Genomic DNA, 44,523 nt, shown 5'->3' on the forward strand with positions numbered 1-44,523 from the left:
TACCAAGCCCTGGAAACCATGCGATGTCTGCGGGAAGGTCTATGGGAAAGTCCGATACTCCCCCTGTCGGAATCGGTGCAGATAATGGAAACAATGGATCGGGTCAGGGAAAGCTGGCGTCCGCCGCAACAGCGATCCGGGTGAGTACCGGACGGCTATCGATTTGCGCAGCTCCGCCGGCTGTTGTTATTGATACGACCAAACCGCTCCCCGATTATCATTGCGCGACGATTCCAGGAGCCTAATCACATGGCCGATACGCGTCCCGGCGCATCGTAGAGCCGCTTCGCATCCGCGCTGCTTGCTAAAACGACGGCCGGTATAGCAAGTTCTTGGCTCAAATGCACAACATGATCCGGTACCACGCCCATGCGTGCTGATTCAGTCACAATGGCCGCAAGGATGCTTCGATGGAACGTTCGACCTGCCCCGCCTCTATCGTGTTCGTAGAAATCCGAAAGCGCCTTTCCCTATCGAACGTTACCAGCGTAACAAAAAGTGAATACACCCGGACCCATCGTAGCTATCGATACCTAAAACAACCCGGAAATAGACCGAACTAAGCCGGCAGTTAAACTAGGTGCAGCCTCGTTATATTCCAAGTTCGCCTGATTGGCAGTGCTTACGATACGCGTACGATATTTCTTTCTGTCGGTCACTTCAGACGACGTTTGACGCCGGGATCCGCCAATACCTTGTTTGGCGTCTTGTTGGGCGTCTTGCCTTACAATGACGCCGTCCTTGGCCTTTTCTGCAATTTCAATGTCGGTGACGACCATATAAGTAACGTCCTTAACCGCAGCGTCGGCGATCGTTTCTGCCGCACCGCCAACAAACGCTCCTGCTAGACCGCCGATACCCGCACCGGACCAACCACCTATGCCACCACCGATCGCTGCACCAACAGCGGAACCCGCAAGCACACCGCCGTAACCTGAATGTAGAGCGCTTTCCGCCGCAGTAGGACTGGCTTTTTCGACACTCAAGACATTAGCACGCAACCAATAATGCGCGGTCTCAGGATCGTTGGATATTACATAACCCTTGGATTGCAAGGCTTGCATCACCGGCTGCATAATATCGAAGTTTGCTTTATCCGACGTGTTGCGTATCTCAAGGTAAATTTGACGTTTATCAGGGCCAACCGGGTCTAAAAATATGGTATCGCTCATCTTGGTCTGGACGTCCAAGTCTTTTTTCGCAATCGATGTATGCACTGCGGCGCAACCTCCAAGCAATAACGCAAGAGTGCTTGCGCCGACAACATTGACCCAGCTCGCCCGAAAATTAGTCATTTTTCTCTCCAAAATTAGTATCGAAAATCAAACGGCAAATTACTAGTAAGGCCAATAATACCCGTAGTAACGATAAAAATAACTACAATCGCGATAATCGGACCAGGAGTATCGCCTTAAATCGCCGCAGGTATATCCCCTACGCCAATACCTGCTAGGTGTGGTTTTGGGAGGAATACCCCTTTTAGTGGCTTCTTCTATATACGCGTTCAAGTTGGCTTCCGTTTCAACGCTGAATAATTTTCCCATGACTTCCTCGTTAAGGCGTTTTTGCATGTCGCTGACTTCGTCTGCGGAGGCGATTTTGCAACCAATCGCCATGATCAGGATGAAATATAACTGAGAAGAAAACATTAATTTCATTTTATTAGCCCTCCAAATCATTGCTCATTTGAGCGACGCCTTTTTGAGTACAGCACTATTCGTAGACTTCGACCCGATCACGGCCTTTGTCTTTAGCCTCATATAAGGCGGTATCGGCGAAATGAATAATCTGATCGATATCTAAAGCCCGGTCAATAGCCACATCTTTCGGGTCCAAACAATAAATCCCGACGCTAATTGTAATACCAACATCTTCGTTAGCAACCCGCCATGACAATTTTTTGATTTCTTTTCTAATACGCTCGGCAAAGTTCCTCCCACTGTCATAATAGGTATTGGTAAATATTATGACAAACTCCTCGCCACCGAAACGCACCAGGATATCCGTACTCCGAACTTGCTCTTTCAATGTTTCGGCGACGGTAATCAATACTTGATCGCCGAAAACATGACCGTATTTATCATTAATCAACTTGAAGTGGTCGATGTCCATCACCAGAACGCAAAACGGAGAGTTGTATCGTTTATGTTGCGCAAGCGCCAGCTCGACCTGATCGTAGAAATACCGCCTATTGTGCAAACCGGTTAATTGATCGTGCATGGATAAATTCACATAATGGTCCTTTAGCTGGCTCGTTTCATCAACCAAACGCTCCAGCTCAGCCGTCCTTAAAGCAATCTGCATTTCCATCTGCTGAAATAATCGGCGATTAGTAATCAACTGACCCAGAATATTGGTGTAGACCTCCAAAAGCCTTACATGCCAATCCGTAAAAAAATACGGCTGCGGATGCGAAACATTCAAAACCCCAATCAACACATTATGTAAAGTGGCAACCGGCGCGCAAACAATCGAACCCGGCGTATACGCCCCGCCGCCGGCTTTGGTAAAGCGTTCGTCTTCAAAACAGTTCTCGCAATACTGTATTTCCCGACTCGCCGCCGCTCTTCCGATAATGCCTTCCCCAAACTTAAACTGCATCGTTGTGGCCGACCGGATTTCGCGGGAATCAAGCGATTCAACGATACTTAAGCCCGTCACGTTGCTTAACATGCCGTCGCTGTTAACGATAAAAAAAGAACACCGTTCCATATCTTGATTATTCAGCAAGCCCGACAAGGCTTGCCTGATCAACGTCTTTTCATCGGCCATTTCACAGCTGACTTCCGACAGCGACTTTACGGCTGACAAGGCATTTACCAGATCAATTATCAAATCTTGCACGCCGGTGCCCTCCCACGCATTAATCCTGCCTCGATCAACGGAAGTACTCATATATTTCCTATAGCGTCAGCAAGTTTTAAAATATTTTCTCTTTTTTCGAAGAGCTCATTAAACGCTTCTGCAATGGCATCAAAGGATAACGCAGTACTGTCGGCTATCCGCTGCAGAAAAGCTTCGTCTTTTTCGCATGCCGTTTCGTCCAGTAACAACCAACAAATTTGCTGACTGGCACGTAGAACAAGAATTTGTTTTGCTTGGTCCCCTTTCAGTTCAACGTCTTCGAAATGACGTAAAACCGCCTGATAAACATCGGGCAGTTGCCATTTGTTTAACAACATATACCCCAATTGATAATGGTTCAATCCCAAATGTAAACTGATAGCCTGACTTAATTCCAGATAATCTTTTTGTTTGGTTGCAAGAACTTCGTCCATGTCTTTTGGAAACAAATACACTATCGCCAATAAACCAATATGCAACAGCAAACCACTGGTATAGATCGTCGAAGCGTCCGCGTTCCTGATTCGACTCGCCGAAAACAATTTTTGCGCACCCATTGCAGTTAATAATGAGTGCATCCAAAAAGATCTCGTATCGAAATTTTTACACTCGCTCGTATCAATCTGAACGTTTAAAACGATGCCGACGGCAAGGCTTTTTACCAGCTGCAAACCTAAAACTTGAATAATCGCCGTCCGTAACTCCGTGATCGGCCTTATCTGTCCAAAATACGCCGAATTGGCCAACCCCAGAAGGCGCGCCACTAAGCTCGGAGACAATGACAACACTTCGGACAATTTTTCTATTGAAATATCAGGATCATTGATGGCCTCGAGAATCTTGACGCTCGCTTCGGGCAGTGCCGGTAAACTTTTAAGCCTGTTAATCGCTAGCTGTGCCGACGTCCGGATATTGCTGTTCATCGCTCCTGACCACACAATGAAAGTATTAATTTGACACGCAAGCGGCGGAATTCGTTGTTTGCTAAGGAGCCTTTAGTAATCAACAGCGTCCTATTCGCTTGATTTTCCATTTTAAAATGTAAAAATATAACCGCGTTTAAAATAACAGTCGTATTCATAATCACGGCTTGCATGTAATCTTCTCCGTCCAATGATACTCGCCATCCTTCGCCACCAGTATAACTCAGATGTACAGGGCCTGCGTTCCGTCTATTTCCATGCAGTCGCCATAATATAACGATCGCAATCGTTAAACTAATCCGTATTAGTTCCGAAAGATCATTCCACCAGCACGCTAAGATTGCCAGTCCGTGAAATGCGTCGGATATTGCCTTGAACTCAGTCGAAGGCATGATACGGAAATGTAATGCTTTTTCAGTCGCTTTTGCCATCCGCCGGTCATCAATTCAAAGCAAGGTGTGTAAAATACATGTTCATTCTCGCGTGGCTCACTATTTATTTTGGATTTCAATGTCTACTGATTTTCGGGTGAATAACCCAAACAACACTTTATATCAATTAAACTATCTAGCCTGCATAGAGGTTACAGGCAACGACGCCAGCCAATTTTTACAAGGGCAACTTACATGCAACATTAACGACTTGAGCGATTCTAAAGCCAGTATCGCCGCGTTTTGCAACCCGAAAGGGCGGGTGATAAGCACACTAATAATATTAAAAACCCAGGAGGGCTTTTTATTAGTTTTACCGCTTAGCCTGCAAGATAAAGTGCTCAAAAAATTACAAATGTACGTATTGAGGTCTAAAGTTCAACTTAGCGGCAAAGATCGCACCGTTTCCGTGACAGGCCTCGGCAATCCCGATTTTGGTGATGCTCTTTCATTACCAACCCTTGATTTTCATTGCACTCAAGGCGATACCCTGATTGCGATAAAACTGCCATCTTCCAACCCGCGCTTCCTATGTATTAGCAATGTCTTGACTCATTCTGTTAACGTGCTCGACAGCTTTGAGAAAGGGGATTGCAAGCTCTGGCGTTATCAAGACATTTCTCATGGCTTCCCTTGGTTTGATGCGAACCAATCGGAAAAATACATCCCACAAATGCTCAATATCGATCAACTCGGCGGTATCAGCTACAATAAAGGTTGTTATACGGGCCAGGAAATTATTGCTCGCACACGTTACTTAGGAAAAGCCAAACGTCATCTTTGTCTTTTGGAATGCGAGGGTAATTTACAACCGGAGAAAGGACGCGACCTTAGCGCAATAAACAGTAAAACTAGGGAAAAAGTAGGCGAAATTATAGAGCTACAGGCTTTAGATGGCGTTACCCGGATGCTAGCCGTGTTACAAACAGGTGACGAAGGAAGCAAAAACCTTATACTGGACGATCGGGAACGCACACCAATTGTTCTTATTCCTTTTCAATAGCTAAAAATCCAAATCATGCAATTCAGATCCGTTCAAGACTTTCTTGCTCACGTCAAAATCGAACTGGAGGCCAACCGGCTCGTATTGCCGACATTGCCGGATGTTGCCCTGAAGGTTCGCGACGCGGTTTCCAGAGGAGATACATCGGCCCAGGAATTGGCGGAAATGATTGCAACGGATCCCGCCATATCCGCTCGCCTGATTCAGGTCGTAAATAGTCCTTTATACCGCGGCACCAATGAAATTAAGAACATCCAAATGGCAGTAACCCGGCTTGGCAATAGTACGATTCGAACGCTGATTACCAGTTTGGTCGTGCAACAGATGTTTAAGCCGGCGTCGGCATTGTTAGAACACTATTTTCGGAACATTTGGGAACAAGGCGTTAGCGTTTCCGCTATTAGTCGCGCATTAGCCGCATTGGTACCTAATTTGAATGCCGACGAGGCCATGTTGGCCGGATTGATACATCAGATCGGCAAGCTACCCATCTTGACTTTAGTCGAAAAAATCCCCGAATTTAGAGACAGCCCTTCGCGTTTGGAAAAGTTATTGGAAAAAGCCCATACTCACGTCGGCAAAATCATTATGGATACCTGGAACTTCCCGCAAGAGCTTAAACTGGTTGCTTCCGAATATTTAGATTTTCAGCGCGGACACGAAGGGCCTGCCGACTATGTAGACCTGGTACAAGTTGCCTTCTTACACAGTATTGCCGGTACCGACCATCCGGTGTGTCGGGTGGATTGGTCTACCGTACCGGCATTTGACAAATTAGGATTGCAAGCCGATGCTGAAATTCTCGAAATCGAGGGCGTATCCGAAGAAATCGAACTCACTCAATCCATGTTGATTTAATTCTCATCCGATATGATAGACCCCCAAGCCGCTGCCCGCTTTCGCCGCTTAGGCACGTTGACTATTTTTGCCGTCTACTTCGTCATTCTAGTCGGAGGCATCGTTCGCGCATCGGGCGCAGGCATGGGCTGTCCGGATTGGCCCACTTGTTTCGGACAATGGATACCGCCGACTGACGAATCCCAATTGCCCGCCAACTACCATGAAATATATGCGGCCCGCGGCTACGAAAACACGGCATTTAACCCGGTAAAAACCTGGACCGAATACACCAATCGCTTGATAGGTGTTAGCACCGGGATTTTAGTTATTCTGACGGTCTGGTCGTCGCGCATTTACATTAAATCCGACAAGCCCACGTTTTACTTGGCTTTGTCGGCATTGTTTCTGGTCAGCTTCCAAGGCTGGCTGGGATCGGCGGTGGTTGCCAGCAATCTAAAACCGCTGATGATTACGCTGCATATGCTGTTGGCCCTATTCATCGTCGCCTTATTGATTTACACCATCAGCCGCTCGCAAAAGGTACTATTGGCCCAACTCAACACCACATGGGTAAGTTCGCGTTTTAATTGGGTACTGAAAATCGCGATGCTGATGACCTTGCTGCAAATTGCGATGGGTGTACAGATCAGAGAGACGATCGATATCATTGCTCACCAAGATAGCTATGTCGATCGTCAATATTGGCGCGACAGCTTTCCCGTCATATTCTATATACATCGTTCCTTTTCATCGATTATCTTACTCACCAACCTATGGTTGGCGTGGACGATTCGTAAAAACACCGGCAAACCCGGTTTGTTGTTAAAGGTAGCCTACGCTCTGATAGGCTTGATCGTCACTGCCATTTTAGCGGGCGTTAGCTTGGATAGACTGGGCTTTCCCGCCATTGCCCAACCCATTCATTTGTTGATGGCCAACCTCATTTTCGGCGCGCAATTTTTCTTGTTTATTTGTTTACATTACTCCAGTCGAGAATTGACTCGGTAATCGGCTCGCTTTATCCAGGTTTTCAATACGTTAAGCACCGTATCGGCAAATTGCGGTACAATGCCGCCCTAGCTATGGCGTTAAGACGCCTTCTTTTTTCTCTACAGGTAATTTGATGTCCGAAACCCCCAATCCAACGCCTTCGTTCAAAGATCTAGAGTTATCCGAACCGGTTCTGAAAGCTTTACAAAATATCGGCTACGAAACGCCCTCCCCTATACAAGCTCAAATCATTCCTTTCGTGCTGAATGGTCGCGACGTATTGGGCCAAGCTCAAACCGGCACCGGCAAAACCGCCGCGTTCGCGTTGCCTATACTGACCCGCATCGATATCAAACAAAAAGAACCGCAAGCCTTGATACTGGCGCCGACCCGCGAATTAGCCATCCAAGTCGCCGAGGCCTTTCAAAGTTACGCAGCCCAAATCAAGGGCTTTCACGTCCTGCCGATATACGGCGGCCAAGACTACACGGTGCAACTGCGTCAATTGAACCGAGGCGCCCACGTGATCGTCGGCACACCGGGCCGAGTCATGGATCACATGCGCCGAGGCACATTAAAATTAGAGCTGTTGAAAACGCTGGTGTTGGATGAAGCGGACGAAATGCTGCGCATGGGCTTTATCGACGACGTCGAGTGGATTCTGGAACAAACGCCATCGACCCGGCAAACGGCATTATTCTCGGCGACGATGCCGACCGAAATCCGCAAGATTGCCCAAAAATACTTGAGCAACCCCGAACAGGTCACCATCAAATTCAAGACTGCAACTGCGGCGAACATTCGCCAGCGCTACTGGTTCGTCAGCGGCTTGCATAAAATGGATGCCTTAACGCGGATTCTGGAAGCGGAAAATTTCGACGGAATGATCATATTTGTTAGAACCAAGACCGCCACGATAGAAGTCGCGGAAAAACTGGAAGCCCGCGGCTTTTCTGCATCGGCAATCAATGGCGACATGTCGCAAGCCTTAAGAGAACGAGCCATCGAAAATCTGAAAAGCGGCAAACTGGACATTTTGATTGCCACCGACGTTGCGGCGCGCGGATTGGACGTCGATCGCATCACTCACGTCGTGAACTACGATATTCCTTACGATACCGAGTCGTATATACACCGTATCGGCCGGACAGGCCGCGCCGGCCGTACCGGCGATGCCATATTGTTCGTTTCACCCCGAGAAAAGCGGCTATTAAGCAATATCGAACAGGCCACCAAGCAAAAAGTTGAAGAAATGCAATTACCTTCAACGGAATTCATTAACAATGCGCGTATCAATCGTTTCAAGCAACGAATTACCGATACGCTGGCTGCCGAAGAATTGAGCTTTTATAACCAACTCATCAATCAATACGAAGTCGAACACAACGTCCCGGCAATCGATATCGCAGCCGCGTTGGCGAAATTGCTGCAGGGCGACACCCCGCTACTGCTGAAAGAGTCGGCCAAAAGAGCCGATAGAGAACGCGTCGACGAACGAAATCAGTCAAACAAAACCCGAACAGCCAAGCGGGATAGAACTCGAACTTCGGCCGTGGACATGGAGTTATTCCGTATCGAAGTCGGCCATAGCGACGGCGTCAAACCGGGCAACATCGTCGGGGCGATTGCCAACGAAACCGGCATAGACGGTGAGCACATCGCCCGGATCAAGATAGAACAGCATTACAGCACCGTCGAACTGCCGGCCGGAATGCCCAAAGACTTGTTTCAGGCCTTGAAAAAAGTCCGCGTAGCCGGAAAACCCCTGAATATTTCCAAGCTCGACCCCGGCGCAATAAAAAAAGCAAAAAGCAAAAAACGGGTCGGCTCAAGCTCAAAACGCAGCAAAAGCAACGAACCGAGCGCCTAAGTCCGGTTAGATTCGCCACCTGCGGCGAAATCCGGTTGAATGGTTTTTTTAAGTTCATCTTGCGGCACGGACAGGCCGCTTCTTATGTGTAAATCGCGCTGAGGAAACGGAATTTCAATGCCGTATTTTTTCAGCGCGGTTTCCAACTCCCAATAATACGCCGCCCTCACTCGTTGCGGCCTTTTGACGGCATGCGGCAACACCCAGACGATTAACTCGAAGTCCAAGCTGCTATTGCCGAAATTCGTCAACCATACTTCGGGCTCACGGGTACTAAGGTTCTTCAGGGTATGCGGCGTGTTATAAGCCGCTTCCAATGCGGCCTTCTTCACCGCATCCTTATCACTGCCATAGGCCACGCCGAACGGGATATGGATACGCCGGGAAGCGTCAGTCAGCGTCCAATTGATGACCTGACCGTTCACAAACTCCGAGTTCGGCACCAAAATATCCACCATATCCGTCGTGGTGACCAAAGTGCTACGCACGTTGATCGCCTTGACTTCGCCGGCCAAGCCGTTCGCAAGTTCGACAAAATCGCCGATTCGCACGCTGCGTTCGAATAATACGATCAACCCGGAAACGAAATTATTGACGACGGCCTGTAACCCGAACCCCACCCCCAAGCTTAACGCGCCGGCGATCAGCGCAAAATTACTCAGATCGACGCCGATGCTAGACAAACCGATACTGATGCCGATGACCAATATCAAGTAGTGCATCAACCGCCCTAGAGCATAGAGGTAGGTCAAGCTGCCGCCTTGTCGTTCGCTTAAATGGGTTAAGCCTCTACGCACAAAATACGAAAGAATCCAAGCCAACGTGACAATCAATAAAACACGCAACAGGCCCAATGCGGTAACCGGCGTATCCCCGATCTTAAACAAACTGGCTTGCAAACGCTCCCAAACCAGTTCCAAAATTCTCACGGTAGAGGATTTGACGTTGCTCCAGCTGCTTATCAAGGCGCCTTCCTTGTTCGCGACCAAGGTCTTCACCCAATCCGCAATCAGCTCCGCATCATGAATCTCACTATCCAAGCGCTGTAGCGACAGCAAGGTATTTTGCACGACAGCCAAACGCTGCTGCGTCAGCGACACCAACTCGCTACTTTGCGTATCGGCCGCCACAAACAAGTCGGCCAAAGACTTTCCCGCGCGTCCCTGATCGGTTTCGGCTTTCTCGCGCCAGTTTTCCAGGCGATCGCGCAGCGACGCGATGTTGTCCGACTGATCCCGCAATTCCGATTTAAACAAATCGAGTTGGCCGGCATCCGGCGCAAGCAGCACTTGCGTCAGAACCGACTCAATCCGTTTGCGAGACAATACGGCCTCGGCAAGCGCTTCTTGTATGCTTGCATGGGTTATACGCTGTTTGGAAAGCAAAATACGCGCTTGTCCCACTTCTGTTTCGAGATTGGTAACCTCTATTACCGATAGCAATTCGGTAAGATTTTCGCGCGCGTTTACCAACTCGTTTTCGGCTTGTTTGATGCCGTTTTGTAGCAGTTCCAGATCTTTTTCGCTCACGGCGATGCGTTGACGCGCAATTTTAATTTCTTTAAGCAAATGCGTCAGCTGGGCCTCGTTAACAGCCAGTAACGCTTTTTTCAAACGCAGACGCTCGCTATCTAAGGCCAGTTGAGCCCATTCCGCGATTATCCGCACACCCTGTACGAATTTTTCCTCGGTTCGATCAGCGACATCCAAATAAGCCGCCATCATCGTATCCAAACTGCGCCGTTCGACAGCATGGCGTTTTTCATCCTGTCGCCCGTCTTCTCTTTCCGATTGTAATTGGGCTTGCATTGTTTGGCGCTTATGTTCAAGGTCTAGCCACTGGCGCAACGTATACGCATTCAGTAGTTCCATCGACACAGCCGTTTCCGGGGTCGGTTTGTCTCGCAACTCCCGATAACGCTGTAGATTTTCAATCAATTGGGCGATATTGACTTTCCTGTTCAGGGTCTCGTCCTTAGCCCAAACGGTTAATCGTTCACTGAATTTAACTATACGCTGGTTCAGGGTGGCGGAATCGACGTCGAAATAACGCCACCAATCCGCGGACAGATCTTGCGGGTTCGGCGGCGTCGCGCTTAGCGACTGTTGATTAGCGCTATCACCGCTAATCAATTTGACGCTATCGCTCAGCTTCGGTATCGCCACAACCGCCGGCGCGGCGGCAACGGCCAATAACACCAGCAGAATCGATTGCCTTGTAAACATGAGCATTGTTTTCTACGCCGATATTTTCCAATTAGGGGTTTGGGGGAATAATGTCCCGCAATGCGCGTCCATGCATAGCTCGCTTGGGATATAACGCCAATTCCGCCAAAAATCCGGCCTTGACATTGCCCGTCTCCATCTGTGCGAGCGAACGATCCGGATTGTCTCCATGCACACGAATGACAGTTAAAATGTCTTCTAACATGATCGAATCCGAGTCGTGAGCCAAAACATAACTACCGCCTTCCTCACCCACCGTGGTCAAAAAGCCGTGCTCGGTCAATATCTGCAAAATTTCGACCACGGGTTCCCAAGGCAATCCCGCCCGATCGGCCAATACCTTCAACGTACAAAACGAACCGCCGTAGATATGCTGCTTGCCGATTAACGCCATTAGTAAAATACCTAATGCTTCCTGATACTGAATGCTCAAATGCGGGCGGCGCGCGGCATAACTCAGATAACGGGGATATTGAACATGAAACACAATCACACTCCCCAGCAATAAAATCAGCCAGCTGACGTATAACCAAATCATCGACACCAGAATCACCGCAAATCCGGAATAGATCGCACTGTATTGAGCCGAATCCGCAATAAATTTCGCGAACAGCGCGCCGGTGATTTTCCAGGCCACGCCGGCAAACAGTCCACCAATTAACGCGGCCCCCCATTTAACATGCGTATTAGGCATAAAGGCATAGGCCAAACTAAACGCAAGCGAGATCAATATATAGGGTAAAAGAATTCCTAGTACATAATAGAGCGTGCCGAAGGGTTCCAAAGCGATCAAACGTTGCACCAAATCCGAACTGCTCATAGACGCAGTGATGCCTATCGCCGAAAACAGTAAAACCGGGCCAATCAAAATCATGCTGAGGTAGTCGCTAAAACGCCGGTACAACGAGCGGGGTTTAGCAACTCTCCATATATGGTTGAAACAAGCTTCGATTTGTTCCAACAATGAGACCGCGGTGTAAAAAAGCATCGCAAAGCCAATGAAACCCAACACAGTGACTTGTATATTCTCAACAAAACCGATGATATTCTCGGTTACTTCCACGCCCTTTTCGCCTAACGGCTCCAACAGTTTCAGCAACAAAGGCTCAACTTGATTATGAACCCCAAAGCCTTTCAAAATCGAAAAACTAACGGCCAAGAACGGCGCCAGCGAAAGCAAACTGGTATACACCAGGCTTTTGGCATGTAATTGCAGCCCTCCCTCGTTCAGCTCACGCATCAGCGCGGCCACCAGCAACTTCAAATGAAAAAAGACGGTTTGAATCTGACCGTTGATCGATGAGAATCGCTGCGTCACAAAATCCATGCGCTTACTCCGAGGATGTTTGATTTTTAATAAGGGGGATCATAGACAATACAAAGGCAAATGGCCATTGAGCATTATCTGCTGCCTTGTAAACCGCCGGTGTGCAGTACGACGATACGTTGACCCGATTTGAAACAACCCTTTTGTAATAGATCGTATACCGCATACAACGCTTTAGCGGTATAAACCGGTTCTACCGGTATGGCATGGCCGGCTTGGAAAGCCTGCATAAATTCCAATAATTCAGCCGTTTTTTTTGCAAATCCGCCGAAATGATAATCAAGCAAAATCGTCCATTCCCGCTCCGGGCAATTCGATTCAAACCGCATTTGCGACACGTCGGCCTTCAAAAATTCCGCGCCCTTTAGTGCTGCGACGCCAATTAGCTTCGTTTGCGGCGGCGCGGCTTGGATTAATCCGGCCAAGGTGGTTCCGGTACCGCAGGCCGTAAACAGTACATCGAACTCGATATCGATTTCCCGCACGATGTCCGCGACGCCTTTTAACGCTAATTCCGCCGCCCCGCCCTCGGGTAACCAGTATTGGCCGCTTTTCAATCCGGGAAAACTATCGTGCGCCCTATAGGCACGTAAGCGGCGATAATCGACGCGCGAAACAAACCTTAGATCCATCCCCCAATCCAGCAAATCGGCCAGTGTCGGGTTCAAAGCCTCGGGCCTTTCTCCTCTTACATAGGCGATCGTCTTCAAACCTAGCCATTTTCCAACAAACGCCAACGCATGCAGATGATTTGAATAGGCGCCTCCCATGCTGACGACGGTATCGGCACCGAGCTTCAATGCATGATCGAGAATATATTTGAGCTTACGCCATTTATTGCCTGAGATAATCGGATGCAACAAATCGTCGCGCTTTATCCACAGCTCGACACCACAGGCATGAAAAAGATCATCATCGACTTGAACCAACGGCGATTCGGCGAACTGCTTTTGCAATTGCCTTAATTTCGGATGGAGCGTAGTCACTGTGCCTGCTTAATAGCCCAAGCCACGTCCGCAGCCTGACGGTTCGCTTTGACATCGTGGACCCTAAACATTTGCACGCCGGCCATAACACCTAAGGCCGTGGTTACCGCCGTCGCGGTGACGAGTTCGCACGGTTCATCCACATTGCAGATACTGCCCATGAAACGTTTGCGACTGGTACCCAATAAGACCGGATACCCCATACTCACAAAGCGGTTTAGATGAGCCAATAAATCAATATTGTCCTGTTTGCGCTTCCCGAACCCGATACCCGGATCGATCGCCAGATTTTCCGCTTTTATACCTGCCGCCAATGCCGAATCGATGCATCGTCGAAGTGCATCGATCACTTCGGTAACAACGTCATCGTAATAAGGATTGTCCTGCATCGTTTTAGGCGTACCCTGCATGTGCATCAGAATGATGGTCGCATCGGCCGCGGCAACCATGGCCAGCATTTTAGGATCGCCGAGTCCGCCGGAAACATCGTTGATTATATTCGCACCCGCAGCCACTGCCGCCTCGGCCACTTCACTCAACGTAGTGTCTATGCTGATCGGAATAACAGGATGGCGCTCGCGAATCGCCTCGATTACCGGCACGACTCGCCGAATTTGTTCTTCGGCAGGTACAGGGTCCGAACCCGGGCGGGTCGACTCACCGCCTACGTCTAGAATATCGGCGCCTTCCTCGATCATGATGCCGGCTTGGGCTAATGCCGTGCCGATGCCGCTATAGCGTCCCCCGTCGGAAAAGCTATCGGGAGTCACATTCAGGATTCCCATGATTTGGGGAAATTGATGGTTGAACATGTGATCTTTCTTCTCAATTAAGGTTCTTTGCATGATCTAAAGCGCAGCGATTTTTCTTCCAAAAGCCAAAATGGGCTACGCTTAATTCGTTAATTTTATCGCAGGCGGAAAAACCATGGCAGACAACGAACAGATACTGATTGGAACTCTAGTGGAAGTCCGTGGTGACGGCATGGATGCGCGTATCACCGAACAACATTCCACTGCCGTCCCGATAATCAAAGTCGGCGACGAAGAAATTCTGGCCGGCAATATAGGCTCGTACGTGGTGATCCGGCAAACCGATATCGGTGTGTTAGCCCTGGTCTTCAAAATGTGGGAACGAGACCGCTTCGATCACTTAGGCAATCGCGCTACCGACCGATTCATATCGCTGATCCCGGTAGGCGAACTAACCGACAATAATACGTTTGTCCGCGGTGTACGCCATTATCCAACTCCGGGCGCCTGCGTTTATGCGGTCGGCTTAAACGAAATCAACGCGATTTTCGTCAAATTCCGCCAATATGAATTTTTCATCGGCCAATTGGCATCGCATAAAAATTATCATTTAAGCCTGGATCCGCGCGCTTTATTCGGGCGCCATTTCGCCATTCTAGGCCAATCAGGGTCGGGCAAATCCTGGACCGTCACCAGCTTGATCCAAAATACCATCAAGTCCATGCCTAAATCCCATTTGATCATGTTGGACTTGCACGGCGAATATTGCTGGAAAGATGACAACGGCAACATTCAATCGGCGTTTCCGGAAAACCTGGTCAACTATGTCGACGCGCTGGATTTGGAAATGCCTTATTGGATGATGAGTTACGCCGAACTCGTCGATTTGTTCATCGACAAAGACGATAAAGGCGCGTCCACCCAAATGGCTTTCATGCGCGAAGTGCTGCAAACCCTGAAACGCAAGGAAGCCAAACAAATCGGACTTCCGGGCGTGACGATCGATACGCCGATTTATTTTTCGTTGGCTGAAATGTATATGCAATTCAAAACCGCCAACGAAGAACGCAAGGATTTCGGCAAGACCCATGGCGCTTTGTTCGGGCAATTCGACCAATTTTTGATCAGGATGCAAAGCCGTTTCAACGACATACGCTACGACTTTCTGCTTAAGCCCCAAAAACGCAACACATCGGCCAGCATGACGGACCTGTTACGCCAATTCATAGGTTTAGGCGAAAAAAAAGCCAACATCACGGTGGTCGACTTGAGCTCGGTACCGACCGACATCCGGCCGGCCGTTTCGGCTCAAATCGGTCGGATTGCTTACGAATTCAATTACTGGAACCCGAAACGGCGCGAATTTCCGATCACCTTGATTTGCGAGGAAGCCCACGCCTACATTCCCAGAGAACGCGGCCAATTCGACGGCACCAAGCGCATGATGGAACGGATCGCCAAAGAAGGCCGCAAATACGGGGTTTCGATCGGCGTGGTCAGCCAGCGTCCGACCGAACTGTCCGAAACCATGCTGGCACAATGCAGCTCATTCATCTGTTTGAGAACCACCAACCCGGACGACCAAGCCTACATCAAAGGCCTGGTCCCCGAGGCCGAAGGCGACCTGACCGACATACTGACGGCGCTAGGCCGCGGCGAAGCCTTGGTTCTGGGTGAAGCCGCCCCTTTACCCACGCGCGTACAAATCTATCGCCCTAACCCGGAACCCAAAAGCAACGACGTCGATTACTATGCCGGTTGGCGGGAAGGTCCGGACGATCTTGACGTGGCTCAAATCGTCAACAACTGGCGGACGCAGAAGAGGCAATAAAAAATATAATTTAAAACACAAACGTTCGTTGTCAGGTTTTTTTACAAAAATCGGTGGCTTAAGAATATGGGCAAACCGAATTACCGGAGTCGTTTACCCGCCAGCCCGCGGGCCAATCCGTCATTTTCTGTGACCCTCTATTTTCGTACTTCATCCTATCTCATTTATTTACATTGACTTTTGGTGTAGTTCATCCAATTCCAAATATCCATAAGCGGTTGCGAAATATCTTCATAACAGGATATGTCAATTTTTTTTACACTGACTTTTTGTGTAAATCCCCCAATTCCAAATATCCGTAAAAAGTAAATGATTTTATTAATTATTTTATTTATTGGCACTGAAACTGCTAATTACGATGTGTTTTTGTGAAACCATTCACAGAAACCTTTGAAACATACAATCGGGTATCAGGCATGTCAGGTATTAAATCAGTGCGCCGAAATCATCAATTAAACGTCGTCCGCATCGTTTGCGACTTACCGAACTCCTATACCCAATTTTTTCATCAAAAACTTTGGAGAAGTTCCGATGCGTGATAAACAAAAAAAATTGATGCTCCAACTTTTGCTGGTAGCATTAATGCAGGCCACTGCGATAAGCAGTCAGGCCGCACTGGATAACAAGGGCACTGACTTTATTTTGCAATGGTTACGCAACTACCAAACCAATGGCAATTACGAGGTACATCTAACGGCGGATGTCACCACGGATGTAACAATTGAATATCCGGTAAATTCCCCCACGTTTTCTCAAACGATAACCGTCACTCCCGGAACTGTTAAAATTGTCAGTCTGCCGTCGCAAGTCGCCGACGGATGGACAGCCAATACAATCCAAAATAACAATGTACATTTATTTGCCGACAAAGAATTCGTTGCTTATGTGATCAATCGATTGAGTGTATCATCCGACGCCGGATTAGGTCTACCTGTTGACACTTTTAACACCGAATATATCGTTTCAAACTGGGATTCAAATTTCGGTTACGGTGAATTTGGTGTATATGCTGCTTATGACAACACCCAAGTTACAATCACCCCCACGAAAAATTTAGTAGGCAGATCCGCCGGAATTCCGTTTACGGTCACGTTGAACAGAGGTGAAGGTTATCTGGCTAGAGCAGCAGCGCAAGGAAACGCCAGCAATCTTACCGGCACCTTAATCCAGGCCGACCGGCCAATTGGGATGCTTAATGGCGACGAATGCACTCAGGTTCCGTATGGAACAACATACTGCGACCATACCTTCGAGATATCTCAGCCTGTTCAAAGCTGGGGGAAAAGCGTACTCATTACCAACCTGCCAAACCGACAAACAACGTTTTATCAAGTTGTTGCGTCAGAGGATGACACAACGGTAAATAAGAATGGAGCTTTGCTTACCACTCTAGACAAAGGTCAGTACTTTTCTTTCTCATCCAGCACCGACGACCTGATCGAAGCCGATAAACCTATTTTTGTCACTCAATTCATGACTGGCATTAGCTATCCCGGTTCCATTTCAGGTGACCCTGCAATGGGTAATATGGTCCCCTTTGCGCAATATCAAAACAGTTACACATTTTCAACTGTGGGTGGTTCTCAATTTGCTCAGAATTTTCTATCTATAATTGTTCCCGACTCGCAAATAGGTATCGCCACGTTGGATGGCTCAGTAATTCCGGCATCATCTTTTAGTTCCATTAGTTCGTCCGCTTATTCAGTTGCCCGCTTACCGTTAACGGACGGTGTACATAGCACATCAAGCAACGAGGGGCATGGTATAACCGTCGAAGGCTATAACAGCTACGACTCCTACATTTACCCCGGCGGCGCTCTTTTCGACTTTATCAATCCAGCCGGCGATGCCAACCCACCGATCTGCTCGGTTCAAAACAATGCCGGAACGCCGCCTTCCGCTAGCGGAACCGTCACGGATAACCGTCCAAGTGAAGACGTCAACAACAATGATATTTTGGATCCGGGTGAAGATTTGAACGGCAATGGCCAGATAGACACCGATACCGGCGTATTCTTCGTTGAACTGGATCCGGGTGCTACCAACCTGACTCTGACGGTCGCCCCATTTACACCTGGCGACGGCGAAGCCACTTTCGGCATTGGTTTGACCGATCCATCACTCTCAGGCAGCGGCGTACTGGTCGGCAAAGACGGGGCCGGTAACGTTTGTCGGGAAACCGTTAACCTGAATGTCTCTCAAGCTTCCTGCGATACAGACACTGACGGTGACGTGGATATAAACGACTTAGCGGTCATCAAATCGGCCGTCCGGACTAGCAATCCACTTTACGACATCGACGGCGACGGCATTGTCAGCTATAACGATCTACGTAAGTGTACCGTGCAATGTACCAATGCCCGTTGTGCTCCTTAATACCTAAATCAATATAACGGCTTAAATTCACAGGTCCAAGAGAGTCGGATAAGCCTGCTCCCGGACCTGTTCTAAGCATCACAATATTGACGATTCATACATTAAACAAACATAAAGGAAACCGATGAAAACTTTTAACCGAATTGTTTTACCCCTACTATTGTTAGGCTTAAGTTGTATCCAACAGGCTCAGGCTCAGGTCCCCGATAGCGTCTCGTTAAGCTTGACACCATCCTCGACAATAGCTGGAACTGGCGATACTGTAACCTTTGATTTAACCATCAGCGGCCTAGGCAATTTTTCGAGCAGTTCGCTCGGCGATTATGATTTTGACCTGAGCTTCGACCCCGCCAGATTGAGTTTTGATTTGCTCTCGAGTTCTTTTGGCACTGAACTAGGATTCACTGCTTTCGAGGATATGGACGCGATTACTACGCCCGGCATCTTGGCCTTGGCTCAACTCAGTTTGGAAGACGCTGCTGATCTGATCGCCAATCAGCCCGGCTCTTTTTCTCTTGCCTCGTTGACGTTTAATGTCCTTGATTTGATGCCAGGCCAATCCACCGCCATCAACTTTGCTACCATTCGGTCCATCGGTGACGAGATCGGCGATCAATTGACGTTAGCATCCACTAACGGCGCCGTAATCAGCAACCCCAATACGGTGCCTGAACCGATGACTTTAGCGTTAATCGGCGTCGGTCTAGCCGGAATCAGAATGACTCGTCGCAAGCACTGCTAATTTGTCGAATAGAGCATACTTAGTTGCCGTCGCGCCTCAGGGCCGACGGCTTTTTTATCTTCGAAAAGTTTCAAATTCACCCCCCATTCCGCTATCTCGCTTGGTTTGTCGTTCGATTACAGATGGGAATTACGGCGCGTCGGCATTGAACAAGTAACCTCTCCTTTTGTCGAAAAGGCGCATTTGATCAAGGAGGTTGACATGAAAAATCATATCATCGCAGCAGTCGCGATATTTTTTGCCGTCGTTTTAGGCATTCAAACCTATATGCTATTCCGCTTGCATGATCGGGTGGATCAATTGAGCGGACAAAGGCTCTCAAACCAAAAGTTGGGAGATAGCCGGCCGAATATCGCAAAGCCCCCTGCTCCGGGACCGTTACCCGACCAGGATTTCTTGAGCGGCCAACCGTGGAATCCCTATGCCGAAATGCACCGCGTGTGGAGTGAAATGGAAAAGCTTTTTGAAGAATCGTCTTCCAGGTTCCATTTAAATTCACCCTTAGGCAGCCTGAGCAAATCTCCGGCGATCGACCTACAAGACAAACCGGATCATTATCTGGTTACGGTCAATGCGCCGGGTGCCGACGAGTCGTCTATCAATGTCCGGCTCGACGGTCAGCTACTATCGATTTCGGTCAAAACCGATCAAAGCGAACAAGAAGCGGGAGGCCAAAATAGCGACTACCGATATAGGGAACGTTTCGTCGGCGAATTTCATAGAGTTCTAACATTGCCAGGTCCTGTTGATGCGGACAATATGAACACCGAATATCGAAACGGGGTATTGACGATTACGATTCCGAAAAAACCGTAAGCAAAAAAAGCCCCGCAGTGCGGGGCGAAACGGCACCGGAAGGTTTTTAAAACAAGGGCTTAATAATCGTCTATGCCGCCTGCCGGCACACCTGCTTTTTCTTTTTTGGGCAATTCCCCTACCATGACTTCGGTGGTCAACATCAATCCGGCGATCGATGCGGCATTTTGCAACGCGCAACGGGTCACCTTGGTCGGATCCAATATGCCCATTTATATCATGTCGCCGTAATCGCCGCTGGCGGCGTTGTATCCGTAAGCGCCTTCCCCCGCCTTCACTCGCGCTAGCGCCACCGAGGCCTCGTCGCCTTTGGCTGAGATACGATGTTTTCCTCCAATGATTACGCTTGATGCGGATTAAGCCTCTAGCACACCCAAAATATCGTCTTCGCGCAGGACGACATATTTAATTCCGTCGATTTTTACTTCGTCGCCGGAATATTTACCGACCAAGATCTTATCGCCGGCTTTTACCGACATCGGCCTAACGTCGCCGTTACGTAACGGTTTACCGAAACCAACGGCGGCGACTTCAGCCACGATCGGTTTTTCCTGCGCGCTATCGGGAATCACAATACCGCCCGCCGAAGTGGTCTCGTTTTCCAAACGTTTGACAACGACGCGATCATGTAAAGGACGAATACTCATGAAATACTTACCTCGATTGGTTCAAAATTTAGAATCATGGGTTAATGATTGAACGCCTGCCGGCGTCGCTCGCTATTTAGGGGTAACGATAAACATTTTCAAGCCCCGAGTAGCGTCCGAGTAGAAAATATATTTTTCGAACTCCCCGAGCCGGCACGACGGTCTATTCATATTCAACCGGCCGGGTTAGAATCCGCTGAAACCCCATTGTTCTCAACCCAGACCTTGAGCCGGTGACAGACATGAATTCGGAACCGAACGCTACCGACCCAATCACTCGCCGCATGATCGCCCTTGCATTGATCGCCGCCGCACTGATGCTATTGTGGCGATTCCTGCCGCTTATCGAATCGCTATTCGTCCCGGACGTCGCACCTGCCCGTTCGGTAACGGCGCGCGGAGACTTGGCGGAGGACGAAAAAAACACCATCGAAGTCTTCGAAAAATCGCGCGAGTCGGTCGTTTACATTTCCACAACCTCCCTGGTGCAAGACGTTTGGACGCGTAACGTATTTAGCGTACCGAAAGGCACTGGTTCGGGCTTCATTTGGGACGAGGCCGGCCACGTCGTCACCAATTTTCACGTCATCGCCGGTGCGAACGAGGCCATCGTCAAATTGGCCGACGGGCGCGATTACAAGGCAAGCCTAGTCGGCGCCAGTCAAATCCACGATATGGCCGTGCTGAAAATCGGCGTCGGCTTTAAACGGCCCCGGCCGGTACCGATCGGCACGAGTCATGATTTGAAGGTGGGGCAAAAGGTGTTTGCAATCGGTAACCCGTTCGGTTTGGATTGGACATTGACCACCGGCATCGTCTCGGCATTGGACCGGACCTTGGGAAGCGATGAAGGGCCGGCAATAGAGCATTTAATTCAAACGGATGCGGCCATCAATCCCGGCAACTCGGGTGGGCCTTTATTGGACTCGGCCGGTCGCTTGATCGGCATTAACACCGCCATTTACAGCCCCAGCGGCGTATCGGCCGGAATCGGATTTGCCGTCCCTGTCGACACGGTCATGAAAGTCGTACCCGAGCTGATCAAAAACGGCAAGTACATCCGCCCCGCCTTAGGCATAGAAATCGATCAGCAGCTTAATGAACGCCTGACCGCCGTTCTCAACACGCCCGGCATTGTGATATTGCGCGTACAACCGGGATCGGCCGCCGAAAGAGCGGGCTTAATCGGCGCCACGATAAATCAGAGCGGAATCACGCCGGGCGACATTATCGTCGCCGTGGACGGCAAAGAGGTCGATTCCATTCCGACATTAATCGGCTTGCTGGATGAACATCAAGTAGGCGATGTGGTTAAGCTCAAGATTTTACGGAACGGCAAGTTTAAGGAGGTTGCCGTTGCGCTGCAGCCGGGAAATTGATTTTTCGAAAACGTTGCAAGCCTATGCCATATGGGACGGGTTATCGGCAACCCGTCCCATATGGCTAATCAGGCGGAAAAAACCGGACCGTTCGGCCCCAACGTCAAGGTCCGTCAGTGATGGAAATGACTGCCGCGTTCCTTACTGACATAGCCGGGCTGCGACGCAAACCATTCCACGGCTCGGCGCATGTCGTTCAACAACATGTCCGCCATATCCCGGCTGAATCCTTCTTTCACCACGACGCGCTGAACTACCAAGTCCTGACGATTGGGCGGCATGGTGTACGCCGGAACCAGCCAGCCTCGTTCGCGTAATTTGTCGGCCATGTCGAACAGCGTGTAATTCGTTCTTGCCGCGACGTCGTTTTTTAACTTCCAGCAAAACACCGGGATATCGCTGCCATCGGTGATCAATTCGAATGGGCCTAGCTTGGCGATTTCGCCGGACAAATACAGAGCGACATCCTGGCAGGCCTGCTGAATGCGCCTATAACCGTCCATACCCAATCGTAGGAAATTGTAATATTGGGCTACGACCTGATTACCCGGCCTGGAAAAATTGATCGAGAAATCGATCATGTCGCCGCCCAGATAATTGACATGAAAAACCAGGTCTTCCGGTAGGTGCTGTTTGTCGCGCCATAATATCCAGCCGACCCCCGGATAGACCAGCCCGTATTTATGGCCGGAGGCGTTAATCGACACCACTCGGGAAACCCGAAAGTCCCATTCCAATTCAGGCTGAATGAACGGCGCGATAAAACCGCCGCTGGCGCCGTCAACATGAATGGGAATATCCAGACCGGTTTGCTGTTGGTAGCGGTCCAATACTTCGGCGACTTCCTTGACCGGCTCGTAACGGCCATCCATCGTACTCCCCATGATGACGACGACCCCGATGGTGTTTTCATCGACCAGCTTCAACGCTTCCTCCGCATTGAGCGTGAAACGATTGCCTTCGGCTTTGACCTCGCGCGCCTCTATATCCCAGTATCGGCAGAATTTATGCCAGCAAATCTGGGTATTCGCCCCCATGACCAAATTCGGCTTATCGGCGGTTTTTCCGGCTTTTTGCCTTTGTTTGCGCCAGTTCCATTTCATCGCCATCCCGCCCAGCATCGCGGCTTCGCTTGAACCTATCGTGGAGGTTCCGGTCGCGGTTTCGTGCCCGGGCGAATTCCATAAATTCGCCAACATGCTGACGCAACGGCTTTCGATTTCCGCCGTTTGCGGATATTCGTCCTTGTCTATCATATTCTTGTCGAAACACTCGCTCATCAATCGGGCCGCCTGCGGTTCCATCCAGGTCGTTACGAAAGTGGCCAGATTCTGTCTGGAATTACCGTCCAATATCAATTCGTCATGAATCAGATTGTAGACAACATCCGGGGCCGTGCTTTGTTCGGGAATCGCGTGTCTCGGTATGCTGTTCGTCATTTCCCTAGCTGCATACGTTGGGGTCAAGACCGATTCCTCCGCTTGTTTACCGTTCTTTTGATCGTGCATAAAAATCTCCTTTGTGGAATGAAAACTAGCAAAGGTTGGAAAGATTGAGAAAGATGGCGGTTTGATCCGCTCCCGGCTACTCATTCTAACAATGCAATTTTTAGGAATGTTGATAAATCCTGAGTATCGAAACTTAGCGCGAACCGACAAGGGCTTGATAGCTGTTGGCGACAGCTGCGCAAAAAGCGTTTATCGCTAGTCAGCGAGATGTCCGAAAATGCGAACGAAGAATGATTCGCTTAGATCCTTCCCACTTTAGCCGCCGCGAATTCGCACCAATCATAAAGAATGACAGAACGCGTTAGTCGAGAGCGGGTATTCACCGGAACTGTGCTAGACTGGGAATGTTAATTATATGAACAATCTTAACCTTGCATCTCGCCACGATTGGTGTATTTGCATGGGTCTTATGCGACGGTGGCCGTGATGAACTCGAAATTTTCCGGAACAATCAACCGTGCGGTTTTGCTCACCGCAATCGTACTCAGTACCGATGCCGGCGCAAACGTGAACGAAGCGTGGATAAAGGAACAACCTCACGCTATTTATCATGTAATCAAACAAAAAACGCTGCTGGAGGCTGCCAACCTAATAGCCAATAGAAGCGGCATTACCTTTAAGATTAACGCCGATTTGGAAAATGACGTCATCACGAAAAAACTGGCTGCCGATAATTGGCAAATGGCTTTATCCCAATTGTTGGACCAATACAATTACACGACAGAGTCGGAACATAACACCGTAAAGAAAGTGCTAATCACTAGCCGGCATGAAAACGGAAATACCTCGGCAAATCAAAACATCGGCAAACCGGCGCTTATCATGGTCGAACCTAATTTTGCCGCCAAACTCCCCGGCCGATACAAAGACTTCGCCGCCGGTTCGGTATTTCCCGTAAAGCTGCCGATCGATCGGTTACATAGCATTCCTTTGGGCGGAGAAGTGACGCTGGACCTTCCAATCGGACAATACCAAGTCAAACACGATAATCTGGTCGAACATAACAATGAAAATTCCACTTGGATAGGCTATTTAAATGACGAAGGCAAAGGATATAGGATATTCCTTTCGCAAGGCGAAACCGGCATCATAGGCAATATTTATACGCCGGACGGCGCCTACAACATTGAAACGACCGACGGTGAAACGGTCATAGTCGACATCGGGAATTCCGGCCTGGAAAACGCCGGCTTTTACCATGATGAGGCCGAAACTTCCGATGAAGCGGTTGATTCGCCGGAAAATAGCTTTCAGATGGGCGACAAAATAACGAAATTGGAAAACGCCGCAAGAAAAGCGCGCGCCAAGGCTAACGCTTTAGCGGCAGAAGTCAAGCAGCTATATTCGAAGTATTTGCAAACCATTAAACCCAATCAGGATGCTCAAATTCATGTCGACCGTCTTCGAGCTATAGTCGAGAATACAAAAAACAAATTCTCATTTGCTAAAGCCGCGCTAAAAGAGTCGAGCAAAAACGCCGAGCTCAAACGCAACGTTTCAACGCTAAAGGCAATTTACAGCGCGCAAAAATCCGAGTTCAAAGCGGCGCTAAAGTCGTTTAAAGCAATAAACAAAAACATGCTGTCGCTCAAGAAGGCCTACGACAAAAAGCAAGCGCGAGCCAAAGCCGCCGAGGCAAAAGCGCAAACGCTGGAGGCCGAATATTCGACTATGCGGCCGCCATCTGCGGCAAGCGCTTCCGATCCAGGCGCGCAGACCGATACGGTCGTCGATTTAATGGTCTTGTACACACATGTCAATCAAACACCCGGTTACGCAAAACAGCGCATCCAATATTTGGTCGACGTATCCAACCAAGCCTATAAAGACTCCGGAATCAACATGAGCTTAAGACTGGTACATACTCGTCAAACCAGTTATCCGGAATCCGGTGCCAACGCTAAGGCACTTGGAGACTTGGCGGCTGGCAAGGGCGCATTTTCCGACACTGCGTCGCTTCGAAATCGATATGGCGCCGATTTGGTCGTGCTATTCAGACCGCTATATGCAAATAGCACGGAAAGTTGCGGAATCACCTATGTCGGTTTCGCCAAAGGAGGCAACGCAAATCCAAGTCTAGGCTTCAGTACCGTTAGCGATGGTTATTCAAGAGACGCCAAATCGAATTACTATTGCGACACCAATACTTTTACCCATGAGATCGGCCATGCCTTTGGCAATGTGCACGACCGGGAATATAGCGACTTCGCCGGTAAATTCAACTATTCCTACGCTTGGGGCATCAACGGAAAATTCGGCACCGTCATGAGTTATTACGGTCCGTCCGTCATGTTGTTTGCTACTCCGAATTTAAAAACCCAATGCGCGGGCACCGCATGCGGTTTTCCCGAAGGCCATGCTAACGCATCCGATCAAACGAGGACGACCAATTACACCGCACCGCTGGTCGGCCGCTATAAGCCTACCAAAGTAACAACCCCCGTCATTCAATGACGATCGATGGGCTTCCGTCGAATACTCGGATTTGCAACATATCCGTCAAACAAATAACGCATCCCGGTGCTTTATTTGTTACAGGCCTGCCGCGGCAAACAAGGCGTGTGATCTTTACCGGCTTCACGATTGCAATCGTATAGGCGTTCCTGGTAACAAATCGCGCAACGGTTCAGCCTGCGCAAATAGCGGCAATACGCCGTCATGACTAAATCGTTGAGACGATTACGTTTCGAGTTACTTTCGTTAGAGAAAGTATATTTATTGATCAATAACGCATAAAGTTTACGCGCTTGGTCGATTAAGGTGTCGTTATCCATGCCAAGGCCTATAAGGACTGACCATTACGTTAGCATATTCTAATATTTAATAAATAATTAAGATAGCAGTCTTTTAACTTGCAATAGCCGTTTCAGCGAATTAAATCCGTCGACCTGATAAGCGATCATACCGAACTCTTGAGCGCTGGCAACGTTGGCGGCGCAATCGTCGAAAAAGTAAACTTCTTCCGGAGTGACTTCGCATTCCTTTACCGCCAAGGCAAATATTTCGCGATCCGGCTTTATCGCGCCGATCAGATGCGAAAACAAGCTGATATCGAAATTCGCCTCAATATCGTCGAATTGCGACCAATGCAAGGGATTGGAATTGCTTAAGCAGCCGACTTTGTAGGATTTGCGCAGTTCTCGCAGGGTTTCGCGCGCACCGGGAAAGAATTTCCGGGGCCAGGACGCGAATTCTTGCAAAAACGCTTGCGGCGTAAGCGTCAGTTTCCACTCGGCGATAAACCGTTCGGCAAAGTCTTCCGGCGAGATTTCGCCGCGTTCGAACCGCCGTACCGGCTGCGACTTCAACCAGCGCATTTTGAGATCGCTATTTTGATCGTGATCCGGCAATAAGCGCTTCAGGCGCTCGAACATCGAACTCTCGATTAATACACCGCCCAAGTCGAACAATAACAATGCAGGACTACGCATCACCCCCCCTTTTTTTCACAGGCCGATAAGGCCGATTCGATGCGGAACGTGTTGCGCAATATCCTAGAAAAAGAATGTGACCCTAATATTTCAACCGGGCGTGTTCGCTTCGGCAATTTTGCAAAGATCAACTACGCGTAGCCAGCCTCAACAAATCCAAAATGTCGAAAATCCGGCCCAGGTAGATTTCATCGATGCCGTATTTTGCTTCGGGCTCGCCTTTAAGCTCGGCCGCCAGCACGTCGATGAATCGGTAGAGCCGCTTTTGATGTAATCCCAATTTGGTCTGCAAAGGGTCGGCGATAATGCCGGTAAACGCGCTAATCACGCCCAAAGCCGCCATGACCGCGCCAGTGACCGCAACGACCAGCCCGGCGGACGCTGTGACCGGAAACAATCCGTAATACCAAGCACCCAAGGCCGGCCCCAGCCAGAACTGGGCTATTGCGATCTTTTGCGCAATAGCCGTTGCCGCCGCCGCACCGGCGGATAAGGCGCCCGGCATGGTTTGCTGCAAGGCCGCGTAACTTGAACACAAGGTAATGATATTGCCGGCAATTTCCGAGGCGGCGGCACGGCTGCCGGCATAGGTTTGCAGATTGAGTTCGAGCTTGCGCCGAAAGTCCGGACGGGCGGCGTTTCGCAGGATTTCGTTCAGATAGCCGTCGATCAGCGTCGCCAACTTGGCATCCTGCAAAATGGCTTCGAGTAAAGCATCCTTAGTCGATGTTTTGGCCTCCTGCCGAAACGGTAACTCCAGCAACTCGGTATAAATCAACCAAACGACTTCCTTTTGCACGTCGGTTTGGAATCCGCTCGGCAAGCGTTTTAGACGTCGCGCAATGTTTACGGCACCCATTTTATCCAACAGAAAAGCGCCGGCTCTGGTCGCGGCCAAAGGCAGCAACCATATGACGTTCAGAGGCGCCTTGTATAGGTCTTTGCCCAATGCCTTACGATGCAGGCGCAACGTACCGCGAAACAAAAAATGCTCCGCCACGAAGGCCGGCACCTTGGCCTTTCGGTCTTTAATATAACGTTCGATGCCGGCATCGACGGCGTCCCGAATCAGCCGGCGCTGTTCAGCCGAAAGCGAAGGGATGGCCTTTGTATCAGTCGGTTTATCCAAATCCGGCAAGTTCATGCACCATCGTCGTCAAAGCGTTAACAGGCACTCGATTATCAATGAAAATTCGAAGAATGACACCGTCTAAATTTTATTAGCGTTGGTTAAAAAGCGTTCTTGCGAAACCGAAGAAAACGATTGCCGGGGTTATCTAACGCCGAACCGCAGGCAATTTTCCGATTCCTGCCTTAATAAGCGCCCGCGACTTCGCGGGCATCATTTTCGATGACCCTATAGATTCCGCCTTGGAACATATGAGCTGAAGACGAGTCCATATTGGCATTTGCACTTATTCGAGGATAATCCGTATGGGTTTCGCCACTTTGAGTAAACTGTTTCTCTTCTTATTATGGCCGGTCATTTTTCTGGTGATCCTTTACTACCACGACAAGGACAAGTTTAAACAACGATTGAAACACTTTAAATTTAAGGATTGGTAGACCCAACAACAGGCCGGGGTCTTGTCTAGAACAATCCGGACTTTCTCAATTGCCGCCGCAAACAGAAATTCACGCACTGATTGCCCGAGTCAGAGCCGATTTAAATGCTGCCAAGTTCGGACGGATATTTAAATTCACTCCGGCTCAAGAGCCGTCTAGATAAACCCCGAACCATCGGTCACGGTTGGAACAGCGGCGATTTCCTCCTTATCTGATTCGCGGTATGACCATTTCTCGGTGTCGATGCATCGATTAACCGAATGCCATTTGAGGCACACTCAACCAAAGGAGAGGAACACGCTGAATGGGTTAACTTACCTAAAATAAATCCCAATTTATGGTATTTAACATAGTTAAATATTTTCCAGGTAGTCATGTCGCGGCAATGTCTTGATTTAGCGGTTTAATATAGTAAGGCACTAAAATTGCTGATAAAAAGTCGCAGCGAATAGATCGATTTCGGGTTAGCACATCGCGCCATTTCCGTTCTGTTAAAAACGGCCGGCAGGAAACTCGTCGACTTATGCATGGTGCGTGCTTATCCAGCTGGGACGCTAGTTGACTATGTCGACGGCGTGCGTACATTTCGTTTCACTATCAAACATTTTTAATTTATGAAATACATTAATAAAGCGAAACTCATGCTTAAAATTGCGGCCGTAACCGTGAGCATGTACACGCCATTGGCCGGCGCATCGACGATTTCAACCAATTTGGGAACCCTAAGTTTGCCGTTCGGTATTCTGACCAGCGACAACGCCCTCGCAGGCAATTCTTCATTCAGTGATTATTGGAGCTTTACGATCGGTTCCAATGCATTTTTTGCCGGTTCCGAAGTTTCAACAGTAATAACTGAAACCAGCGAAATACCGGGTTACGCCGCAACATCGATCAGCGGCACCGCTATCTCCTCTTTACAATTGTTTAACGGTGTCGGGACTTCGGGTGCATTGATCGCCGAAGCCCTAAGCACCACAAACCTATCCGATCCATATTATCCCTTTGGTTCCACGATTCCGATCTACCGGACAACGGATACCTATAACGCGTTTTTGAACAACGTAAGCCTTAATGCAGGCACTTATACGCTTGCCGTCAACGGACAAGTTTTTGGCGATGCTGCAGGTAGTTTTTCCGGCAGCTTCTCGTTAATTCCAAACAATAGCCAGCCGGCAGCGGTACCGCTTCCGCCGACCATATGGTTGTTGGGAAGCGCCTTAGGAGTACTATCGTTCAGAACCCGCAAAAAGAAGCCCGCTTAATAGCGATATTTGCGCAAAGAGTTCACATCATGCAGCCGGAAATGCCAGCGCGTTTGCCGGCTTCTTAGCGTTTTTAGCCTCGTCGAATAGCCGGCGGCCTTAGCAAGGCATCACCGAAAGCCTATTCAGGTTTCTGGTTGGCTTTATACCACCAAGTGCCGGCCGCAACCGTTACACCGGCTATGAACAGCAGCATCAACGTAGGATGCTGATATAAGGCGTCGAAAAAGGCCCCGACCGACTTTGGCATGCCCCGATAACAAATAGTCTCCATAATTTCTCCCGAATATTCTAAAACACACGCCTAGCATATTTCCGAAACGCGGGTTTGTCTAGCCGATTGCCGGAAACGCATTCGGACCGCCGGTAAATTGGGCTGGAAGGCGAAAATCAAGAATGGTTTTCGTCGCGAAAGTATCGCGGTTGCCGTTCCTCTAACCGTCGCTAAATTCGGCTTCGCGGCAGCGGATCATCAATTTTGCCGGTTTTAAATTCCGCGTGGGCACATCAACCGTGCCCACCCTACCCGGCTACGACCCTACGCGGGCTAGTGGTTACCGGCATAGCGGGCCAAAAATCGATCCAGTTGATTGGCAAAGTTTTGAATATCACGCGAACCCAACGCCGCCGGCCCGCCGGTCTCGATGCCGCTGGCGCGCAGGCCTTCCATAAAATCGCGCATCGCCAAGCGCTCGCCGATATTCTCCCGGCTATAGGCTTCGCCGCGAGTATCGATGACATGCCCACCTTTGGCGACGGCCTCCGCCGCCAACGGAATATCGCCGGTGACGACCAAGTCGCCTGCCGCCATGCGTTGGATGATCTCGTTATCCGCCGCGTCGAAACCGCCGGCGACGCGCAGCATGCGAACATAACGCGAAGGCGGCACCGATAAATTTTGATTGGCGACCAACGTCGTCGTTATTCGACAACGCTCCGCCGCACGAAACAGAATATCCTTGACCGCCTTGGGGCAGGCGTCGGCGTCGACCCAGATTTGCATGGTGTGTGAGTGTGAAGTTAAAAGCTGCTTGTTTTGGGTGTCGCTGCCGCGACTGTTATGCCGGTTCGCGGACCGGCGTTAAATTAGACTTCACAATAGCGAACCCATTGAAACAAAGATATTTCAATTAAAACATGCGTCCGATTACACAGATTCTAATCGGACCTACGCGGGCTAAACCGACGCCAAATTGTCCCACCTTAACAACTGAGCGGTCCAACGATGCCAAAAACAACATTTAAAAAAATGCTGTGGTGCATCATTACGTGAAAAACCTTCGGCTATCAATAATTCATTTCGACACAATCCATCGACAACACGGTATATTGCGGGTTCGTCCTTTTCAATCAACAGCCTTTGTCTCTGGTATATTTGCCAATCTGCTTCGTTATCGGCTGGTCCGCTGACCATATAGATTTCCAGATTAGCAAAACGCTCTCGCAAATCGCCATGCAGATTCGCACGTTTGGAATAGCCAATTACCATATCCAGTGAAGCTAATAATGCTGCAAATACGCTGATACCCATCAACCAGGGCCGTAGGGCGCATAAGCGATAGCGTCATGCACCAATTCTTTTAATGCCATCCGGCGGAAGGCGCTCCGCTTTTCCGCCCTACGATATCACCCGCACTTACTTTCCCCGCAATTCAAACAAGTCATGCAGCCGTCCATCAACACCATGGCCTTGGTGCTGCATTTGGGGCAAAGTATCGCTTGTTCGGGGAATGCGTTGCCTTCCGATGCGCCGTGCTGGGCTTCGAATTCGCGGCGTTTTTCTTCCAGGAATTGTTTGTGATGGTCGCTGAGCTGCTCGGATTTGATCATGCCGATGTGTTTCAGGTGCGATTCGATCGCGTGGCCGATTTCGGCCACCAACGAAGGCATGAATACCCCGCCTTTCTTGAAATAACCGCCGCGCGGGTCGAACACCGCTTTTAACTCCTCGACCAGGAAGCAGGCGTCGCCGCCTTTGCGGAACACGGCCGAAATGACCCGGGTCAGCGCCAATACCCACTGGAAATGCTCCATGTTCTTGGAGTTGATGAAGATTTCGTAGGGCCGGCGTTCCTCGTGGGCGGTGCCCTGATTCAGGATCATGTCGTTGATCGTGATATACAAGGCATGCTCCGATTGCGGGGTCTTGATCTTATACGTCGAACCCAGCAAGACTTCGGGCCGCTCGACGTTTTCGTGCATTTCCTCCAGCGAGGGCTTTTCCGCTTCGGCCGGTGCCGTAGTTTCGGTGTTGTCTTTGGTCAGCACTTTATAGCCGACGATTTTTTTGCTGATTTTGTGTAGGGTCATGTCTGTGTCTCGTATTCGGTGTAGGTTGGGTTTCGCAGGGCATAAACACTAAACGTAACCCAACGGACGGCTTTCGATCCCGGGTTACGCTACGCTAACCCAGGTTACGTTTTTTAGCATTAAAACTTACCGTAATAGCCTTCCTTCAACGCATCGAACAAATTGGCGGCAGTATGCACTTCGCCGTCGTATTCCACTTCTTCGTTGCCTTTCAGTTCGATGACGTGGCCGTCCTCCAGCGTGAACTGGTAAGTGGTGTTTTCCAGGTCTTTTTCCTTGACCAACACCCCCTGGAACACTTCGGGGTTGAAGCGGAAGGTGGTGCAGCCTTTGAGACCCTTGTCGTAGGCGTATTCGTAGATGGACTTGAAGTCCTCGTACGGATAGTCGGTCGGCACGTTGGCGGTTTTCGAGATCGAAGAGTCTATCCATTTTTGCGCGGCGGCCTGAATGTCGACGTGCTGCTTGGGCGTAATGTCGTCTGCCGAGATGAAATAATCCGGCAATTGCTGACCGGGATCGTCGCTATACGGCATCGCATTGGCGTTTATCAATTGGCGGTAGGCCAGCAATTCGAACGAAAATACGTCGATCTTTTCCTTGGACTTTTTGCCTTCGCGGATCACGTTGCGCGAATAGTGGTGGGCGAAGCTCGGCTCTATGCCGTTGCTGGCGTTGTTGGCCAAGGACAGGGAAATCGTGCCGGTCGGCGCGATCGAGCTGTGATGGGTGAAGCGGCAGCCGGTCTCGGCCAATTCCGCGACCAATTCCGGTTCTTCCTTGGCCAGCCGCTGCATATAGCGGCTGTATTTGGCGTGCAGGATTTTGCCCGGCACCTGGTCGCCCAGCTTGAAGCCGTCGGCTTTCATTTCCGGACGCTTGTGCAGCATCTCGCCGGTCACGGTGAACATCTGCTCCATGATAGGCGCAGGCCCTTTTTCCTTGGCCAATTCCAGACCCGCTTTCCAGCCTTCGACCGCCAATTCCTTGGTGACCTGCTCGGTAAAGGCCAGCGATGCTTCGTCGCCGTATTTCATGCCCATCATCGTGATAGTCGAACCCAGGCCCAGATAACCCATGCCGTGCCGGCGCTTGCCGAAAATTTCGTCGCGTTGTTTCTCCAGCGGCAAACCGTTGATTTCGACGACGTTGTCCAGCATCCTAGTGAAGATGCGGATGGCTTTGCGATAGGCCGCCCAATCGAAACCGGCATCTTTACCGAAGGGGTTTTCGACGAAACGGGTCAGATTGATCGAACCGAGCAAGCAACTGCCATAGGGCGGTAACGGTTGTTCACCGCAGGGATTAGTGGCTCTGATGTTTTCGCAGAACCAGTTGTTATTCATCTCGTTGACTTTGTCGATCAGGATGAAACCCGGTTCCGCATAGTCGTAGGTTGAAGACATGATGATGTCCCACAGGCGGCGGGCCGGCATGACTTTGGCGATGCGGCACGCCACCAAGCCGTCTTCGTTGACGACATAGCCTTTTTTATTCGGCAAATCGCGCCAGACGATCTTGCTACCGTCGTTCAAGTCCAGTTTGTCGGTCTTGACTTCTCTTTCGGTCACCGGGAAAGACAAAGGCCATTGGCCGTCGTTTTTGACAGCCTCCACGAACTCGCTGGTAATCAACAGCGACAGGTTGAATTGACGCAATCGGCCGTCTTCGCGTTTGGCCCGAATGAAATCGATCACATCGGGATGCGCGACATCGAAGGTCGCCATTTGCGCGCCGCGGCGGCCGCCGGCCGAAGACACGGTGAAGCACATTTTGTCGTAGATATCCATGAACGACAGCGGGCCCGAGGTATAGGCGCCGGCGCCGGACACATAAGCGTCACGCGGACGCAAGGTCGAAAACTCGTAGCCGATGCCGCAGCCGGCTTTCAGGGTCAGACCGGCCTCGTGGACTTTGGCCAATATGTCGTCCATCGAATCTTCGATGATGCCGGATACGGTGCAGTTAATCGTCGAAGTCGCCGGCTTGTGCTCCAGCGCCCCGGCATTGGATACGATGCGGCCGGCCGGAATCGCGCCCTTGCGCAAGGCCCACAAGAATTCCTTGTAATATTGCTCGCGCAGGGCTTTGGTGCCCTCCACTTCGGACAGCGCTTTGGCTACGCGTTTATAGGTATCGTCCATGGTCGCGTCTATGGCCGTACCGTCTTTGGTCTTCAGCCGATATTTACTGTCCCAGATGTCCAGAGAGGCGCTTTGCAGCGGAATTTCAGCATTATGTGGCGTTACAACTTGAAGTTTTGCGGTCATTCTTAAGTCCCTTGTTAATAGTATGGCGAAATACTAGGCCTTTAGCTGAATAAATCAGCCTACGGCATGGATCAACGGTTTATACGCGACAAAATCGCTACAACGACGAAAACACCGTATCTAGTGATTTTTAAAAATATTAACACAATATATTGTGTTGTCTAGAGGGGGTTGCGGCAAAAAACCGCTTGACTTTCCTTAATATTTTTCAAGTCAAAGGCTTAGCCTCGACATTTAATTTGGCGCTAAAGAAATACAGCGAATGCTAAGAAATATAGAGATCGCCGGCGCCAAATCCAGCCGAAATATCTAACGAAAAAGCAAATCCTATTGCTCGGTTTTCATTAAATTCAGCAAATCGTCCGCCGACATCTTGCCGCTGATGTCGGCACCATCCAACAAGCTATCGGCCAAATCGCGCTTATGGTCATGCAAGGCGACGATTTTCTCTTCGACGGTATTTTTAGCGATCATCCGATAAATGGTCACGGGCCGTTGCTGGCCGATGCGATGAGCGCGGTCGGACGCTTGATCTTCCACCGCCGGATTCCACCACGGGTCCATGTGGATCACATAGTCGGCCGCGGTCAGATTCAATCCTACCCCGCCGGCCCTGAGGCTGATCAGAAACAGCTCGCCTTCTCCGCGCTGGAATGCATCGACCCTTTGTTGACGCTGTTTGTTCGGCGTGGAACCGTCCAGATATTGATAGGCAATACCGCGCTGCTCGACAAATTCTTTGATCAATTGCAAATGATCGACGAATTGACTAAACACCAAAGCCTTGTGTTTGTTATCCAGCAACTCATCGACGATTTCGCCGAACGCGGCTAACTTGCTGCTAGGCAACGCCAGATCGGCATTGACCAAACGCGTATTACAGCAGCTACGCCGTAATTTGGTAATTGCCGCCAAAATTTGCAGGTGCTTGGCACCGGCCGCTTCCTCGCTACTGACCAACATGGCCAGGCTGTCACGACGCAGAGCCTCGTAAAACGCGGTTTCTTCCGGGCTGAGTTCCACGTAAATCGGAATTTCCGTGCGCGGCGGCAGTTCCTGCAGCACTTGGTTTTTTGTACGGCGCAGAATGAAGGGCTGTATCAGTTTCTTCAGCTGATGCTTGGCCTGCATATTCTTTTCCCGCTCGATCGGGCCGGCGAAACGTTTATTGTATTGTTCCAGCGAACCGAGCAAACCGGGATTAATGAAACGAAATAGATTCCAAAGTTCGCCCAAATGATTTTCCAGCGGTGTACCGGTCATGATCATTTTGAAGCCGGCCTGCAAATTCATGGCGCCTTGCGAACGACGGGTAGCGATGTTCTTGATCCATTGCGCTTCGTCGAGCACTACCGTGCCGAATTCGACCTGCGCCAGCATCTCGGCCAATTGCTCCTGCTGCAACAAACCGTAACTACAAACCAAAAGATCGAACGGCAGCAAATTATCCAACAATTGCCGGCGGTCGCCGCCGCCGAGTATGATCGGATTTAAAGTCGGCGCGAAACGCCGCGCTTCATTCTCCCAGTTCATGCAAACCGAGGTCGGCGCCACGATCAAGCTAGGGCCGAGCGGCGCCCGCTCCACCAGCAGCGCCAGCCCTTGCACGGTCTTCCCCAGCCCCATATCATCGGCCAAACAGGCACCGACGCCCCATTGAGCCAAGCGCGACAACCAGCAATAACCGTCCATCTGATAATCGCGCAATTCGGCCTGAAACGTCGACGGCACCTTGGGTTGATAGTCGCGGGCCGCTTGCAAACGTTGAATATGTTGTTGCCAATGTTTGTCGGCTTTAAAGCCTTCTTCATCCTGCCAGTCTTCCAGGGTCAAAGCGGCCAAAGGGCTCAAGCGCACTCTCTTGCCGCTGATGTCGGCATAAGCTTTTAAATCGTCCAAGCGGCGGCGGAATTCGTCGGTCAAGGCGATGAATTGGCCGTCTTTCAGTTGCAAAAAACGTCCTTGCCGCTGGTCTAACAAGCCCAATAGCTGCTGCATGTCCAAGACGGTCTCGTCATTGATTTTCAGCTCGCCTTGCAACGCAAACCAGTCGTTGTCGCGTTTGATTTGCACGCCGAAGCCTTTACCGCCGGTTTGACCCAAAACCTTGAAACGCACGCCTTCCGGCCACTCCAATAGGACTTGTTCCGCCGGTAGGGACTGAACTTGTAGCAAGAGTTCCAAACAGGCCTCCGGATGCTCCAGCAACCAATCGCCGGCCGCATCGCGCTCGGCGTCTTGTAACGCCCCGCACGCGTCGATTACCGCTGCGGCAAGCTGCTTCTCGCGTTTAAAGTCACGTTGCGCCTGTAACCGCTTGCCGTTGATTTCAGCCAATACACTTTCCCCGCCGTGCCCGGCCTGGAAATAGGCGCCGCCGTCCGCGAACGGGCGCACCAACAGAGCCACGCGCAAACCTTCGCCGTGAGGCAACAGATGAAGACGAGGCGTGGCGTCGGCCTCGACCTGTTCCGCCGTGCTGGAACTGCCGCCTATATCCGAATGCACGGTCAGCAGGCCCGAAATACTGGTCAGGGTCTGCAGGACTTTCTCTTGCGCGGAAACCGGCACCTCCAGCCCGCTCGGCCCCAACACCCCATAGACCGTATGATGGTCGGCGGTATATTCCACTACCCGCAGGCGGGTCGGCGTTTCCTTGATGACCTGAAATTTCTCTTCTCGGCCCGGAGCGGGTTCCAGGCTAATCTTGATCTTATCGTCGCTCTGTCTTTTGACCCGCAATTCCGCTTCGCCTCTAACCACCTCCACCCGTACTTCGGGCGCATCGGCCCAAAACAACAAGGGCTGACCAATCAGCGCTTGCGGCAAACCGCTATCGAATTCGAAATACGTGCCGCCGCCGTACCAACCGGAATCGCGGTATTCCTTGATATGCGCGCAAAGCTTGAGATCGTGCTCGCTGAGGTAATCAAAACCGTCCCGCTCTTGCGCCAGCCGCTTCAAGGCTACCGCCCTTCCCTTGCTCCATCCGCCTTTGATTTGTTGCTTTTGTTCGCGTGGTTCTATTTTGATACGGCCGTACTCGTCAAAGCTCAACAGCCACGCCAAGCGCGTCGGCTTCTCGTCGCGTGAAGCACCGGCCGTGGTCTTATCGGCGACGGGTAAATTCAGCAAGGCGTCCAAAGCCACTTCCCAATCCGCTCGGACGACAAACAAATCGGCCAATGCGATACGACCTTGGTTGAAGAAGCTCTGATCCCATTGCGCCGATTTCGCACTCTGCAAGCGGCTAAAAACTTTTGCCAGTTCCGCCGCAGGCCAACGATAGCCGTTGTTCGTCAAATGGGTATAGAGCTGTTGATCGACCGCCTCGACACGGCTGGCGAAATCGGCTTTGCACCAACCCTGCATCAATAGCAACAACACCGGCTGCAATATCGACGTATGATGCACGGTGTCGGGTACGCCGCTATCGCGAAATCCGCTGTAAACCCGATAGTTCATAGGAATGTTGAGCAAGATATCGCGAGCGGCCAGGTCGCCTTGCTGATACCGCAGAAAAAACTGAATGTATTGGTAAATCCCGCTCCAATAACTATCCGTTTTGATAGCCTGATTTAACAAAGCGACCAACTTGGCGCGCGCTTTGGCGTCGTTCGTTTTCAAGATCGCCAGCGGATAAAACACGCCTGCCAATCCGTAAAAGTAAGCCGCACGCCGACCGCTCAGTTTCCTGAGTAAAGCTAAGGCTTTTTCGAAACGACTGACAGCTTCGTAAAAATCGCCGGCAAGACATGTCAAGGTTGCCTCAATCGCCAATAGCTCGGGATCTTCGACGCCTTTCAATAAAGCGGATGCCTCTTCCCATTCGCCGCGCAATAATTTCAATTCGAGGTACAGGCGAGAAAAAATCGGATCGTCCCGCTCTTCCCCATCGGCCAACTGCTGCTCAAAGAAGACATCCAAATCGGGCTGCCGATATAAATAAATCGTTTGATGCAATGCAGCATATTCAGCCAACTCTTTTAAGATCAAACCGTGGCGCCTTTGAAACCAGGCGACGTCCAACGGATTCAAAAACCATGACAAATACAAATCAACGTGACTGGGCAAGCCGCCCGGATAGCGCCCGCCCAATTCCAGACAGGCCTGCATTTCCTGATAATTGCCACGGTGAAAATAAATACGCGCTTCGCGCACGCAATCTTCGGCAGTGTTATAGCGATAATAACCTTTGCCCGCCGGATTCAGCGCCAGTACTTCCGCGGCGTACATTTCGAATTCTTTGTCGGCTATCAACTGCCGGGTAATGACTTCAACCAGCGCGCGCGAACAGCGGGTGCCCCCGGGACGCACATTCTCTTCCAGCAGGCCTTCCGCAATCAGCGGCCGCAGTCTGGCCTTGACGGTTTCCGATTTCAATATCCGGCTGCCTTCCTTGATACCGAGGTTGGCCAACATCTTGGCGATATTCGTCAGCGAACAATAGCCGTGATATACCGCCAGCAAATTGACGATAACTTGTAAATCGGCCGGTAAGGCGAGATAGGCTTGAAGCAATTTAGCGCGTTGCGGATAAGTCATACGATGATCAAATTACGACTTGCACGTTAACGAAAATAAAAAAGCCCGCCTGTGGCGGGCTTACGCATTGGCAATGTTGCCGATTACAGCTTGGCCAAAACCTGGGCGACGGTCTCCCCCATTGCCGAGGGCGTCGGTGCAATCGTCACGCCCAATTCTTTCAGCATTTCGACTTTTTCCGCCGCCGATTCGCCGGACGAGGAAATGATCGCACCGGCATGGCCCATACGGCGGCCTTTCGGCGCGGTCAAACCTGCGATGTAGGCCACGACCGGTTTAGTCATATGCTCTTTGGCGAACATGCCGGCTTCGACTTCTTGCGGACCGCCGATCTCGCCTATCATCAGAACCACTTTGGTTTCCGGGTCTTGTTCGAATCGCTCGAAAATGTCGCGGTGCGAACTGCCGTTGATCGGATCGCCGCCGATACCGACCGAGGTCGAGATGCCGATACCCAAACGTTTCATTTGATCCGCCGCTTCGTAACCCAATGTACCCGAACGGCCGACGATGCCGACGTTACCGGGTATGTAGATATGACCCGGCATGATGCCCAGCATGGATTTTCCGGGGCTGATGGTGCCGGCACAGTTAGGCCCGGTCAGCACCATGCGCTGTTCTTTCGGAAAGCGGCGCAAGAAATTCTTGACCTTCATCATGTCTTGAGTCGGGATGCCGTCGGTGATCGATACACAGTATTTGATGCCGGCGTCCGCCGCCTCCATGATCGAATCGGCCGCATAAGCCGGCGGGACGAACACGATGCTGGCTTCGGCGCCAACCTGTTGAACGGCTTCTTTGACGGTGTTGAATACCGGTCTGCCCAAATGGGTTTGACCGCCTTTGCCGGGTGTGATGCCGCCGACCACGTTGGAACCGTAGGCTATCATTTCCTGGGCGTGGAAAGTGCCGATTTTGCCTGTGAAACCTTGGACGATGATGCGGGTGTCTTTATCGATGAAAATTGCCATGTCGTTTCCTTAACCTTGTGTTGCGCCGGACACGGATGTCCCAGTGTCGCCGGAAGCAGGATGCTGTAAGCGACCCACAACTTGATTACGCGCTTCGACCGCTTTCTCGGCGGCTTCCGCCAAGGTCTCGGCCATGATGATGGGTAGGCCGCTGTCGGCGATGATCTTGCGGCCTTCCTCGACATTGGTACCGGACAAGCGCACGATCAACGGCACTTGCATGTCGATTTTTTTAACCGCCTGCACCACGCCCTCGGCGATCCAGTCGCAACGGTTGATGCCGGCGAAGATGTTGACCAGCATGGCTTTGACGTTTTTGTCCTGCAACACCATGCGGAAGGCTTTTTCGGTGCGCTCGGGCGAGGCGCCGCCGCCGACGTCCAAAAAGTTAGCCGGTTCGCCGCCCGCAAGTTTGATCATATCCATGGTCGCCATCGCCAGACCTGCACCGTTGATCATGCAGCCGATGTCGCCGTCCAGGCCGACGTAGCTGAGCCCTCGGTCGGCCGCCGCCATTTCGCGCGGATCTTCCTGGGTTTTATCGCGCAGTTCGGAGATGTTTTGCCGGCGGAACAAGGCGTTGTCGTCGAAGCCCATTTTGGCGTCCAGCGCGACCAGTTCGTCGTGACTATTGATGACCAAGGGATTGATTTCGACCATGTTGGCGTCCAAGTCGCGCATGGCCCGGTAGCAACCTTGAATCAATTTGACTGCTTGCGGCACCAAGTCGGCTTTCAAGCCTAACGCAAAAGCCATCTTGCGCGCTTGGAAGTCCTGCAAGCCGACCGCCGGCTCGATGTAGATTTTTTTGATCGCTTCCGGATTGTTTTCCGCCAGCTCTTCGATCTCCATGCCGCCCTGCGACGAACCGACCATGACGATACGTTCATGCGCGCGGTCGATCAGCAGGCTGAAATACAGTTCTTTAACAATCTCGGTACCGGCTTCCACGTAAAGGCGCAGACATTGTTTGCCGGCCGGGCCGGTTTGGTGTGTCACCAAACGTTTACCCAATAAAGACTCAGCGGCTTCGCTGACTTCGTCGTGGGTCTTGCAGATTTTGATGCCGCCTGCCTTACCGCGCGCTCCGGAATGAATTTGGGCCTTGACCACCCAAACGTGACCGCCTATCTCCCTGGCGCGCTGTACCGCGTCTTCCGGACTGTAGGCCAAGCCGCCGGCGGCGATTTTTACGCCGTATTCCGACAGCAGTTGTTTTGCTTGGTACTCATGAATGTCCATGAATTTCTCTCGTCGTATTAACAATGTAGGTTGGGTTTACCGGACCGGCATAAAAGGCGTCAGCCCTAACCCGCCACGAAGGCTTTCAAGCCCGGGGACGCTACGCCGACCCGGGCTACGTTTGGTTTATTTACTTTTCGCCGCTATCGCTTCCGCCATGCGCACTACATTGTTAGCCATGCGCTCCGACGCGGCATCGATCAAACGGCCGTCTAGGGCCGCAGCCCCTTTACCCTGGGCGGCGGCTTCCTGCAGGGCCGCCAGAATGCGTTTGGCTTTTTCGACTTCGGCAGGCGGCGGCGTGAATACCTCGTTGGCTAACGCGATTTGCGAGGGATGGATCGCCCATTTGCCTTCGCAACCCAAGGCGGCTGCACGGCGGGCGGCGGCTTTGAATCCTTCCGGGTCTTTGATATCGCCGAACGGACCGTCGATCGGGCGCAAGCCGTAGGCGCGGCAGGCCACCGTCATGCGGCTGATCGCGAAATGCCATTGGTCACCCGGATAATCCGGATTCAAGCCGCCGATGTTGACGGTGCGGGCCCGGTTGCTGGCGGCATAATCGGCCACGCCGAAATGCAGAGCCTCCAATCGGCCGCCGATAGCGCCTTGTTTGGCGATGTCTTCGACGTTGGCCATGCCCAATGCGGTTTCGATCAATGCCTCTATACCGATTTTGTTCGTGAGGCCTTGCTGCATTTCCAACTGGTTCAACATGGCTTCCACCATGTAAACGTCGCCGTAAACCCCGACTTTCGGAACCAACAAAGTCTTGATCTTGCCGCCGGCCTGCTCGACCAAGTCGACCACGTCGCGCACCATATATTGGGTATCCAGACCATTGATGCGCACCGACAAGGTAATGCCGTGGCCTTCCCAGTCCAAATCATTGATCGCTTGAATGACGTTTTTACGCGCCTGCAGCTTGTCGTCCGGCGCTACGGCGTCTTCCAAATCCAAAAACACATAGTCCACACCGCTTTTCAAAGCTTTTTCGAACATTTCCGGGCTGGAACCCGGTACCGCCAATTCGCAGCGTTGTACGCGAGGGGTATTGGCTACATATAAAGTGTGGCTCATGCAATATTTTCCTTCAATGGGTAATCGGATCGCTACAAATCCGATTCTGATAAGTAATAAAGAACACGACATTTTACTTTCAGGGCACCTAATGTCAAATTGCGCTCCATTAACCAGGCTATTAACCGAACGGAAACAACTTGCCGAAAACCGGTAATTATGACAACATCCCGCGATTTTTAGACGATTAATCAAATTCAAAGGAGAAACCTGATGGCGGGTCGCAATCACTTATTTGTTCCAGGTCCAACCAATACCCCACACGAAGTGCTGAGCGCCATGCATGTCGCCATGGAAGATCATCGTTCGCCGATCTTCCCCAACTTACTGAAACCGATTCTGGAAGACTTGAAGAAAATTTTCCGTACCGAAGCCGGCCAATGCTTCACCTTTCCAGCGACCGGCACCGCGGGCTGGGAAGTCGCGCTGACCAACTGCCTGAATCCCGGCGACAAGGTGTTGATCTATCGTTTCGGCCAATTCGGCCACCTGTGGGCTGCCGCCGCCAAGAATTTAGGCTTCGACGTCGAAGTACACGAAATCGAATGGGGCAAAGGCATTCCGTTGGACCACCTGGAAGCCCGCCTGAAGGAAGACGCCGCCCACACCATCAAAGCGGTGCTGGCCACCCATAACGAAACCTCGACCGGTGTCACCAGCGACATTCCAGGCGTGCGCAAAGCCATGGACGCCGCAGGCCACCCTGCCCTGCTGTTCGTCGACGGCGTCAGCTCGATTGCTAGTATCGATTTTCGCATGGACGAATGGGGCGTGGACGGCGCCATCAGCGGCTCGCAAAAAGGCTTCATGCTGCCCGCCGGCCTGGCGATTCTGTGTTTCAGCCAAAAAGCCTTGGCCGCCACCGAAACCAGCACCTTCCCGCGCTCCTTCTTCTCCCTGAGAGACATGGCCGCGTCCAACAAAGACGGCTACACCCCGTACACCCCGTCTACCCCTATGCTGCACGGCCTGCGCAAAGCCTTGGATTTGTTGTTGGAGGAAGGCCTGGAAAACATCTATGCTCGTCATCACCGCTTGGGCGAAGGCGCACGCCGCGCGGTAGCAGCTTGGGGGTTGAAAATCTGCGCTCAACCCGGTTTCGAATCCGATACCGTAACGGCTGTGGTCGTGCCTGCCGGCAAAGACGCACGTCACGTCATCGCTACCGCCTACAACAAATACAATATCTCGCTGGGCGCCGGCCTAACCGAAGTAGCCGGCAAAGTGTTCCGCATCGGCCACATCGGCGACATGAACGAAGTCTCCATGCTGGGTGCGATCGCCGGCGTGGAAATGGCGCTGCTGGACAACGGCTTCGACATCAAAGCCGGCAGCGGCGTCGGCGCCGCGGTCGAGTATTACCGTTCGGCGGTCAAATAAAGCCACGCCTGACCAGGCAGCGAAAAAGGCGCCGAACGGCGCCTTTTTCTTATCGTCAACGACCATCGTTTCAAAGGTCGCCAGCAAACTGTCACTCGGCGAAACACCTCTCAGCTTACGCCTTACCAGAGTTAGAAGGCACAGTGACAGCCGCTTTCCAAACTTCAAGGTTGATTTCTGAATAGCCGGTTTATTTCATAAATAGCTCGTCTAACACCCGATGTAACCCGTTTAGCGGTGCGAAGTCGGATTGACGTGCCGGTTATGTGCCTTTATATTAATGGTACAGTTTTTTGTACAGCCTTGTTTTGAGAGATTATTATGGACGCCATAAGCTACACCGCCGCACGCGCTAACCTGGCAAAAACCATGGAAAAAGTCTGTAATGATCACGAGCCTGTGATTATTACCCGAAAGCGGGAATCTCCGGTAGTAATGATTTCACTAGAGGATTTCCAGGCCATGGAGGAAACCGCATATTTGTTGCGCTCCCCGGCAAACGCCAGACATTTATTGGAATCTATAGCTGAACTTGAATCCGGAGGCGGTACTGAACGTGAGTTAATTGAATGAAACTTACTTTTTCCAGCCAAGCCTGGGAAAACTACCTATATTGGCAGAAAACCGATAAAGCCATGCTTAAACGAATTAATGCTTTGATTAAAGATATTCAACGCGCGCCGTTTGAAGGAATTGGCAAACCCGAGCCTTTGAGGCATGGTTTGTCTGGTTATTGGTCTCGGCGAATTAACGATGAGCATAGGCTTGTTTACAAGGTTTTAGACGATCATATTTTTATCGCGCAACTTCGCTATCATTATGAATATTGATGCTTGTAACGTAGAGGTAGCGCAGGTGAGTACATTGACCGAAGCCGGTGCAGTTTATTAATCAAAACCGCCTTAACAGGCTGTTGATTTTATCGCCCCCGCAATCCGCATTGATTCGCTGAGCCAGCCGCTAGATTAACTTATAA

At 50.8% G+C, this 44,523-nt stretch carries 39 protein-coding genes and 1 pseudogene (1 of these 40 cut by a window edge); 15 read left to right on the forward strand and 25 right to left on the reverse strand.

Features of this window, described 5'->3' with window-relative positions:
- Positions 1–144: the 3' end of a Gfo/Idh/MocA family protein gene (locus tag ACW73I_RS14170; protein WP_458030042.1), read on the forward strand. It extends 969 nt beyond the left edge of the window; the window shows 144 of its 1,113 coding nt (coding positions 970–1,113); its start codon lies beyond the left edge, outside the window; its stop codon occupies positions 142–144.
- A 101-nt stretch (positions 145–245) separates the two neighbouring features.
- On the opposite strand, the gene ACW73I_RS14175 is transcribed toward ACW73I_RS14170, so the two are convergent.
- The 6 genes from ACW73I_RS14175 to ACW73I_RS14200 all read right to left on the reverse strand — a co-directional run bounded on the left by ACW73I_RS14175 (position 246) and on the right by ACW73I_RS14200 (position 4,198).
- Positions 246–389, reverse strand: a complete 144-nt coding sequence (locus ACW73I_RS14175; protein WP_458030043.1) for a hypothetical protein — start codon at positions 387–389, stop codon at positions 246–248.
- Positions 390–533: 144 nt separating this feature from the next.
- Positions 534–1,295, reverse strand: coding sequence for a complement resistance protein TraT (locus ACW73I_RS14180; RefSeq protein ID WP_458030044.1), 762 nt, complete (start codon positions 1,293–1,295; stop codon positions 534–536).
- A 42-nt stretch (positions 1,296–1,337) separates the two neighbouring features.
- Entirely contained in the window at positions 1,338–1,658 is a 321-nt protein-coding gene (locus ACW73I_RS14185; protein ID WP_458030045.1) for a hypothetical protein, read from the reverse strand.
- Positions 1,659–1,713: 55 nt separating this feature from the next.
- Positions 1,714–2,895, reverse strand: a complete 1,182-nt coding sequence (locus ACW73I_RS14190) for a diguanylate cyclase (protein WP_458030046.1) — start codon at positions 2,893–2,895, stop codon at positions 1,714–1,716.
- On the reverse strand, positions 2,892–3,767 hold the full coding sequence (locus ACW73I_RS14195; protein WP_458030047.1) for an HDOD domain-containing protein: 876 nt from the start codon (positions 3,765–3,767) through the stop codon (positions 2,892–2,894). The genes ACW73I_RS14190 and ACW73I_RS14195 overlap by 4 nt, the downstream gene beginning before the upstream one ends.
- Complete coding sequence (locus ACW73I_RS14200; RefSeq protein WP_458030048.1) at positions 3,764–4,198, reverse strand: protein YgfX; 435 nt, start codon at positions 4,196–4,198, stop codon at positions 3,764–3,766. The genes ACW73I_RS14195 and ACW73I_RS14200 overlap by 4 nt, the downstream gene beginning before the upstream one ends.
- 79 nt (positions 4,199–4,277) lie before the next feature.
- On the opposite strand from ACW73I_RS14200, the gene ygfZ reads away from it, so the two are divergent.
- The 4 genes from ygfZ to ACW73I_RS14220 all read left to right on the forward strand — a co-directional run bounded on the left by ygfZ (position 4,278) and on the right by ACW73I_RS14220 (position 8,901).
- Complete coding sequence (gene ygfZ / locus ACW73I_RS14205) at positions 4,278–5,201, forward strand: CAF17-like 4Fe-4S cluster assembly/insertion protein YgfZ (protein ID WP_458030049.1); 924 nt, start codon at positions 4,278–4,280, stop codon at positions 5,199–5,201.
- 15 nt (positions 5,202–5,216) lie between these two features.
- Positions 5,217–6,059: an HDOD domain-containing protein gene (locus ACW73I_RS14210; protein WP_458030050.1), complete on the forward strand. Its 843-nt coding sequence runs from the start codon at positions 5,217–5,219 to the stop codon at positions 6,057–6,059.
- A 12-nt stretch (positions 6,060–6,071) separates the two neighbouring features.
- The gene (locus tag ACW73I_RS14215) at positions 6,072–7,049 is read left to right on the forward strand and encodes a COX15/CtaA family protein (protein ID WP_458030051.1); all 978 of its coding nucleotides are present in this window, start codon (positions 6,072–6,074) and stop codon (positions 7,047–7,049) included.
- Between the two features lie 115 nt (positions 7,050–7,164).
- Positions 7,165–8,901: a DEAD/DEAH box helicase gene (locus tag ACW73I_RS14220; RefSeq protein ID WP_458030052.1), complete on the forward strand. Its 1,737-nt coding sequence runs from the start codon at positions 7,165–7,167 to the stop codon at positions 8,899–8,901.
- On the opposite strand, the gene ACW73I_RS14225 is transcribed toward ACW73I_RS14220, so the two are convergent.
- From ACW73I_RS14225 to folP, 4 genes are all read right to left on the reverse strand, one after another.
- Positions 8,898–11,126: a mechanosensitive ion channel domain-containing protein gene (locus ACW73I_RS14225; protein WP_458030053.1), complete on the reverse strand. Its 2,229-nt coding sequence runs from the start codon at positions 11,124–11,126 to the stop codon at positions 8,898–8,900. The two genes, ACW73I_RS14220 and ACW73I_RS14225, sit on opposite strands and share 4 nt — an antisense overlap.
- Positions 11,127–11,157: 31 nt before the next feature.
- On the reverse strand, positions 11,158–12,453 hold the full coding sequence (locus ACW73I_RS14230; protein ID WP_458030054.1) for a YhjD/YihY/BrkB family envelope integrity protein: 1,296 nt from the start codon (positions 12,451–12,453) through the stop codon (positions 11,158–11,160).
- A gap of 74 nt (positions 12,454–12,527) precedes the next feature.
- The gene (locus ACW73I_RS14235; protein ID WP_458030055.1) at positions 12,528–13,439 is read right to left on the reverse strand and encodes a 1-aminocyclopropane-1-carboxylate deaminase/D-cysteine desulfhydrase; all 912 of its coding nucleotides are present in this window, start codon (positions 13,437–13,439) and stop codon (positions 12,528–12,530) included.
- Positions 13,436–14,251: a dihydropteroate synthase gene (gene folP / locus ACW73I_RS14240; RefSeq protein WP_458030056.1), complete on the reverse strand. Its 816-nt coding sequence runs from the start codon at positions 14,249–14,251 to the stop codon at positions 13,436–13,438. Before folP ends, ACW73I_RS14235 begins: the two co-directional genes overlap by 4 nt.
- A gap of 115 nt (positions 14,252–14,366) precedes the next feature.
- On the opposite strand from folP, the gene ACW73I_RS14245 reads away from it, so the two are divergent.
- From ACW73I_RS14245 to ACW73I_RS14260, 4 genes are all read left to right on the forward strand, one after another.
- Positions 14,367–16,022 (forward strand): ATP-binding protein, encoded by a 1,656-nt coding sequence (locus ACW73I_RS14245; RefSeq protein ID WP_458030057.1) that lies wholly within the window; start codon positions 14,367–14,369, stop codon positions 16,020–16,022.
- A gap of 531 nt (positions 16,023–16,553) precedes the next feature.
- Positions 16,554–18,398 (forward strand): hypothetical protein, encoded by a 1,845-nt coding sequence (locus ACW73I_RS14250; protein ID WP_458030058.1) that lies wholly within the window; start codon positions 16,554–16,556, stop codon positions 18,396–18,398.
- Positions 18,399–18,522: 124 nt separating this feature from the next.
- Entirely contained in the window at positions 18,523–19,140 is a 618-nt protein-coding gene (locus ACW73I_RS14255) for a cohesin domain-containing protein (protein ID WP_458030059.1), read from the forward strand.
- Between the two features lie 201 nt (positions 19,141–19,341).
- The gene (locus ACW73I_RS14260) at positions 19,342–19,956 is read left to right on the forward strand and encodes an Hsp20/alpha crystallin family protein (protein WP_458030060.1); all 615 of its coding nucleotides are present in this window, start codon (positions 19,342–19,344) and stop codon (positions 19,954–19,956) included.
- A gap of 59 nt (positions 19,957–20,015) precedes the next feature.
- Here ACW73I_RS14260 and ACW73I_RS14265 read toward each other — a convergent pair.
- Together ACW73I_RS14265 and ACW73I_RS14270 are read right to left on the reverse strand one after the other, a co-directional pair.
- A pseudogene (locus ACW73I_RS14265) lies at positions 20,016–20,276 on the reverse strand (TCP-1/cpn60 chaperonin family protein); the annotation flags it as partial.
- 36 nt (positions 20,277–20,312) lie between these two features.
- Complete coding sequence (locus tag ACW73I_RS14270) at positions 20,313–20,603, reverse strand: co-chaperone GroES (RefSeq protein ID WP_458030061.1); 291 nt, start codon at positions 20,601–20,603, stop codon at positions 20,313–20,315.
- A 242-nt stretch (positions 20,604–20,845) separates the two neighbouring features.
- On the opposite strand from ACW73I_RS14270, the gene ACW73I_RS14275 reads away from it, so the two are divergent.
- The gene (locus tag ACW73I_RS14275; protein ID WP_458030062.1) at positions 20,846–21,982 is read left to right on the forward strand and encodes a S1C family serine protease; all 1,137 of its coding nucleotides are present in this window, start codon (positions 20,846–20,848) and stop codon (positions 21,980–21,982) included.
- Positions 21,983–22,095: 113 nt separating this feature from the next.
- Here ACW73I_RS14275 and ACW73I_RS14280 read toward each other — a convergent pair whose 3' ends face one another.
- Positions 22,096–23,490, reverse strand: a complete 1,395-nt coding sequence (locus tag ACW73I_RS14280; protein ID WP_458030063.1) for a glutamate decarboxylase — start codon at positions 23,488–23,490, stop codon at positions 22,096–22,098.
- 426 nt (positions 23,491–23,916) lie between these two features.
- On the opposite strand from ACW73I_RS14280, the gene ACW73I_RS14285 reads away from it, so the two are divergent.
- On the forward strand, positions 23,917–25,944 hold the full coding sequence (locus tag ACW73I_RS14285) for a reprolysin-like metallopeptidase (RefSeq protein WP_458030064.1): 2,028 nt from the start codon (positions 23,917–23,919) through the stop codon (positions 25,942–25,944).
- Between the two features lie 71 nt (positions 25,945–26,015).
- On the opposite strand, the gene ACW73I_RS14290 is transcribed toward ACW73I_RS14285, so the two are convergent.
- From ACW73I_RS14290 to ACW73I_RS14300, 3 genes are all read right to left on the reverse strand, one after another.
- Positions 26,016–26,264 carry a hypothetical protein gene (locus ACW73I_RS14290; protein WP_458030065.1) on the reverse strand — a complete coding sequence of 83 codons (249 nt, stop codon included), beginning with the start codon at positions 26,262–26,264 and terminating at the stop codon, positions 26,016–26,018.
- 57 nt (positions 26,265–26,321) lie between these two features.
- Positions 26,322–26,921, reverse strand: a complete 600-nt coding sequence (locus ACW73I_RS14295; protein ID WP_458030066.1) for an HAD family hydrolase — start codon at positions 26,919–26,921, stop codon at positions 26,322–26,324.
- Positions 26,922–27,048: 127 nt separating this feature from the next.
- Positions 27,049–28,065 (reverse strand): DUF6635 family protein, encoded by a 1,017-nt coding sequence (locus ACW73I_RS14300; RefSeq protein ID WP_458030067.1) that lies wholly within the window; start codon positions 28,063–28,065, stop codon positions 27,049–27,051.
- Between the two features lie 1,063 nt (positions 28,066–29,128).
- Here ACW73I_RS14300 and ACW73I_RS14305 point away from each other — a divergent pair.
- Positions 29,129–29,749: a hypothetical protein gene (locus ACW73I_RS14305; protein ID WP_458030068.1), complete on the forward strand. Its 621-nt coding sequence runs from the start codon at positions 29,129–29,131 to the stop codon at positions 29,747–29,749.
- Between the two features lie 121 nt (positions 29,750–29,870).
- On the opposite strand, the gene ACW73I_RS14310 is transcribed toward ACW73I_RS14305, so the two are convergent.
- From ACW73I_RS14310 to ACW73I_RS14350, 9 genes are all read right to left on the reverse strand, one after another.
- On the reverse strand, positions 29,871–30,023 hold the full coding sequence (locus ACW73I_RS14310) for a hypothetical protein (RefSeq protein ID WP_458030069.1): 153 nt from the start codon (positions 30,021–30,023) through the stop codon (positions 29,871–29,873).
- A 273-nt stretch (positions 30,024–30,296) separates the two neighbouring features.
- Complete coding sequence (locus ACW73I_RS14315; RefSeq protein WP_458030070.1) at positions 30,297–30,752, reverse strand: YaiI/YqxD family protein; 456 nt, start codon at positions 30,750–30,752, stop codon at positions 30,297–30,299.
- 174 nt (positions 30,753–30,926) lie between these two features.
- Positions 30,927–31,280 carry a hypothetical protein gene (locus ACW73I_RS14320; protein ID WP_458030071.1) on the reverse strand — a complete coding sequence of 118 codons (354 nt, stop codon included), beginning with the start codon at positions 31,278–31,280 and terminating at the stop codon, positions 30,927–30,929.
- A gap of 95 nt (positions 31,281–31,375) precedes the next feature.
- On the reverse strand, positions 31,376–32,059 hold the full coding sequence (locus ACW73I_RS14325) for a TSCPD domain-containing protein (protein WP_458030072.1): 684 nt from the start codon (positions 32,057–32,059) through the stop codon (positions 31,376–31,378).
- Positions 32,060–32,178: 119 nt separating this feature from the next.
- Positions 32,179–34,329: an adenosylcobalamin-dependent ribonucleoside-diphosphate reductase gene (locus tag ACW73I_RS14330; RefSeq protein ID WP_458030073.1), complete on the reverse strand. Its 2,151-nt coding sequence runs from the start codon at positions 34,327–34,329 to the stop codon at positions 32,179–32,181.
- Positions 34,330–34,656: 327 nt separating this feature from the next.
- Complete coding sequence (locus ACW73I_RS14335) at positions 34,657–38,874, reverse strand: DEAD/DEAH box helicase (RefSeq protein ID WP_458030074.1); 4,218 nt, start codon at positions 38,872–38,874, stop codon at positions 34,657–34,659.
- Between the two features lie 83 nt (positions 38,875–38,957).
- Positions 38,958–39,845, reverse strand: a complete 888-nt coding sequence (gene sucD, locus ACW73I_RS14340) for a succinate--CoA ligase subunit alpha (protein WP_458030075.1) — start codon at positions 39,843–39,845, stop codon at positions 38,958–38,960.
- 9 nt (positions 39,846–39,854) lie between these two features.
- Entirely contained in the window at positions 39,855–41,087 is a 1,233-nt protein-coding gene (locus tag ACW73I_RS14345; RefSeq protein ID WP_458030076.1) for a malate--CoA ligase subunit beta, read from the reverse strand.
- 126 nt (positions 41,088–41,213) lie between these two features.
- Positions 41,214–42,167, reverse strand: a complete 954-nt coding sequence (locus ACW73I_RS14350) for an HpcH/HpaI aldolase/citrate lyase family protein (RefSeq protein ID WP_458030077.1) — start codon at positions 42,165–42,167, stop codon at positions 41,214–41,216.
- Between the two features lie 213 nt (positions 42,168–42,380).
- On the opposite strand from ACW73I_RS14350, the gene ACW73I_RS14355 reads away from it, so the two are divergent.
- The 3 genes from ACW73I_RS14355 to ACW73I_RS14365 all read left to right on the forward strand — a co-directional run bounded on the left by ACW73I_RS14355 (position 42,381) and on the right by ACW73I_RS14365 (position 44,377).
- The gene (locus tag ACW73I_RS14355) at positions 42,381–43,547 is read left to right on the forward strand and encodes an aminotransferase class V-fold PLP-dependent enzyme (protein WP_458030078.1); all 1,167 of its coding nucleotides are present in this window, start codon (positions 42,381–42,383) and stop codon (positions 43,545–43,547) included.
- A 321-nt stretch (positions 43,548–43,868) separates the two neighbouring features.
- Positions 43,869–44,120: a type II toxin-antitoxin system Phd/YefM family antitoxin gene (locus tag ACW73I_RS14360; protein ID WP_458030079.1), complete on the forward strand. Its 252-nt coding sequence runs from the start codon at positions 43,869–43,871 to the stop codon at positions 44,118–44,120.
- Positions 44,117–44,377 (forward strand): Txe/YoeB family addiction module toxin, encoded by a 261-nt coding sequence (locus tag ACW73I_RS14365; protein ID WP_458030080.1) that lies wholly within the window; start codon positions 44,117–44,119, stop codon positions 44,375–44,377. Before ACW73I_RS14360 ends, ACW73I_RS14365 begins: the two co-directional genes overlap by 4 nt.
- The last annotated feature ends 146 nt before the right edge of the window (positions 44,378–44,523 follow it).

Source organism: Methylomonas sp. MgM2 (genome assembly GCF_054172045.1).

Bases quoted from the DNA above. Each gene is read 5' to 3' on its own strand.
- ACW73I_RS14180 (WP_458030044.1), bottom strand. From the start codon at position 1,295: ATGACTAATTTTCGGGCGAGCTGGGTCAATGTTGTCGGCGCAAGCACT.
- ACW73I_RS14185 (WP_458030045.1), bottom strand. From the start codon at position 1,658: ATGAAATTAATGTTTTCTTCTCAGTTATATTTCATCCTGATCATGGCG.
- ACW73I_RS14190 (WP_458030046.1), bottom strand. From the start codon at position 2,895: ATGAGTACTTCCGTTGATCGAGGCAGGATTAATGCGTGGGAGGGCACC.
- ACW73I_RS14195 (WP_458030047.1), bottom strand. From the start codon at position 3,767: ATGAACAGCAATATCCGGACGTCGGCACAGCTAGCGATTAACAGGCTT.
- ACW73I_RS14200 (WP_458030048.1), bottom strand. From the start codon at position 4,198: ATGGCAAAAGCGACTGAAAAAGCATTACATTTCCGTATCATGCCTTCG.
- ygfZ (WP_458030049.1), top strand. From the start codon at position 4,278: ATGTCTACTGATTTTCGGGTGAATAACCCAAACAACACTTTATATCAA.
- ACW73I_RS14210 (WP_458030050.1), top strand. From the start codon at position 5,217: ATGCAATTCAGATCCGTTCAAGACTTTCTTGCTCACGTCAAAATCGAA.
- ACW73I_RS14215 (WP_458030051.1), top strand. From the start codon at position 6,072: ATGATAGACCCCCAAGCCGCTGCCCGCTTTCGCCGCTTAGGCACGTTG.
- ACW73I_RS14220 (WP_458030052.1), top strand. From the start codon at position 7,165: ATGTCCGAAACCCCCAATCCAACGCCTTCGTTCAAAGATCTAGAGTTA.
- ACW73I_RS14225 (WP_458030053.1), bottom strand. From the start codon at position 11,126: ATGTTTACAAGGCAATCGATTCTGCTGGTGTTATTGGCCGTTGCCGCC.
- ACW73I_RS14230 (WP_458030054.1), bottom strand. From the start codon at position 12,453: ATGGATTTTGTGACGCAGCGATTCTCATCGATCAACGGTCAGATTCAA.
- folP (WP_458030056.1), bottom strand. From the start codon at position 14,251: ATGTTCAACCATCAATTTCCCCAAATCATGGGAATCCTGAATGTGACT.
- ACW73I_RS14245 (WP_458030057.1), top strand. From the start codon at position 14,367: ATGGCAGACAACGAACAGATACTGATTGGAACTCTAGTGGAAGTCCGT.
- ACW73I_RS14250 (WP_458030058.1), top strand. From the start codon at position 16,554: ATGCGTGATAAACAAAAAAAATTGATGCTCCAACTTTTGCTGGTAGCA.
- ACW73I_RS14255 (WP_458030059.1), top strand. From the start codon at position 18,523: ATGAAAACTTTTAACCGAATTGTTTTACCCCTACTATTGTTAGGCTTA.
- ACW73I_RS14260 (WP_458030060.1), top strand. From the start codon at position 19,342: ATGAAAAATCATATCATCGCAGCAGTCGCGATATTTTTTGCCGTCGTT.
- ACW73I_RS14270 (WP_458030061.1), bottom strand. From the start codon at position 20,603: ATGAGTATTCGTCCTTTACATGATCGCGTCGTTGTCAAACGTTTGGAA.
- ACW73I_RS14275 (WP_458030062.1), top strand. From the start codon at position 20,846: ATGAATTCGGAACCGAACGCTACCGACCCAATCACTCGCCGCATGATC.
- ACW73I_RS14280 (WP_458030063.1), bottom strand. From the start codon at position 23,490: ATGCACGATCAAAAGAACGGTAAACAAGCGGAGGAATCGGTCTTGACC.
- ACW73I_RS14285 (WP_458030064.1), top strand. From the start codon at position 23,917: ATGAACTCGAAATTTTCCGGAACAATCAACCGTGCGGTTTTGCTCACC.
- ACW73I_RS14290 (WP_458030065.1), bottom strand. From the start codon at position 26,264: ATGGATAACGACACCTTAATCGACCAAGCGCGTAAACTTTATGCGTTA.
- ACW73I_RS14295 (WP_458030066.1), bottom strand. From the start codon at position 26,921: ATGCGTAGTCCTGCATTGTTATTGTTCGACTTGGGCGGTGTATTAATC.
- ACW73I_RS14300 (WP_458030067.1), bottom strand. From the start codon at position 28,065: ATGAACTTGCCGGATTTGGATAAACCGACTGATACAAAGGCCATCCCT.
- ACW73I_RS14305 (WP_458030068.1), top strand. From the start codon at position 29,129: ATGCTTAAAATTGCGGCCGTAACCGTGAGCATGTACACGCCATTGGCC.
- ACW73I_RS14310 (WP_458030069.1), bottom strand. From the start codon at position 30,023: ATGGAGACTATTTGTTATCGGGGCATGCCAAAGTCGGTCGGGGCCTTT.
- ACW73I_RS14315 (WP_458030070.1), bottom strand. From the start codon at position 30,752: ATGCAAATCTGGGTCGACGCCGACGCCTGCCCCAAGGCGGTCAAGGAT.
- ACW73I_RS14320 (WP_458030071.1), bottom strand. From the start codon at position 31,280: ATGGGTATCAGCGTATTTGCAGCATTATTAGCTTCACTGGATATGGTA.
- ACW73I_RS14325 (WP_458030072.1), bottom strand. From the start codon at position 32,059: ATGACCCTACACAAAATCAGCAAAAAAATCGTCGGCTATAAAGTGCTG.
- ACW73I_RS14330 (WP_458030073.1), bottom strand. From the start codon at position 34,329: ATGACCGCAAAACTTCAAGTTGTAACGCCACATAATGCTGAAATTCCG.
- ACW73I_RS14335 (WP_458030074.1), bottom strand. From the start codon at position 38,874: ATGACTTATCCGCAACGCGCTAAATTGCTTCAAGCCTATCTCGCCTTA.
- sucD (WP_458030075.1), bottom strand. From the start codon at position 39,845: ATGGCAATTTTCATCGATAAAGACACCCGCATCATCGTCCAAGGTTTC.
- ACW73I_RS14345 (WP_458030076.1), bottom strand. From the start codon at position 41,087: ATGGACATTCATGAGTACCAAGCAAAACAACTGCTGTCGGAATACGGC.
- ACW73I_RS14350 (WP_458030077.1), bottom strand. From the start codon at position 42,167: ATGAGCCACACTTTATATGTAGCCAATACCCCTCGCGTACAACGCTGC.
- ACW73I_RS14355 (WP_458030078.1), top strand. From the start codon at position 42,381: ATGGCGGGTCGCAATCACTTATTTGTTCCAGGTCCAACCAATACCCCA.
- ACW73I_RS14360 (WP_458030079.1), top strand. From the start codon at position 43,869: ATGGACGCCATAAGCTACACCGCCGCACGCGCTAACCTGGCAAAAACC.
- ACW73I_RS14365 (WP_458030080.1), top strand. From the start codon at position 44,117: ATGAAACTTACTTTTTCCAGCCAAGCCTGGGAAAACTACCTATATTGG.